Origin of the sequence: Microcoleus harperi Pol14_C6 (assembly GCF_036701295.1) — a bacterium.
Classification (GTDB): Bacteria; Cyanobacteriota; Cyanobacteriia; order Cyanobacteriales; family Microcoleaceae; genus Microcoleus.
Genome location: NZ_JAUBQN010000033.1, coordinates 1 through 55,734, shown reverse-complemented (window position 1 = coordinate 55,734; position 55,734 = coordinate 1). Strand labels below are relative to the sequence as shown.

At 46.8% G+C, this 55,734-nt stretch carries 59 protein-coding genes, 1 tRNA gene and 3 pseudogenes (1 of these 63 only partly in view); 21 read left to right on the top strand and 42 right to left on the bottom strand.

Going from position 1 to position 55,734, the window contains the following annotated elements; all coding sequences use genetic code 11:
• The 23 genes from rpsM to rplC form a co-directional block, all read right to left on the bottom strand.
• On the bottom strand, positions 1 to 234 hold the 5' portion of the coding sequence (gene rpsM / locus QUA27_RS20460; RefSeq protein WP_006634981.1) for a 30S ribosomal protein S13. Its footprint begins 150 nt before the window's first position; 234 of the gene's 384 nt are visible here — the first part of the coding sequence; its start codon is at positions 232 to 234; the stop codon falls past the left edge of the window.
• An 87-nt stretch (positions 235 to 321) separates the two neighbouring features.
• The gene (rpmJ, locus tag QUA27_RS20455) at positions 322 to 435 is read right to left on the bottom strand and encodes a 50S ribosomal protein L36 (RefSeq protein WP_015178722.1); all 114 of its coding nucleotides are present in this window, start codon (positions 433 to 435) and stop codon (positions 322 to 324) included.
• Between the two features lie 368 nt (positions 436 to 803).
• Positions 804 to 1,028 carry a translation initiation factor IF-1 gene (gene infA, locus QUA27_RS20450; RefSeq protein WP_006276978.1) on the bottom strand — a complete coding sequence of 75 codons (225 nt, stop codon included), beginning with the start codon at positions 1,026 to 1,028 and terminating at the stop codon, positions 804 to 806.
• Between the two features lie 293 nt (positions 1,029 to 1,321).
• Positions 1,322 to 1,903 carry an adenylate kinase gene (locus QUA27_RS20445; RefSeq protein WP_333070039.1) on the bottom strand — a complete coding sequence of 194 codons (582 nt, stop codon included), beginning with the start codon at positions 1,901 to 1,903 and terminating at the stop codon, positions 1,322 to 1,324.
• A 5-nt stretch (positions 1,904 to 1,908) separates the two neighbouring features.
• The gene (secY, locus tag QUA27_RS20440) at positions 1,909 to 3,213 is read right to left on the bottom strand and encodes a preprotein translocase subunit SecY (RefSeq protein WP_190737235.1); all 1,305 of its coding nucleotides are present in this window, start codon (positions 3,211 to 3,213) and stop codon (positions 1,909 to 1,911) included.
• A gap of 102 nt (positions 3,214 to 3,315) precedes the next feature.
• Positions 3,316 to 3,762: a 50S ribosomal protein L15 gene (gene rplO, locus QUA27_RS20435; RefSeq protein WP_333070037.1), complete on the bottom strand. Its 447-nt coding sequence runs from the start codon at positions 3,760 to 3,762 to the stop codon at positions 3,316 to 3,318.
• 146 nt (positions 3,763 to 3,908) lie between these two features.
• Positions 3,909 to 4,454 (bottom strand): 30S ribosomal protein S5, encoded by a 546-nt coding sequence (rpsE, locus tag QUA27_RS20430; RefSeq protein WP_333070035.1) that lies wholly within the window; start codon positions 4,452 to 4,454, stop codon positions 3,909 to 3,911.
• 162 nt (positions 4,455 to 4,616) lie between these two features.
• Complete coding sequence (gene rplR / locus QUA27_RS20425) at positions 4,617 to 4,979, bottom strand: 50S ribosomal protein L18 (RefSeq protein ID WP_333039624.1); 363 nt, start codon at positions 4,977 to 4,979, stop codon at positions 4,617 to 4,619.
• A 2-nt stretch (positions 4,980 to 4,981) separates the two neighbouring features.
• A complete protein-coding gene (gene rplF, locus QUA27_RS20420; RefSeq protein WP_190737229.1) occupies positions 4,982 to 5,530 on the bottom strand; it encodes a 50S ribosomal protein L6 in 549 nt (182 codons plus the stop codon).
• A gap of 122 nt (positions 5,531 to 5,652) precedes the next feature.
• Entirely contained in the window at positions 5,653 to 6,054 is a 402-nt protein-coding gene (gene rpsH, locus QUA27_RS20415; protein WP_190737227.1) for a 30S ribosomal protein S8, read from the bottom strand.
• A gap of 22 nt (positions 6,055 to 6,076) precedes the next feature.
• Positions 6,077 to 6,622, bottom strand: coding sequence for a 50S ribosomal protein L5 (gene rplE, locus QUA27_RS20410; RefSeq protein WP_333070033.1), 546 nt, complete (start codon positions 6,620 to 6,622; stop codon positions 6,077 to 6,079).
• A gap of 99 nt (positions 6,623 to 6,721) precedes the next feature.
• Positions 6,722 to 7,084 (bottom strand): 50S ribosomal protein L24, encoded by a 363-nt coding sequence (gene rplX, locus QUA27_RS20405; protein ID WP_333045759.1) that lies wholly within the window; start codon positions 7,082 to 7,084, stop codon positions 6,722 to 6,724.
• A gap of 2 nt (positions 7,085 to 7,086) precedes the next feature.
• Positions 7,087 to 7,455, bottom strand: a complete 369-nt coding sequence (gene rplN, locus QUA27_RS20400; protein ID WP_006634991.1) for a 50S ribosomal protein L14 — start codon at positions 7,453 to 7,455, stop codon at positions 7,087 to 7,089.
• Between the two features lie 108 nt (positions 7,456 to 7,563).
• Positions 7,564 to 7,812, bottom strand: a complete 249-nt coding sequence (gene rpsQ / locus QUA27_RS20395) for a 30S ribosomal protein S17 (protein WP_006634992.1) — start codon at positions 7,810 to 7,812, stop codon at positions 7,564 to 7,566.
• A gap of 38 nt (positions 7,813 to 7,850) precedes the next feature.
• A complete protein-coding gene (gene rpmC, locus QUA27_RS20390; RefSeq protein WP_333070032.1) occupies positions 7,851 to 8,138 on the bottom strand; it encodes a 50S ribosomal protein L29 in 288 nt (95 codons plus the stop codon).
• 159 nt (positions 8,139 to 8,297) lie between these two features.
• Positions 8,298 to 8,717: a 50S ribosomal protein L16 gene (rplP, locus tag QUA27_RS20385; protein ID WP_333070030.1), complete on the bottom strand. Its 420-nt coding sequence runs from the start codon at positions 8,715 to 8,717 to the stop codon at positions 8,298 to 8,300.
• Between the two features lie 97 nt (positions 8,718 to 8,814).
• Positions 8,815 to 9,543, bottom strand: a complete 729-nt coding sequence (gene rpsC / locus QUA27_RS20380) for a 30S ribosomal protein S3 (RefSeq protein ID WP_006634995.1) — start codon at positions 9,541 to 9,543, stop codon at positions 8,815 to 8,817.
• A 114-nt stretch (positions 9,544 to 9,657) separates the two neighbouring features.
• Positions 9,658 to 10,017, bottom strand: a complete 360-nt coding sequence (gene rplV / locus QUA27_RS20375; RefSeq protein ID WP_006634996.1) for a 50S ribosomal protein L22 — start codon at positions 10,015 to 10,017, stop codon at positions 9,658 to 9,660.
• A 97-nt stretch (positions 10,018 to 10,114) separates the two neighbouring features.
• Entirely contained in the window at positions 10,115 to 10,396 is a 282-nt protein-coding gene (rpsS, locus tag QUA27_RS20370) for a 30S ribosomal protein S19 (RefSeq protein ID WP_242719699.1), read from the bottom strand.
• Between the two features lie 131 nt (positions 10,397 to 10,527).
• Positions 10,528 to 11,391, bottom strand: a complete 864-nt coding sequence (gene rplB, locus QUA27_RS20365; protein ID WP_333039612.1) for a 50S ribosomal protein L2 — start codon at positions 11,389 to 11,391, stop codon at positions 10,528 to 10,530.
• A 158-nt stretch (positions 11,392 to 11,549) separates the two neighbouring features.
• On the bottom strand, positions 11,550 to 11,858 hold the full coding sequence (locus tag QUA27_RS20360) for a 50S ribosomal protein L23 (protein ID WP_006634999.1): 309 nt from the start codon (positions 11,856 to 11,858) through the stop codon (positions 11,550 to 11,552).
• Positions 11,851 to 12,483 (bottom strand): 50S ribosomal protein L4, encoded by a 633-nt coding sequence (gene rplD / locus QUA27_RS20355; protein WP_190657994.1) that lies wholly within the window; start codon positions 12,481 to 12,483, stop codon positions 11,851 to 11,853. The genes QUA27_RS20360 and rplD overlap by 8 nt, the downstream gene beginning before the upstream one ends.
• 190 nt (positions 12,484 to 12,673) lie before the next feature.
• Positions 12,674 to 13,309 carry a 50S ribosomal protein L3 gene (gene rplC / locus QUA27_RS20350; protein WP_190657996.1) on the bottom strand — a complete coding sequence of 212 codons (636 nt, stop codon included), beginning with the start codon at positions 13,307 to 13,309 and terminating at the stop codon, positions 12,674 to 12,676.
• Positions 13,310 to 13,740: 431 nt separating this feature from the next.
• Here rplC and QUA27_RS20345 point away from each other — a divergent pair, with 431 nt between their 5' ends.
• The 3 genes from QUA27_RS20345 to QUA27_RS20335 all read left to right on the top strand — a co-directional run bounded on the left by QUA27_RS20345 (position 13,741) and on the right by QUA27_RS20335 (position 15,500).
• Positions 13,741 to 14,217: an NAD(P)H-quinone oxidoreductase subunit N gene (locus tag QUA27_RS20345; RefSeq protein WP_333070029.1), complete on the top strand. Its 477-nt coding sequence runs from the start codon at positions 13,741 to 13,743 to the stop codon at positions 14,215 to 14,217.
• Positions 14,218 to 14,336: 119 nt separating this feature from the next.
• On the top strand, positions 14,337 to 14,942 hold the full coding sequence (locus tag QUA27_RS20340; RefSeq protein ID WP_333070028.1) for a vWA domain-containing protein: 606 nt from the start codon (positions 14,337 to 14,339) through the stop codon (positions 14,940 to 14,942).
• A 72-nt stretch (positions 14,943 to 15,014) separates the two neighbouring features.
• Positions 15,015 to 15,500: a salt stress protein, Slr1339 family gene (locus QUA27_RS20335; protein WP_333070027.1), complete on the top strand. Its 486-nt coding sequence runs from the start codon at positions 15,015 to 15,017 to the stop codon at positions 15,498 to 15,500.
• Positions 15,501 to 15,717: 217 nt separating this feature from the next.
• Here the strand turns inward: QUA27_RS20335 and QUA27_RS20330 are convergent, their stop codons facing one another.
• The 4 genes from QUA27_RS20330 to QUA27_RS20315 form a co-directional block, all read right to left on the bottom strand.
• Complete coding sequence (locus QUA27_RS20330; RefSeq protein WP_333070026.1) at positions 15,718 to 16,281, bottom strand: deoxycytidylate deaminase; 564 nt, start codon at positions 16,279 to 16,281, stop codon at positions 15,718 to 15,720.
• Positions 16,278 to 17,807 carry a thymidylate synthase gene (locus tag QUA27_RS20325; RefSeq protein ID WP_333070025.1) on the bottom strand — a complete coding sequence of 510 codons (1,530 nt, stop codon included), beginning with the start codon at positions 17,805 to 17,807 and terminating at the stop codon, positions 16,278 to 16,280. The genes QUA27_RS20330 and QUA27_RS20325 overlap by 4 nt, the downstream gene beginning before the upstream one ends.
• A 98-nt stretch (positions 17,808 to 17,905) precedes the next feature.
• Entirely contained in the window at positions 17,906 to 19,237 is a 1,332-nt protein-coding gene (locus QUA27_RS20320; RefSeq protein WP_333070024.1) for a sensor histidine kinase, read from the bottom strand.
• Positions 19,230 to 22,037, bottom strand: a complete 2,808-nt coding sequence (locus tag QUA27_RS20315) for a hybrid sensor histidine kinase/response regulator (protein ID WP_333070023.1) — start codon at positions 22,035 to 22,037, stop codon at positions 19,230 to 19,232. The genes QUA27_RS20320 and QUA27_RS20315 overlap by 8 nt, the downstream gene beginning before the upstream one ends.
• A gap of 1,665 nt (positions 22,038 to 23,702) precedes the next feature.
• Here QUA27_RS20315 and QUA27_RS20305 point away from each other — a divergent pair.
• The 3 genes and pseudogenes from QUA27_RS20305 to QUA27_RS27480 form a co-directional block, all read left to right on the top strand.
• Complete coding sequence (locus QUA27_RS20305; RefSeq protein WP_333070051.1) at positions 23,703 to 24,842, top strand: CobW family GTP-binding protein; 1,140 nt, start codon at positions 23,703 to 23,705, stop codon at positions 24,840 to 24,842.
• Positions 24,843 to 25,701: 859 nt separating this feature from the next.
• Positions 25,702 to 26,718: pseudogene (locus QUA27_RS20300) on the top strand (IS701 family transposase).
• Positions 26,719 to 26,828: 110 nt separating this feature from the next.
• Positions 26,829 to 27,056: pseudogene (locus QUA27_RS27480) on the top strand (DNA cytosine methyltransferase); the annotation flags it as partial.
• 59 nt (positions 27,057 to 27,115) lie between these two features.
• On the opposite strand, the gene patR reads toward QUA27_RS27480, so the two are convergent.
• Positions 27,116 to 28,363: a heterocyst master regulator PatR gene (gene patR / locus QUA27_RS20295; protein WP_333070022.1), complete on the bottom strand. Its 1,248-nt coding sequence runs from the start codon at positions 28,361 to 28,363 to the stop codon at positions 27,116 to 27,118.
• Positions 28,364 to 28,944: 581 nt separating this feature from the next.
• Here patR and QUA27_RS20290 point away from each other — a divergent pair.
• Entirely contained in the window at positions 28,945 to 29,853 is a 909-nt protein-coding gene (locus tag QUA27_RS20290) for a tetratricopeptide repeat protein (RefSeq protein ID WP_333070020.1), read from the top strand.
• Positions 29,854 to 30,156: 303 nt separating this feature from the next.
• Positions 30,157 to 30,309, top strand: a pseudogene (locus QUA27_RS20285) (Uma2 family endonuclease); the annotation flags it as partial.
• Between the two features lie 164 nt (positions 30,310 to 30,473).
• Here QUA27_RS20285 and QUA27_RS20280 read toward each other — a convergent pair.
• Entirely contained in the window at positions 30,474 to 32,201 is a 1,728-nt protein-coding gene (locus QUA27_RS20280) for a succinate dehydrogenase/fumarate reductase flavoprotein subunit (protein ID WP_333070019.1), read from the bottom strand.
• Between the two features lie 128 nt (positions 32,202 to 32,329).
• Positions 32,330 to 32,644 carry a hypothetical protein gene (locus QUA27_RS20275; RefSeq protein ID WP_333070018.1) on the bottom strand — a complete coding sequence of 105 codons (315 nt, stop codon included), beginning with the start codon at positions 32,642 to 32,644 and terminating at the stop codon, positions 32,330 to 32,332.
• A gap of 417 nt (positions 32,645 to 33,061) precedes the next feature.
• On the opposite strand from QUA27_RS20275, the gene QUA27_RS20270 reads away from it, so the two are divergent.
• Together QUA27_RS20270 and QUA27_RS20265 are read left to right on the top strand one after the other, a co-directional pair.
• Entirely contained in the window at positions 33,062 to 33,787 is a 726-nt protein-coding gene (locus QUA27_RS20270) for a lysophospholipid acyltransferase family protein (RefSeq protein ID WP_333070017.1), read from the top strand.
• Positions 33,788 to 33,886: 99 nt separating this feature from the next.
• Positions 33,887 to 34,708 (top strand): alpha/beta fold hydrolase, encoded by an 822-nt coding sequence (locus QUA27_RS20265; RefSeq protein WP_333070016.1) that lies wholly within the window; start codon positions 33,887 to 33,889, stop codon positions 34,706 to 34,708.
• A 173-nt stretch (positions 34,709 to 34,881) separates the two neighbouring features.
• On the opposite strand, the gene QUA27_RS20260 is transcribed toward QUA27_RS20265, so the two are convergent.
• The 8 genes from QUA27_RS20260 to nadA form a co-directional block, all read right to left on the bottom strand.
• Positions 34,882 to 35,589, bottom strand: a complete 708-nt coding sequence (locus QUA27_RS20260; RefSeq protein WP_333070015.1) for a DUF2996 domain-containing protein — start codon at positions 35,587 to 35,589, stop codon at positions 34,882 to 34,884.
• A 187-nt stretch (positions 35,590 to 35,776) separates the two neighbouring features.
• The gene (locus QUA27_RS20255; protein ID WP_333070014.1) at positions 35,777 to 36,664 is read right to left on the bottom strand and encodes a hypothetical protein; all 888 of its coding nucleotides are present in this window, start codon (positions 36,662 to 36,664) and stop codon (positions 35,777 to 35,779) included.
• A 138-nt stretch (positions 36,665 to 36,802) separates the two neighbouring features.
• Positions 36,803 to 37,357, bottom strand: a complete 555-nt coding sequence (locus QUA27_RS20250) for a hypothetical protein (protein ID WP_333070012.1) — start codon at positions 37,355 to 37,357, stop codon at positions 36,803 to 36,805.
• A 337-nt stretch (positions 37,358 to 37,694) separates the two neighbouring features.
• Positions 37,695 to 37,811, bottom strand: a complete 117-nt coding sequence (locus QUA27_RS20245) for a photosystem I reaction center subunit VIII (protein WP_015174678.1) — start codon at positions 37,809 to 37,811, stop codon at positions 37,695 to 37,697.
• A gap of 57 nt (positions 37,812 to 37,868) precedes the next feature.
• Positions 37,869 to 38,378 (bottom strand): photosystem I reaction center protein subunit XI, encoded by a 510-nt coding sequence (locus QUA27_RS20240; RefSeq protein WP_172191067.1) that lies wholly within the window; start codon positions 38,376 to 38,378, stop codon positions 37,869 to 37,871.
• A 114-nt stretch (positions 38,379 to 38,492) separates the two neighbouring features.
• The gene (locus QUA27_RS20235) at positions 38,493 to 39,209 is read right to left on the bottom strand and encodes a TIGR04283 family arsenosugar biosynthesis glycosyltransferase (RefSeq protein ID WP_333070011.1); all 717 of its coding nucleotides are present in this window, start codon (positions 39,207 to 39,209) and stop codon (positions 38,493 to 38,495) included.
• A gap of 427 nt (positions 39,210 to 39,636) precedes the next feature.
• Positions 39,637 to 40,251, bottom strand: a complete 615-nt coding sequence (locus QUA27_RS20230) for a TIGR04282 family arsenosugar biosynthesis glycosyltransferase (RefSeq protein WP_333070010.1) — start codon at positions 40,249 to 40,251, stop codon at positions 39,637 to 39,639.
• Between the two features lie 177 nt (positions 40,252 to 40,428).
• A complete protein-coding gene (nadA, locus tag QUA27_RS20225; protein ID WP_333070008.1) occupies positions 40,429 to 41,397 on the bottom strand; it encodes a quinolinate synthase NadA in 969 nt (322 codons plus the stop codon).
• Positions 41,398 to 41,607: 210 nt separating this feature from the next.
• Here nadA and QUA27_RS20220 point away from each other — a divergent pair, with 210 nt between their 5' ends.
• Entirely contained in the window at positions 41,608 to 42,525 is a 918-nt protein-coding gene (locus QUA27_RS20220; protein WP_333070007.1) for a TIGR04168 family protein, read from the top strand.
• 34 nt (positions 42,526 to 42,559) lie between these two features.
• Positions 42,560 to 42,644 (top strand) — tRNA-Ser (locus QUA27_RS20215).
• A gap of 154 nt (positions 42,645 to 42,798) precedes the next feature.
• Here the strand turns inward: QUA27_RS20215 and QUA27_RS20210 are convergent.
• Both QUA27_RS20210 and QUA27_RS20205 read right to left on the bottom strand, forming a co-directional pair.
• A complete protein-coding gene (locus tag QUA27_RS20210) occupies positions 42,799 to 43,179 on the bottom strand; it encodes a translation initiation factor (RefSeq protein ID WP_333070006.1) in 381 nt (126 codons plus the stop codon).
• A 107-nt stretch (positions 43,180 to 43,286) separates the two neighbouring features.
• A complete protein-coding gene (locus QUA27_RS20205) occupies positions 43,287 to 43,790 on the bottom strand; it encodes a hypothetical protein (RefSeq protein ID WP_333070005.1) in 504 nt (167 codons plus the stop codon).
• 513 nt (positions 43,791 to 44,303) lie between these two features.
• Here QUA27_RS20205 and QUA27_RS20200 point away from each other — a divergent pair.
• Positions 44,304 to 44,822 carry a pentapeptide repeat-containing protein gene (locus QUA27_RS20200; RefSeq protein ID WP_333070003.1) on the top strand — a complete coding sequence of 173 codons (519 nt, stop codon included), beginning with the start codon at positions 44,304 to 44,306 and terminating at the stop codon, positions 44,820 to 44,822.
• Positions 44,823 to 44,921: 99 nt separating this feature from the next.
• Here the strand turns inward: QUA27_RS20200 and QUA27_RS20195 are convergent, their stop codons facing one another.
• A complete protein-coding gene (locus QUA27_RS20195) occupies positions 44,922 to 45,044 on the bottom strand; it encodes a DUF8629 family protein (protein WP_006633228.1) in 123 nt (40 codons plus the stop codon).
• 20 nt (positions 45,045 to 45,064) lie between these two features.
• On the opposite strand from QUA27_RS20195, the gene QUA27_RS20190 reads away from it, so the two are divergent.
• Together QUA27_RS20190 and QUA27_RS20185 are read left to right on the top strand one after the other, a co-directional pair.
• Positions 45,065 to 45,676 carry a DNA-3-methyladenine glycosylase gene (locus QUA27_RS20190; protein WP_333070002.1) on the top strand — a complete coding sequence of 204 codons (612 nt, stop codon included), beginning with the start codon at positions 45,065 to 45,067 and terminating at the stop codon, positions 45,674 to 45,676.
• A 49-nt stretch (positions 45,677 to 45,725) separates the two neighbouring features.
• On the top strand, positions 45,726 to 46,025 hold the full coding sequence (locus tag QUA27_RS20185) for a hypothetical protein (protein ID WP_333050161.1): 300 nt from the start codon (positions 45,726 to 45,728) through the stop codon (positions 46,023 to 46,025).
• Between the two features lie 143 nt (positions 46,026 to 46,168).
• Here QUA27_RS20185 and QUA27_RS20180 read toward each other — a convergent pair whose 3' ends face one another.
• The gene (locus QUA27_RS20180) at positions 46,169 to 47,665 is read right to left on the bottom strand and encodes a polysaccharide deacetylase family protein (RefSeq protein ID WP_333070001.1); all 1,497 of its coding nucleotides are present in this window, start codon (positions 47,663 to 47,665) and stop codon (positions 46,169 to 46,171) included.
• Between the two features lie 180 nt (positions 47,666 to 47,845).
• Between QUA27_RS20180 and QUA27_RS20175 the strand changes: the two genes are divergently transcribed.
• The 6 genes from QUA27_RS20175 (at position 47,846) to QUA27_RS20150 (ending at position 55,710) form a co-directional block, all read left to right on the top strand.
• Entirely contained in the window at positions 47,846 to 48,574 is a 729-nt protein-coding gene (locus QUA27_RS20175) for an AIM24 family protein (protein WP_333070000.1), read from the top strand.
• Between the two features lie 177 nt (positions 48,575 to 48,751).
• Complete coding sequence (locus tag QUA27_RS20170) at positions 48,752 to 49,558, top strand: DUF928 domain-containing protein (RefSeq protein WP_333069999.1); 807 nt, start codon at positions 48,752 to 48,754, stop codon at positions 49,556 to 49,558.
• A gap of 112 nt (positions 49,559 to 49,670) precedes the next feature.
• Positions 49,671 to 52,871: a CHAT domain-containing protein gene (locus QUA27_RS20165; protein WP_333069998.1), complete on the top strand. Its 3,201-nt coding sequence runs from the start codon at positions 49,671 to 49,673 to the stop codon at positions 52,869 to 52,871.
• A gap of 277 nt (positions 52,872 to 53,148) precedes the next feature.
• The gene (locus QUA27_RS20160) at positions 53,149 to 53,877 is read left to right on the top strand and encodes a response regulator transcription factor (RefSeq protein ID WP_333069996.1); all 729 of its coding nucleotides are present in this window, start codon (positions 53,149 to 53,151) and stop codon (positions 53,875 to 53,877) included.
• A 232-nt stretch (positions 53,878 to 54,109) separates the two neighbouring features.
• On the top strand, positions 54,110 to 54,838 hold the full coding sequence (locus tag QUA27_RS20155) for a response regulator transcription factor (RefSeq protein ID WP_333069995.1): 729 nt from the start codon (positions 54,110 to 54,112) through the stop codon (positions 54,836 to 54,838).
• 149 nt (positions 54,839 to 54,987) lie between these two features.
• Positions 54,988 to 55,710 (top strand): hypothetical protein, encoded by a 723-nt coding sequence (locus tag QUA27_RS20150; RefSeq protein ID WP_333069994.1) that lies wholly within the window; start codon positions 54,988 to 54,990, stop codon positions 55,708 to 55,710.
• Positions 55,711 to 55,734 lie beyond the last annotated feature (24 nt).

The following is a 55,734-nucleotide window of genomic DNA, read 5'->3' as shown; positions in this document are numbered from 1 at the left end:
GATGTTCATTGACTCCCAGCGCCGGAGGTCTCCTTCGATTTGGTATGTGGTTTCTACATGAGCCCGCAGAGCTGTCACGTCGGCCTCTGTTAAATCCTTAACGCGAGTGTCAGGATTTACGCCTGTTGCAGCGATAATTTTTTGGGCCCGCGACAAGCCTATTCCGTAAATGTATGTCAGACCTATTTCGACGCGCTTATCGCGTGGAAGGTCTACCCCGGCAATCCGTGCCACACTTTTTGTCTCCCTAGTTTTCCTATTTGGCTACAATGTTCAATTAGGATGCACCTGCGTGCATTGCCCAATCTTCCTTTTTTTTTTCTAACCTTGGCGCTGTTTGTGTTTGGGGTTAGTGCATATCACCATCACTCGACCGCGACGGCGGATGACGCGACATTTCTCACAAATTTTTTTGACAGATGCTCGAACTTTCATCTTTCTTCCTGCCTGGAGAACCCCGCTCTACCGGAGAGCAGGCACGCTGGGACTGCCCGTAGAGCGGTGGGAGGAGAGGCTGGGCAAGGTGTAGACCTCTCCTCGATTAAATTGTATAAAGTGCGGGTTGTTTCATGAAGGAGCCCGCTTGCAGCCACTCCCATTTCTGGGTAAAGTTCGCCTGCGCCAGATTTTGGCCTAGCGATACTTTTACGGTGTAACAATGAATTAACCCGGTACACCGGTGGGTTGTTGACGCCCTTCTCGGCAACACTACAAACGTAGCATTATAGCATAAATTTGAAGCTTTTTACCAAATTCTCTCTAAATTAAACTTAGAATTAGTTTTTAGAAAGTTTTATCTAAGCCTATTTTTTCCGAAGGCGATAAGTAATCCTGCCTTTGGTCAAGTCGTAGGGAGTCAATTCGACTTTGACGCGATCGCCAGGCAGAATTTTGATGTAGTTGCGGCGGATCTTGCCGGAAATGTGAGCCAGCACGTTAAACCCATTATCTAGGTCAACGCGAAACATCGCATTGGGCAGGGATTCCGTCACTGTCCCTTCCATTTCAATTAAATCTTGCTTAGACAATTTGGTATTTACCTCAACTCTACATTTGATTAACTAGGAGTGTCCCGGCGTTGGGTTCAAAACCTATTTACTGGTAGGAGTCAAACGGGAACGGAGGGTAATAATTAGGGCGACTCGATCGACTTTAATACTCAACCAACCGCTTGTTTTAGCTTTACTTGAGTAAAGTTGTGGCAATTAGTATCGAGTTCAATCCGGTGTCTAGCAACCCTCACAAAACCTGATAGCACAAAAAGCTCCTAGTTAACATATCTTAGCAAAAGCTTGTGAGTAACAAGCTGTATTGAGAGGGTTCAAGAGTCGATTGAGAGAGATTGTTGCAGTTCTGCGGTGACTAATTCCATCGGTCTATCGCCATCAACCGCAACTAACTGTTCGCGGTTTCTGTAAAACTCAATTAAAGGTTCAGTTTGCTCGCGATAAACTTGCAAACGACGGCGGATTGTCTCTTCATTGTCATCTTGGCGACCCCGCGACAACAGGCGAGCCACCAAAATATTGTCAGGAACGTCCAAATTGACAGCTCTAAGAGCGCAGTCCTTACCCGACTTAGTTTCCCCAGTACCAACATCACACAGCAGTTTGTCAAAAAACGCTGCCTGTGCCACAGTACGGGGAAAGCCGTCCAGAATCCAGCCTGCACTAGCATCTGGTTCATTCATGCGCTCTTGTACGATATCCATCAATAACTCGTCTGGAACCAACTCACCAGCATCCATGTAGGCTTTGGCTTTTTGACCCAAGTCCGTTTTGGCAACCACGCAGGCGCGCAGGATGTCACCAGTAGAAATGTGGGGTATTTTCCAGAGAGCTGCTAAAATCTGAGCCTGAGTTCCCTTTCCTGCCCCTGGAGGCCCCATAAAAATCAATTGCATTGCGATTACTTCACCATTCCTTCATATCGTTGGGAGATGACGTAAGTTTGAATTTGCTTAGCAGTTTCGATCGCCACACCTACTAGAATCAGTAGCGAAGTAGCGCCAAAACCTCTAAAAGTTTGCACACCGATCGCGCTTTCTACAGCAGTTGGTACAATGGCCACCAGACCGAGAAATATCGCTCCCAAGAAAGTCAAACGGTTCAAAACCTTCTCCACATAATCGCTGGTTTTCTGACCCGGACGAATTCCAGGAATGCTGGCACCCATTTTCTTCAAGTTCTGAGACATATCTACGGGGTTGACAATCAACGAAGCGTAGAAATAGCTGAAGAACAGAATCAAAGTCAGATAAAACAGCGCGTAAGCCCAAGGCGCTGGCCCGTTCGGACTCAAAACATTAGCAACTTGAACCAAAAACGGGTTATTGAGAGACTGAGCGAGGAAAGAAGGCACAATCAAAACCGAAGATGCAAAAATAATCGGCATCACTCCGCCTTGATTCAAGCGCAGGGGCAGATAGCTCCGGCTCTCCCGATAAACTTTGCGGCCGACTTGGCGACGAGCAGAAATAATGGGAATCCGGCGAGTACCTTCCTGAACAAAAACAATCCCGACAATCGTTACCAAAAAGACCAGCAGCAGAACGACTACACGGCCGACAACTTGCGTGTCCCCGCTTTGAGCCAATTCAAAAGTTTGTCCCAAAGAGCGCGGCAATACCGACACAATATTGATAAAAATCAGCAGCGACGCTCCGTTCCCGATACCTCGTTCCGTCACCACTTCCGATATCCACATCACAAACATTGAGCCGGCTGTCAGAGCCAAAGCAGTTTGTGCTATGAATAAAGGCCCTGGAGATTGAGCAAAAGGGCTGACCCAAATCGCAATGCCAATACTTTGCAGAATTGCCCAGCCCAAAGAAACGTAGCGAGTAATTTGAGAAATCTTGCGCCGCCCTGCTTCTCCTTCATTTTTCTGCAAATCTTCTAAGCTTGGCAGAGCCGCAGTTAGAAGTTGCACAATAATTGAAGCATTAATGTAGGGCAAAATCCCCAATGCGAAAATCCCCAAAGCTGACAAGCCGCCTCCTGAGAACAAATCCAGAAAGCCAATTAAAGGGCTATTTTGGACGTTTTGGGCAAAGGCGACTCGATCGATGCCGGGGACTGGCAAGTGGACACCCAGGCGTACTAAAATCAGTAAACCAATGGTTACAAGGATGCGACCTCGCAAACCAGCAGCTTGAGCCATCTGCATGAACGTCTCTTGTGCAGTTGGCGCTTTTTCTCTACTAACGTCCATAGTTACGATTTTGGATTTTAGATTTGCGATTTTCGACTAAATCATTTTCTGATAGCAAGCTTGAGGATTTGAGATTAGGACAAACTCTCAAACCCCAAATCTTCACGCAACTAATTCGCAACTTCCGCCGGCGGCTTCAATTTTGGTGCGAGCACCTGCGGTAAAAGCCGAGGCGCGCACTTGCAAAGGTACATTCAGTTCGCCATCTCCTAAGATTTTCAGCGGCCCGTTGTCAGTATTGACAATTTTCGCTTGCATCAAAGAGGTGAGAGTAACTTCTGTGTTTGCTGGCAGCGATGCTAATTTACTTACATTAATGGTAGTGTACTCTTTCCGGTTCACTAGAGGGAAGCTTTTCAACTTGGGGAGACGGCGGTAGAGAGGATTTTGACCTCCTTCAAAACCGGGTCTAGTGCCGCTACCGGCTCTAGATTTTTGACCGCGCATCCCTTTGCCGGAGCTCGCGCCTTGACCGGCAGAAATTCCTCTGCCCAAGCGTCGGGGGCGCTTTTGGGAGCCTGCTTTGGGTCGGGCGTCTTGCAATCTCATAGTTTTAGTAATTGGTAATTGGTATTTGGTATTTAGAGAGCGGGTACGCAGTAGTTTTGAGTGCGTGAGTTTTAAGTTGCGGATTTTTTTATTTTCACCGCAAGCACTTAACACTCAAAACTTACAGTTTCCCATTCTCGCGTGCCCTAACCGTAGAGATTTTCTACTGGAATTCCGCGCTCTTGAGCAACTTCGGACAAGGTGCGGAGGGTGGAGAGGGCATTGACTGCGGCTCGGGCGTTGTTTAAGGGATTTCCGGAACCTAGCTGTTTGGCTAAGATATTGCGGACTCCTGCTAGTTCAAGAACAGTTCGCACTGCTCCCCCTGCAATTACCCCGGTTCCCGGAGCGGCCGGCCGCATCATGACTTTAGCTCCGCCACCGTCACCGTTGATGGGGTGAGGGATGGAGTTAGATTTGGTGAGGGGGACTTCAATTAGGTGCTTTTTGCCGTCAGCGACGCCTTTTTTAACTGCACCAATTACGTCGCTAGCTTTGCCGACTCCAACTCCAACTTGACCGCGTTCGTTGCCGATAATGACTATGGCGCGGAAGCTAAGTTTTTTACCACCTTTGACTACTTTAGTAACGCGCCGAATCTGAACGACCCGTTCTTGCCATTCGGATTCTTTTTCGCGTGTTTTGTTACTGCTGGTTTTTTTCTTGTTGCGCTGTTCTTTTTGTTCTGCCATAGTTTTGTCCTGTGGGAATAAGTAATTGGTGAAAGGCGATCGGCAAGTGGTAATTGTTTGAGTAAAAAGTAAAAATAGAAGAAATCTGGATTTTGCCTTTTAACTTTCAACTTTTGACTTTTTACTTTTTAATTACTCATTACCCGCTACCCATTACCCCCTCTAGAAGTCTAACCCCGCTTCGCGAGCTGCTTCTGCGAGGGCTTTGACACGACCGTGATAGAGGTTGCCCCCCCGATCGAATACGACTTTGACTATGCCAGCGCTGGAACAGCGTTTGGCAATCAACTGACCGACTTGCACGCTCGCGGAGCAGTTGCCGCCAGAACTGAGAGTTGACTTCAATTCGGGATCGAGGGTTGACGCAGCGGCCAAAGTGTGCTGGGCGGTATCGTCGATTACTTGAGCGTAGATGTGCTGCTCTGAGCGAAATACCGCTAGTCTGGGACGTTCGGCTGTGCCGAACACCTTGCGCCGAACACGGCGGTGTCTGCGCTGGACTGATTCTTTGCGAGTAAGCTTCATTGTTACTTCTTACCTGTTTTGCCTGTTTTACCAGCTTTGCGCCGGACGACTTCGCCACTGTAGCGAATGCCTTTGCCTTTGTAGACTTCGGGCGGACGCACTGCGCGGATGCGGGCTGCTGTATTGCCTACGAGTTCTTTGTCAATGCCGGAGACAATGACGTTGGTGTTGCCTTCAACTGCCATTGTGATGCCTTCTGGAGGGGGCATTTCAACGGGTTTGCTGTAACCGACGTTTAAAATAAGGTTCCGTCCTTGAACCTGTGCCCGATAACCTGTGCCGATAATTTCGAGACGCCGCTGAAAACCTTGGGATACACCTTCAACCATGTTGGCGACTAGGGTGCGGCACAAGCCGTGCAGTTGTCTGGCGACGCGAGATTCGTCTCGGCGGGTAACGAGTAAAGTCTCGCCTTCAATTCCCATGAGGATTTCGGCTGGGATTACTCGAGAAAGTTCACCTTTAGGGCCTTTGACGGCTACTTTTTGACCGTCTAGGGTGATGGTGACTTTATTGGGAATGCTAATCGGACGCTTGCCAATTCGCGACATAGTTTTTTGTCCTTTGTTTTTAGTTATTAGTCCTTGATTATTAGTGCTTAGTTATTAGTCCTTAGTGATTGATTTTTGAGTCTGTTGCCAACGACCAGTGACTAATGACTAATGACTAATGACTACCAAACATAACAAAGCACTTCACCGCCCAAACCTTGGCGTCGAGCTTCTCTATCCGTCATAATGCCACTGGAGGTAGAAATAATGGCTATGCCAATTCCGCCTAATACTCTGGGCAATTCTTTACGGTTCGAGTAAACGCGCAGTCCTGGTTTGCTGACTCGCTTCAGTGCCGTGATAATGGGCTTGCGAGTTTTACCTTTGTACTTTAGAGAAAGCACTAAATGTCGCTTGACCCCTTCTTCTGCTTCTTCAAATTCGCCGATGAAGCCTTCACTTTTGAGGACTTGGGCGATGCTGCGGGTCATTTTTGTAGCTGGAATTTGCGTTGTTTGGTGGCGCGCCATGCAAGAATTGCGAATGCGCGTCAACATATCTGCTATGGTATCGTTAGCTGCCATCTTTTGCTTCTTACTCTAGTGCTTAGTTGTCCCGGAACGGCATTCCCATTTCTTTAAGCAAGGCGCGTCCTTCTTCGTCGGTGTTTGCTGTGGTGATAATTGAAATGTCCATGCCTCGAATTTGATCGATGCGGTCATATTCTATTTCTGGAAAAATTAGCTGTTCTCTCAGACCCAAGCTGTAGTTGCCGCGCCCGTCGAAGCTTTTGGGGCTGATGCCGCGGAAGTCGCGGATTCGAGGGAGTGCGAGGTTGATCAGCCGATCGAGAAAATCGTACATCCGATCGCCGCGCAGCGTCACCATAACGCCTACGGGTACTCCTTTGCGGATTTTGAAGCCTGCGATCGCTTTTTTCGCCCGCGTCACCACTGGTTTTTGCCCGGTGATGATGGCAATTTCGTTGATCGACGAATCCAGTGCCTTAGCGTTTTGAGATGCTTCTCCCAAACCGCGGTTCACTGTGACTTTGACGAGTTTGGGAACCTGATGGATATTAGTATATTTAAACTGATCCATCAGTGTGGGAACGATTTTTCCTTGATAAAGAACCTTGAGTTTGTCCGGCATAGTTTTTGTGTTTCGTTAACTGTCCCTGGGCTTGGTCAGGGAATTGTTCTTTGTCAGTTGATAGTTGTCCGTTGTCTGTTAATGACTAATGACTAATGACTAATTATCGAGGATTTCTCCAGTTTTTTTGAGCTGTCGCAGTTTCCGGCCATCTTCGCTAAATGTATAGCAAACGCGGCTAGCTATTTTTTCTTTTTCGGAATAGTGCATGACATTTGAGCTGTGAATGGGAGCCTCAAACGTGAGTATTTTCCCTGACTCTCCCTCTTGCTGGGGCTTGACGTGCTTGGTTCTGATGTTTACACCTTTAACAACTACTTTGCTGACTTTAGGATATGTCTTTAAGATTTCTCCGACTTTTCCTTTCTCTTTGCCAGTAATTATTTGCACGGTGTCGCCTGCTTTGACGTGCATTCTGTAGCGCTGCGGTTCGCTAGTTGGTTTACCCTTTTTTCCGTACATTTTTAAAGTACCTCCGGGGCTAAGGAAACGATTTTAGTAAAGTTTTTGTCGCGCAATTCGCGGGCGACGGGACCGAAGACGCGAGTGCCTTTGGGGTTGCCGTCTACGTTGATAATAACGGCGGCGTTATCGTCAAAACGAATGCTCATGCCACTGTCGCGGCGCAGACCTTTGCGAGTTCTGACAATGACTGCCCGAACGACATCTGATTTTTTGACTGCCATATTGGGGATGGCATCTTTGACGACGGCAATGATGACATCGCCGACTCCGCCGTAGCGACGGTTGCCGCCTCCCAATACGCGGATGCACATCAGTTTGCGGGCTCCGCTATTGTCGGCGACATTGAGGTATGTCTGGGGTTGAATCATGGTGATTGTTGAGTGTTAACTATTGACTGTTAACTGTTGACTGTTGACTGTTGACTGCTAGTTGATTGTTAACTTTCGATCGGGAGATCGCGATTTGGCAATTAACTGTTAGCCGTTTTTTGTCCCAAAAATCTCAGCAACCGTCCAGCGTTTGGTTTTGCTCAGGGGGCGAGTTTCAGTGATGCGGACACGATCGCCCGATTTGCACTGATTTTCTTCGTCATGAGCTTTGTAGCGCTTCGTGCGGACTACGATTTTGCCGTATTTGGTGTGGGAGGAGCGGTTTTCGATTGCTACCACGACGGTTTTATCCATCTTGTCGCTGACTACTACGCCAACTCGTTCTTTAATTGCCATAGCTACCTATTTTTGTTGTGCAATTGACTTTTTTTTAGCTACTGTGCGATCGTCTGCTCTGCTGCGGTTGCAGCAGGCTGTTCTACCTGTTTAGATGCGGCTAATTTTTGTGCAGCTTCTTTCTCAGCAACGATTTGGCGCTCGCGTTCAACTGTCATCAATTGAGCTAGCCGGTGTTTGGCGTGCTTGAACAGGTGAGGCTTTTCCATGCGGCCGGTAGCTTGCTGGAGCCGCAATTCCATTAGTTGGCGCTTGACGGCTAAAATTTGCTCTGCTACAGCAGCATCGCTTAATTCTCTAGCTTCTTTAATCTTGGTCAAAGACATAATTGTGTGCTTTCTCGTTAGCGAGCGGTATGACAGAAGACTGAATTGTCTCTTATGCTGAAGGTCGAAGGAAAGAAAAGTTATGAAAGCCAGATTTTAAATTTCTGTAGCCGTTTAAAATACTGACTAATACCGACCTAATTCTACCTTCACTCTTCGCTATGACTGGCCTTCTTCGCGAGTGATGAACTTGGTTTTAATTGGTAATTTGAAAGATGCCAAACGCATTGCTTCGCGGGCAGTTTCTTCGGCTACACCACCAATTTCAAACATTACCCGACCGGGTTTGACAACGGCAACCCAAAACTCAGGATTACCTTTACCGGAACCCATCCGGGTTTCGGCTGCGCGCTGGGTGACTGGTTTGTCGGGAAAAATGCGAATCCAGATTTTTCCGCCCCGGCGGATATAGCGGGTCATGGCGCGCCGTCCGGCTTCTATTTGGCGGGAAGTAATCCAAGCGGGTTCGACGGCTTGGAGGGCGAAGTCGCCAAAGCTAACTGTATTGCCGCGGGTGGAAACACCGCTCATTCGCCCGCGCTGTTGTTTGCGGAATTTTGTTCTTTTAGGGCTTAACATGGCTGGGGAATTCAGTAATTGGTAATCGGTATAGCGTACAGCACGAACTTACTCGCCCTTCGCTGTCAACTGTCAACTGTCAACTGTCAATTGACTGTTAGCCTTCGTTCGATCGATCTTCAAAGTTCTGGCGGCGGCGCTTTTGTTTTGTACGGGGTACTGCAGCATTTGGTGCAGCCTCTTGTTCCTGTCCGGGAATAATTTCGCCTTTGAAAACCCAAACTTTAATGCCCAGAATACCGTAGATGGTTTGAGCAGTGCAGTAGGAGTAGTCGATGTCTGCCCGCAGGGTGTGCAACGGGACTCTTCCTTCCCGCGTCCATTCGGTACGAGCGATTTCTGCGCCGTTGAGGCGTCCGCTGACTTGAATTTTGATGCCTTGGATGCCGACTTTTTGGGCGCGGGTAATGGCTTGGCGGACGACTCGGCGGAAGGATACGCGCCGTTCTAGTTGCTGAGCGATGTATTCGGCAATCAGTGTGGCATCGGCATCTACGCGCTGGACTTCGACGACGTTGATGCGGATTTGGCGGTTGCTACCGAGTTGTTGCTGCAAACCGACGCGCAAGGTTTCGATCCCGGCTCCGCCGCGGCCTACGACAACGCCCGGTCTGGCGGTGAACACTTCTAGGTCGATTTGATCGGCTTTCCGCTCAATTTTGACCGAGGAAATGCCAGCATTGCTGAGCGTTTTACGAACGTACTTGCGAATTTTATAGTCTTCTTGCAAGAGTTCTGGATAGTTTTTGGGATCGGCAAACCAGCGAGAGCGGTGCTCTTGGGTAATGCCGAGGCGAAAACCAATTGGATGTATTTTTTGGCCCATAATAGTTGATGAGTTAATTGGTAATTGGTAATTGGTAATTGGTAATTGGTAATTGGTGATTACCCATTTTTTTCAACTTTAAGCTGTTTATTACCTATTACGTTTTTCCCTGGTTTAGTTTTCTACGAGCGGAGCTACTACTACGGTAATGTGACAGGTTGGCTTGCGGATTTGGTAGGCGCGGCCTTGAGCGCGGGGTCTAAAGCGTTTGAGGACTGGGCCTTGGTCTGCGTAAGCTTGAGAAACTACCAGCTTGGATTTATCCAATCCTGCGTTGTGTTCGGCGTTGGCTACTGCCGATCGCAAAACTTTGACAATTGGTTCGCAGGCGCGGTAGGGCATGAATTCGAGTAAAATCAGCGCTTCTTGGTAGCTTTTGCCACGAATTTGGTCGAGGACTCGGCGCACTTTGAAGGGCGATGTCCGGATGTAACGGGCGATCGCCTTAATTTCGGATGTGGTATCTATAACCATTTCGATTTGGGTAATTGGTAATTGGTAATTGGGAAAAAGGTAATTGGTAATTGGGAAAAAGTTTGTCCGACTACCTATTACCTATCACCTAATTGGGCTATCTTTTTGCCTTTTTATCACCACTTTTAGCGTGACCTCTGAAGGTACGAGTGGGGGAAAATTCTCCGAGTTTGTGACCTACCATTTGGTCGGTCAGGTAGACGGGTACGTGCTGTCTGCCGTTATGAACGGCGATCGTGTGGCCTACCATTTGGGGCAGGATTGTAGAAGATCGCGACCAAGTTTTAATTACTTGTTTTTGGCCGGCGGCGTTGAGTTTTTCGATTTTTGTCATCAGATTATCTGCGACAAAAGGGCCTTTTTTTAGAGATCGAGACATGATTTTGGTAATTAATAATTAGCAGTTGGAATTGAATTGGGAAGAAAGTCGGAGGAATAAAAGAGCGCGGAAAACTTTTTTGTTGTTCCTTCTTCCTCCTTCCTTCTTCCTTCTTCCTTCTTCCTTCTTCCTTAACTTTGTCTGCCGCCCTTGCCGCGCTTGGAAGATTTGCGGCGGCGCCGGACAATTAAAGCGTCGCTGCGCTTGTTTTTGCGTCGAGTTTTTGCACCCAATGCTGGTTTACCCCAAGGAGTGACAGGCCCCGGACGTCCGATGGGGGCTCTGCCTTCGCCACCGCCGTGCGGGTGGTCTACCGGGTTCATGACGCTACCGCGAACGGTGGGTCTGCGACCTTTCCAGCGGGTGCGGCCGGCTTTACCCAGGCTGATGTTTCTGGCGTCGGTGTTGCCGACTTGACCGATGGTGGCGTAGCAGTCAGCGCGGACTTTGCGCTGTTCGCCGGATGGCAGTTTGAGGGTGACGTAGCTACCTTCTTTTGCCATTAGCTGAGCGCTCGATCCGGCGGAGCGAACGATTTGTCCGCCTTTTCCGGGTACTAGCTCGACGTTGTGGATGCTCGTACCCAGGGGAATGTTCTTCAGGGGGAGGGCGTTACCGATTTCGATCGGCGCGTCTGGGCCTGAGACAATTACTGTACCGACGTTTAAGTTGAGCGGGTGCAGGATGTACCGTTTTTCGCCGTCTTTGTAGAACAGGAGGGCGATGCGGGCGTTGCGATTGGGGTCATATTCGATCGCCTTGACAGTAGCGGGAATGCTGTGTTTGTCGCGGCGGAAGTCGATGTCTCTATAAAGCCGTTTGTGACCGCCTCCCCGGTGGCGACAGGTAATGACGCCTCGGTTGTTGCGGCCTTGTTTGGTGTGCTTATTGCTGGTTAGAGACTTTTCTGGTTCTGATTTGGTAATTTCAGCAAAATCCGAGACGGTTTGTTCTCGGGTGCTGGAGGTATAAGGTCGGTAAGAACGGATGCCCATAATCGATTTTAGATTTTAGATTTTAGATTTGGGATGCAAGGACTTGGCGGTTTTGGATTTTAGATTTGGGATTATCAGTTAACTTGGTAACTTTCTGGGTTTGGTATTTTCACCAGTTAACCGCAATCTAAAATCTAAAATCTAAAATCCAAAATTGGCTAAACTTCTGGGAATAGGAGTTTGCGGATCGAGTCTCCGTCGGTCAGAGTTACGGTTGCTCGCTTGTAACAAGGTTTAAAGCCGACGAATTTGCCAACTCTACGCTTTTTACGCGGCGGGTTTTGGGTGTTGACGCCGATGACTTTGACCTTAAATAGTTCTTCGATTGCAGCTTTGATTTGAGGCTTTGTCGCTTTGGGGGCTACGTCGAATGTGAATTGATTTAATTCCATCATTCGGGTAGCTTTCTCGGTGAGAATCGGACGCTGGATCAAATCTGCGTAGTCGCGGGGGTCGATTTTACTCACCGTAAATCTCCTGAATTTTAGCTATGGCTGTAGATGTGACGATAATTTTGTCAGCCGCGAGAACGTCGTAAACATTCAAAGAAGTTGCCAAGATGACGTTTACTAATTCGATGTTGCGTCCTGATAAGTAGACATTTGGTTGCGGTTCTGGCAAGATTAACAGAACTTTTGTATCGGGTTCGATGCCCCAGCGGGCGATCGCACTCAGCAATTCTTTGCTTTTCGGTCTCGGAAATTGCTCTGCAAATTCTTCAACTACAATGATGTCTTCGGTGCGACTTTGGAATGCTGTCCGCAAAGCGAGACGGCGTTCCTTTTTGTTCATTTTGACTTCAAAGTCTCTCGGTTTTGGTCCGAAGATGACACCGCCTCCCCGCCACAGCGGAGAACGGATTGAACCTGCTCGGGCTCGGCCGGTGCCTTTTTGACGCCAGGGTTTGCGGCCACCGCCTCTAACTTCCGAGCGAGTTTTGGTGCAAGCATTTCCTTGACGGGCATTATTCAGTTGCCGCGTCAATGCTCTGTGAACGATGTGAGACGCATTTTCTTCTTTGGCTACGCGCAGTTCTAAAGTTGTTTCCCCAACTTCTTCGCCTTGCCAATTTCGGACTACACAATTAACCATATCTTTTGTCCTTTGTCTGTTGTTAGTTGTCTGTTGTTAGTTGTCTGTTGTTAGTTGTCTGTCGTCTGTTGTCTGTTCTCAGGTCTTAGTTTTCAGCTCTTAGTTTTCAGCTCTTAGTTCTTAGTTATTGCTTGCTACTAACGGCCAACTACTATCTACTGACTGCTGACTACTGACTAATGACTACTGACTAACGTCCTACTTTTTTCTCAGGCACAACATTGACTAAGGCGCCAGCTTTGCCGGGAACTGCTCCCTTAATTAGCAGCAAATTCTGCTCTGTATCCACCCGGACAATTGTTAGTTTGCGGACGGTGACTTGAACGTTGCCCATACGTCCTGCCATTCTTTTGCCGGGATAAACGCGACCCGGAGTAGTTCCAGGTCCGATCGATCCAGGTTCGCGGTGGTTCTTGGAACCGTGAGACATCGGGCCTCGTTTAAAGTTGTGGCGCTTTTGAAAACCTGCAAAACCTTTACCGATGCTTGTACCGATGACATCTACTATTTGTCCCGGTGTAAAGGTATCTGCTTTTAGCTGTTGACCTAATTCAAATGAACTGGTGTCTTCCAATCGGTATTCCTGCAAGTGGCGCAGTGGATTCGCCCCCGACTTGGCAAGGTGTCCTAGTTCTGGCTTGTTGAGAGCCTTTGGTTTGACTTCGTTGTATCCAACTTGAACGGCACCGTAGCCGTCAGTTTGTTTTGTTTTGATTTGAGTTACTGTACAAGGCCCTGCTTGTATGACGGTGACAGGGATTGCTCTCCCTTGGTCGTCAAACACTTGAGTCATGCCTAGTTTAGTGCCAAGAATGCCTACAGACACGGATTTTTTTCCTTTTATTTACGCAAGAGGTTTCGGATTGCGAAAGTTACGTCAATCCGCTTGCTCTTGTGCAGAAACATTTATTTCAGTGTTCCTGCAATTAACTGTTATCAACCAACAGCCTTCCTCGGTGTTTAAAATTTGAGTTTTAAATTTGGGAGCGAGCTTGTGGAAGTCTTGCAAGGGTTGAGATTCGCGGCTTTTTACCGACTCTATCTCCGAGTTTTGTCTCGGTCTTGCTTGTTTGTGCCAGGACTTGAGCAGCAAACTACTCAGTATCCTTTACGGCGACAATTCACAATAGTACATGAAGTGTTTGCCCTTTGTCAAGGCCGCGATGAGAATTTTTCGCCTCAACTTTAGGATTTATAATATTTCCAGCTCGCAAGCAGCGATCGACCAAATTTTGATACAGCAGGAAACACAAATTTATGGGACTGATTACGACGGGATCTGATCTGATTCGGGATTTGGAAAAGTCGGGGTCGCTGGCCCTGTACGTTCCTTTAGAGGGAGGATTTGAGGGGCGCTACCTCCGCAGGCTGAGGGCTGCGGGCTACGGTGGGTACACGATTTCGGCGCGGGGTTTGGGCGATTTGGCGATGTATTTAACGGGGGTTCACGGCGTGCGGCCGCCGCATTTGGGCAAGAAAACTACTGGCAACGAAGCGGCCGTGGGTTATACGTACTACGTACCGCCGATTTTGCAAACTCAATTAGACAATTTGCCACCGAAAGCAAAAGGATTGGTGCTCTGGATTATTGAAGGGCAAATTTTGTCGAGTCAGGAGATTGAGTATTTGACTGTTTTGCCGACGTTAGAACCGCGAGTTAAAATAGCAGTGGAGATGGGGGGCGATCGAGCTTTTAGCTGGAAGCCACTTAAAGATGCTTTAGTTGCAGCTTAAATTCCGGTATTTGCGATCGCAAATCAACTAAAAAAACGCAGCGAGCAACTAAAGCTCAACAGCTTCTGCTCGCTGGTTTTGATATTTTTGGGAAAAACTTAATTAACAGGAAAAATCTTATGCTTCAGAACCGCGATTATACCATCATTATTGACAAAAGCGGCAGTATGTACACAAAAGACCAGATGGGCGGTAAAACTCGGTGGGCGCTCATGCAAGAATCGACGATCGCATTGGCGAATAAATGCGAAGAACTCGATCCTGATGGCATAACAGTTTATGTGTTTGCCGGTCGCTTCAAGCGCTACGACAACGTAACATCAGCTAAAGTCGTGCAAATTTTCCAAGAAAATGAACCTTCGGGGACTACCAATTTAGCTGCTGTTCTGCAAGACGCTCTGAACAATTTTTTTCAGCGCAAAGCATCCGGTAAGACCAAGCAAAATGGGGAAACAATATTAGTGGTGACGGACGGGGAACCGGACGATCGCAAAGAAGTGATGAAAACGATTATAGAGGCTTCCCGGAAGCTCGATCGAGATGAAGAGTTGGCGATTTCTTTCATTCAAGTAGGGAATGCGCCCGAAGCTACTAAGTTTCTGAAGATATTGGATGACGAACTGCAAAGCGCTGGGGCTAAATTCGATATCGTTGATACTGTCACGATGGATGATATTGAAGGAATGACCCTGACAGAGGTATTGCTGAATGCAATAACTGATTAAGGAGGCGGGCGAAGTTTCCGTGATTATATTGAGGCCAGTTAGCCCAGCAGCATTTTTTAGGGGGTTTAAGTTATGGAATCGATCGAGCGCCTGTTAGGTGAACTTAAGGCAGAGTATCAAGCATCTCAAAAAATTGCTGAGTTGAAAAGTCAGGCGCCGGCGCAAGCACAAGCGCCGTCAAATCCAACATTTAAAACATCAGATATAAATTTGTATGCTAGTCCTTTGGATAAGGATTTAGCTCAAATTAAGGCTGAGTACGAATCGCAAAATACAGCTCAGGAAGTGGCTGCACTGCAACCGCTTAAGGCTGATCACGAAGCGCAAAATAAAGCTCAGGAGTTCGCTTCACTGCAACCGCAACCCGCAGAAAAAGTCGCGGGGCCGCAGTTGGACGTACAAACGCAGAGACAGAAAGTTAGGCAAGCTCAGGTTTGGCTGAAAAAGTTGGATAAGAATTCCGATGAGGGATATTGGTTCGATCAGTTTGCTTTTAAGTATTCTTCGAGGATAGATGCGGCAATCGACTATTTGCAAGCAGTGAATGAGTTTGATTGATTGAACTACAGAGTATTCACAATTGTTAAGGCCGTTTTTTGGTTAATTGCCATCTCTGTTTGTTGTAAGGACACGGCAGTGCTGTGTCTTTACAAAGCGTAAAATAAATATCATTTGTATCACGCGGGAGTTAGGATACGGCACTGCCGTATCCCTAAAAATGGCCAGCAAATAAAAATCATTTATAGGAGCACAGCACTGTTATTTCCTGTGGCTTTCATAACCACGGGGAGGATTGCTCCTCTACTAAATTTTTGGACACAGATGTAGGATGCAACAAAAACAAAGCCGCCTTTTTTGCTGTATCTTCAGATAGCTGAATTTGTTTTAACTCAACAATACCTTCACTGATAAAAGTATCTCTCAAAGCAGCTTTTTCTCCGCTGTTAAAACTCGTTTCGTAAAACACTTCTCTAATTCCAGCGGCAATGACTAATTTCAAACAATAGATGCACGGTTCTAAAGTGACGTAAATACTAGCCCCAGCAGTAGATATACCGTGTTTAGCAGCTTTGGCGATCGCATTTGCTTCCGCGTGAACCGCCCTTGAAGGCAAAGTTTTGCTGGCGTCGCAACTACTCAAACCAGGATAGCAGAAGCCTTGAGTAGTACAGTGTGCCGAACCTGACGGCGAACCGTTGTAACCCGTTGCTAAAACTTGCCTGTTTTTAGTTATCACTGCGCCTACAGGAAAAGCCAGACAAGTCGATCGAGTAGCGGCTAATTTGGCTAACATTAAGAAGTATTCGTCCCAATTCGGTCTTTCTTCTTCTAGATTCATCGTCTATCCTGGATGTATTGCTTGCTCGTTTTGAGAGACTCGGCAGCCCTCTGCAATTCTATTCCCAAATAACCAATATGCTCGCCTTTAATAGCGGGGGAAGCCGCACAAATTTCTCGCACTAACTTGAGAGGGTTTTTTCCAGAATAACAGGTGACAACTTGGCCGCTGCCGGGCGTGGTTTGCGTGACAACTATTTGATTGTCGGCTACTTCAACTAAAAAATTGCCCGCTGCGTCGAAAAAGTCTCGCTCTTCGCAGATTTTAGCATATTGGGTTTGAATTAGTCGATCGGCATTTTCAAAGGTATCGTCATACAAGTGAGCCGATTGACTCAGCGTTACCAACGGGCCCATCGTCAAATTATAATCAGAACGCCTCGCAATTTCATCTCGAATGTGCTGCTGCAAAGCCCGCAAACCCATTGCATTTGCCGGCCAAGCCGCAAACATATCGTTACTGCGGAGAGTTGCAGTTAGGGAGATTTCACCGTCAACAACTCGCACCCAAATGTGATTTAAACAAGGACTTCCGCTGTGCTGGTGGTCTGAGGAACCGTCAGACCTTCTGTTAATATTTCCACCGGCATCCCACAAACTAATTACAGCACTTGCAGCGTCAATTTCTTTAATTAGTTTGGCAATAACTTCTTCAATTTGATCGCGACCAAACCACGAGCGCATCCGCTGTGCGTAGGTATATTTAATGCCTTCGTTATACGGGGCATCTTCCAGCATTTGCGGTTTGTACTGTTCGAGGAAATCGCGGTCGATTGGTAAGTAATTCGGTTCGGGAAAATAGAACTCGGCAGGTTCATCTGTAATCACTGCCATTAAGTCGATTAATTCTTGCCACTGTCCGTCGTAACCAGTCGGCCGCAAGGTGCCAGTGGTCTTAATTCGGTGGATAATTTTTACCCAAGTTTCGGCGATAGTTTTGCCTTCGATTCTGTGTCCGTATTTCTGACCTGGGAGTACAGTCGGGACGATTTCGACTAAGGGAAAAGTTACGGATTCTCCCCAAGGTTCAACAGATTCTTTTTGGGCAAAAGACTTGACAATAGTCACTGTTTCTGCTATGTTTTTGGCTGCTTTCCATTCTATTGAATGACGCAATAGTTCTAAGGCTTCTGCTGCTATTTCAATATCAATGTAGCCAAATATTGAAGATTTAATTAGCCAGCAATCTCTACCAGTATCGCTTTTGCCTGCTTCAAAGCCGTTGCGAAAAAAGTCTATCAAACACGCTGCCGCACCCGAATTGCGGTCTTCTTTGGTAGCGTTGAGAATTACTAAAAAGCGGACGTGGGGATTGCACAGCAAGTTTCTAATTAAGAAGTTGATGCCGCGAGTAGGAGAGTACAGTTGTCCGATGACAGCAAATTCGTTGGGTTGTAATTTTTTGCCGATCGCACTTTTTACTGTCCAGCCGCTGACAATGGCTGTTTGCCCCGTTCCGCAAATTAATTGATTTGGTTTATATAGGGGTTTGTACTCAAACTTATTGACGAGATTTGTGGCTGTCATGGTTTACCGTTTTTTGCACCGCGTACTACTATATCAATAGTTTGGATGGTTTTAAGGGGCGATATCAATCATCTTTATGCTGCTGCTGTAATGATTTGTTATGCTGCGTCAAAGCAGATCGTTGCCTGAACGTCTTTTACAGCGATCGCCTTCAGCGGAATTGAAATCACAAACTCTGTACCTTCACCTAAAGTTGAGTTGACTTCTAAAGTTCCAGAGTGTTTCTGGACTACGATTTGATGAGCGATGGCCAATCCTAGGCCTGTTCCTTGCCCCACGCCTTTAGTGGTAAACAGATGCTCAAAGATTTTTGGCTTCACCGCATCCGTCATCCCAATCCCATTATCCTGAATTCGGATCACTACCTGAGATTCCGACAATTGGGTTTTGACAGTAATCTGGTTGGGTTTGGCTTTGATCTGAGCAAAACTGCGTCCTTGATTTGATTCCTCAAGGGCATCGATCGCATTTGCCAGCACATTCATAAATACCTGATTCAACTGTCCGGCAAAGCATTCTACCTCTGGCAGATCGCCATAGTCTGTGATGACTTGAATTTCCGGGCGACATTCGTTGGCTTTGAGGCGATGCTTGAGAATCAACAGCGTGCTGTCAATGCCGTCGTGGATATTGCAAGTAATTGGGAGTTCGCAATCCGAACGCGAGAAGGTTCTTAAACTGGTGCTAATTGTGCGAATGCGATCGACTCCTTCTTGCATCGAATCGATTAACTTGGGTAGATCCTCTTGTAAGTATTCCAAGTCTATTTCCTCCACAAATGCCTGAAGCGTGGTACTTGGATAAGGGAGTTCTTTTTGGTAGAGAGCGATCAGTTTAAAGAGGTCTTTAATATAGTCCTGAGCTGGATTCAGATTGCCCGCAATAAAACCAAGCGGGTTATTAATCTCGTGCGCGACACCCGCCACTAAATTGCCCAAAGCAGACATCTTTTCGGTGTGGACTAAGTGACACTGAGACTGTTGCAGTTGTGTGAAGGCTGCTTCTAAATCAGCCGTTTGCTCAGCTACACGCTGTTCGAGATTTTTCGTTAACTGCCGTAGCTGCAAATGAGTTTTCACCCGTGCTAGCATCTCCTTTTCTTGAAAGGGTTTGGTGATGTAGTCCACAGCACCCAAGTCAAATCCTTTCTCCTTACTATCGGCATCGGAGACAGCGGTCATAAAAATGATCGGAATGCTGGCTGTCCTGGGATCTGCCTTCAGACGTTGGCAGGTTTCAAAGCCGTCAATTCCTGGCATTTGAACATCGAGCAAGATCAGATCGGGAGGATAAACTTGGACTCGCTTAAGAGCGCGATCGCCGTTGATTGCGGTTGCTACTTCATATCCCGCATCACTTAAGGTTTCACAAACCACTTCTAAGTTTGCAGGGGTATCATCCACCACCAGAATTAATTCAGGACTAGACATCGGCTTTTTTCTCAGTGAGGTGTTGTTGTAGCAACTCTTCAATTTCTTCGTCTTTAAATTGCTTGGCAAGCGGAATAATTTGTGACGCAAAATCAGCGTAGCGAGGGTTAGAGTGAGCAAGATGCTCTGTGTGTTCTCGTAGCCGTTTTAAGTTGCCTTGCTGTGCCAGTTGTAGTAACGCCCTTAACTCTAAAGTCGAAGGAATAATCCTTTCAGGCTTATCTAATGCAGTCGTTAGAGTGGATGGCCCAGAGTCGTTTGAGGCTGTCATTTCATATTTCCACTTTAATTCCAAATGAGTGGCTAAGAGGTTAAATAATTCACTGACTTCCACTGGCTTGGCCAGGAAATCATTTCCCCCTGCATCTAAACTCATCTGTTGATAGGCTTGCGATACTGATGCAGAAGAGACAAGGATCTTCTGGTGTTGCAAATCATTTGCACTGCGAACCTGTTTGAGCAGTTCAAAGCCATCCATGACTGGCATTGCCAAGTCTGTAATCACTAAGTCAGGTTGAGACTGTCGTATTTTTTCCAATCCTTCTTGTCCATTTTCGGCCTCAGTAAGCTGGAATCCTAGTGGATATAACAAGTTGACGAGAACGGCTCGGTTTTCCCAACGATCGTCTATAACAAGAATGCTGCGTCGTTGTCCTTCGTAACCAATAATTTGTTTTCCAGTTGTGAGGGAGTTTTGCTCGACCCAATCGGTGGCGATCGCCATTTCCACCTCAAAAAAGAACTCACTACCGACTCCGGGTTGGCTTTTAACTTGGATTTTTCCGTTCATAAGTTGGACAATCCTTTGGCTGATCGCGAGTCCTAAACCCGTACCCTCGACTTGGCGCTGGCGATCGCCCACTTGTTCAAAAGCCTGAAAAATTTTATCCAAATGATCGGGCGCAATTCCTACGCCCGTATCCTCAACTTGAAATTTGAAAGAGTGAGTGGACGGATTGGGATGATTCTCAACTACGGCAACCTTGAGCGTGACACAACCTTTATCGGTGAATTTAATTGCATTTCCCACCAAGTTGAGTAACACCTGACGCAACCGTTTTTCATCGGCAAAAATCCCTTCAGGCAACTGCAGATCGGGCTGGTAAACGAAGTTAATGCCTTTTTGGTCGGCACGAACGCCGCAGATTTCAGCGACACCTTGGAGGAATGAGGGAAAGTGAATCCCTTTAGGTGTGAGTTCTAATTTGCCGGCTTCAATTTTGGACAAGTCCAACACATCGTTAATCAGCGTCAGCAAATGAGAACCACACTGGTGAATGATTTCTACCCCATGACGTTCTTTCGCTGGCAATGCGCTGCTGCGGTTGAGGATTTGAGCATAGCCCAAAATACCGTTGAGAGGAGTGCGAAGTTCGTGGCTCATGTTGGCGAGAAATTCGCTTTTTGCTTTGTTGGCAGTGTCTGCAGCTTCCTTTGCATACTTGAGTTCGGCGGTGCGTTTTTCAACTCGCTGTTCAAGCTGCTGGTTAGTTTGCTCTAGGGCGGTGAAGGAATCGCGCAACTGCTGCGCCATTCGGTTAAAGGATTGAGCAAGTACACCCAGTTCTTTAACGCCAGAGGTTTCGACGTTTTGGTCGAGTTTTCCTTCGGCGATCGCTTCCGATGCGTGACTGAGCAGCAAAATGGGTCGAGCAATCCAGCGCGAGGTGTAGATACCCAAAACGGTTGCCAGTCCTAATGCGCCTAAACACAGCCAAATCGTGTTGACTGTATTGGCATTGATTCGTCCCATGAAATCTGATTCCGGCATGGCGACGACTACGAGCCAGTCCAATCCCCATTCGTCCTGCCAGGGAGTTACTTGAAGAAACTCCCGCTCACCCTGGATCTCAAAGTCTAGGCGCTGGATGGTTTGAATGGTTTTCAGATCGCCGAAGCGATCGCCGAGATACTTGGACGTGGCTTGAATTAGGGCGTCCTTACTCTCAAAGCCGCGCAGCCGCTGAGGTTTGCCGTTGGTCACTGAAAACACCGGCGCATCGCTAGAGCTGGCAACGATTAATCCGTTGCGCTCCAGAATGAATACCTTGCTGGATTGACTAACCTTAATTTCACGTAAAAAGTCACTAATTTGCGAAAGGCGCTGCTCGACCCCCACGCTGCCGATCAACTGACCATTTTTATCATAGATGGGGCGACTTGTGGCGATCGACAACGGGTAGTTATTAGTCTCCCATTGATAGATCGCGCTCCATCCTGGTTTGCCCGTCTCGACACCTTTGGCGTACCAGCCTTCTTTCTGGAACTGATACGCTTTGGTGATTTCAAACATTTTAGTTGGCTTGCTTTGGTCATTCGTAATGTAGTTGTACAAATCAGGATTGCCGTACCGCTTCGGTAGCACCAGGCTAATGTCAGGATTGCCGTGGTTCGGAATGGTTGACTCGCGGTAATATCCCGATGCGATAAAGTCGCCCGTTTTAGAGCCGTAGAGGATATAGCCAACGTTATACGTTTTTACCTGCTTGGCAAAGAATTGAGCTAGGCGATCGGCATCCTGTAAGTTCAACAATCCCAAGTCAATTTGCTCGCCGTTGATTTGGGTCAAATAGCGGGTTGCAGCGGCATAGCTGTCGAGGTGCTGATCCACACGGTTACTCACCTCGGTTTGCAAGTTAGTAGCTAGTTCATTCACTGCTTTTTGTCCATTTCGCAGCGACAGATACCCTGTTAATCCTACGGCCGCGAAGATTTGCAGGATGAATGGAACAACCAGACCTGTTCGCAGGGGAACCTTACTAAAGCCTTTAGCAACAACAATTGTGGACTTTGACAGCATAGCTTTCAAAACAGTAAAGATAGGGTACAGGGCTGAGAGTTCCCAAACAAGGTTTAGAGCCACCAGATTTTATCTGCAATAAACAGGGAAAATATCGGCTCGGGTTAGATTTCTAAACCAGCATTGGGGTTCAAGTTTTCTAGCGTCAAGTTCCCCACCACTTGGTAGCTGAAATACGCATCGACACTAGCAATTAATGTCGTACCTCTAACAACCAATCGCATCAGCAAGTTGCGAGTCGTTTTCTCTTGTTCACCGAGAGCAACAAGGACTAAGTTGCTTGATGTGGCGTTGGTTGGTGGAGTGGCTGGGAGGCGGCGATCAGCTCGGATCTTTTAGCCGACTGTTTTTTTAGTAGATCGGGCGATCGTTCTGGCTCAAATTTAAAGGCGATCGCACTCCACCAAAAACCTCTCAACCCGATTACAATCGAAGACTACCGCTTATAGAAAATCCCATAGAAAGCCCAGGGCTTCTAGTCGTGGGAGGAATCGGCTGACCCTTTAGGGTCAGTCCTTTTAAGTTTACGCCTCAGTCCCCTAATCAAAGTTCTTAGCACAACTGGTTTGATTGCCCACTTAGGACTCGCAATTTTCTTTAATAATTATTTTTATTCTTGAGTGACGCCAAACGTAATAAATACATCGGGCTGGGGCATGGACAGATACCACAGTTAGAGATACCTTAATTATAGTGGTTAAGGTATTGAACTACTTTAGCCTCTAGCAACAAGTGAGTATTTGTAGGTTCTGGAGCAAAAGAATTAACTGTGATGCCCCCGCTCCGACCTCTTTTGCCAACACCCCTGTTAACAACTATCGCTCTTGTGTCACTCTCAGAGGAGTCTAATAGCCTAAAATGCTCCAAATAGGGATGTGTCCAAGGGCAAGAAAAAATTCCTCAATAATCTCCGCTTAATTAGCCAACCATTTATCTACTTCAAACTCCTCCAACGCTGGTTGAAGATATTTCTAATTCCGCAATTATCTTTGGGATTTCCTAGGCTGATTTCTTTGATGAATTTCTTTCCCAGTCCTATTGCTCAAAGGACTTTTACCAGAAAGAATTGGTTTAAAGCCCCAAGCATGAGCGGGAGAAATTAAAATCCGACTATTCATTACTCCAATCCTCGGACTTTCAGGTAGATGTCGCTATAAAGCGGTCAACTGTCAACTGTCAACTGAACCCTGATTGCGTATTTTACTGGGTTTAGAGTGATAAAAGAGCGATATTATATAGCAATCCTTGCATCATTTGTAATTTTTTTACCCCCCCAACCCGCTCTGAGGGAGTAAGAAATTTACAAATGATGCGAAGATTGCTATAGAGTAGCCGGAATTGACCGAGCCAACTCAGCTTGAGTATATCCCCAATTTGTCGCTGCTGAATTTACCGGGAAAATTAGTTGCAGGGAAACAGCCACAGGTACTCCGAACAAAAAAAATATCAAAAAAATAAAAAAGTGCGATCGAGCGCGTTAGCAATTGCCGATAATTAGCGGCGCACTTATTTTGCACTCTCAGGCTGATTGCCGGTTGATGCGTAGATACCATGCCACCGAACCCAACATTTATTCGAGAAACTGGGTTTACGAGGCCTTGTCCTAATTAAGATACAATAAGAACCACAAAGAAAATGCGATCGACATTATTTGACAGTCAAGCTATGCAATCTACAACTCAGTCGGAGACAGAACAGGCGATGGACGCTCCCAAACACGGATTGCCCGTTACAATCATTACAGGATTTCTCGGCAGCGGCAAAACTACCCTGCTCAACCATATCCTGACCAACCAGCAAGGTTTGAAAACAGCAGTTTTGGTAAATGAATTTGGCGAAATCGGTATCGACAACGAACTGATTGTCACCACCGACGACAACATGGTTGAGCTGAACAACGGCTGCATCTGCTGCACAATTAATGAAGATTTAGTTAATGCAGTTTACAAAGTTTTAGAACGTCAAGAAAATCTCGATTATTTGGTAGTCGAAACAACCGGACTCGCCGACCCGCTGCCAGTAGCAATGACTTTTTTAGGCACAGAACTGCGCGATCTGACTCGTCTCGATTCGATAGTGACAGTAGTAGACGCAGCCAACTACAGCTTAGATTTGTTCAACTCTCAAGCAGCTTACAGTCAAATAGCTTACGGCGATATAATTATCCTCAACAAAACAGATTTGGTTGAGGAAGCAGATTTAGATTTGTTAGAAGTTAAGATTCGGGATGTCAAGGAAGGTGCTCGAATTCTGCGAACGGTAAAATCGCAAGTTCCCCTACCGCTAGTCCTCAGCATCGGATTGTTTGAATCTGACAAATATTTCCAATCTGAAGAAACTCCTAGCAGTCACGACCATCACGGTCACGAACATCACGACCACCACGAACATCACGGTCACGACCATCACAGTCACGACCATCACGACCATCACGGTCACGAACATCACGACCATCACAGTCACGACCACTCCCACCATTTAGAAAATGACGGATTTTCCTCAATTTCTTTCCAGAGCGACAAGCCATTTTCTCTGAGAAAATTTCAATATTTCTTAGACAACCAACTGCCAACAAACGTGTTTCGCGCGAAAGGGATTATGTGGTTTGAAGAAAGTCCCAAACGGCATATTTTCCACTTGAGCGGCAAGCGATTTACGATGGATGACGACCAGTGGAAAGGCGAGCGGAAAAACCAGCTTGTTCTCATCGGTCAGGGTTTGGATACCGAGACTTTGCGATCGCAACTCGAAAACTGTCTTTGTATGCCTTCAACCAATCGCGGCAAAGGTTTTGGGAAGAACTAACAGTAAAATATTCTTTTCATCTCAACCAAAGAGCGTCGCGGTCTTATGGTTTCCGCGATCGCGATTTGGATATTGATGGGGACAAGGAAGGGGGATCGCCCTCCAAGAAAAAGAGTGCCATCCAAGAAAAACAGCGCCCTCGAATAAAAAGAGCGATCGACCTATTTTATTGTTGCTAACAAAACCAGAGCCGCACACTTCTACTGTCCGCCGATCCCAAAAGCACGATCGCCAGTGATTTCAACGGTGCAGAGTTGGGTTGTTTTTACCTAATCTCTGCATCTTTATGCTGTTCGCACCCTGACAGGGTGACAACCCCGTCAAAACCCCGATTGAATCAAGGACATAGCCCTCAAACCCCTCTGAAAAAATGGCAGTTTGTTAGGTCTAGCTCTCATTAATTCAGCAACTATTTCTTGACAAAACTCCATTCCAATCACCCAAGATTGACGCCAATGAACCAATCCAAAAGCTACTATGACGGCGTTCCGATCGCCTGCACTCATTCCACCGACCAATATACTAATATACTTATGAACTCTTCCCAGCTTATGTTTTTGACCTTGGATCACAGGACAAATTTAGGCAATGGCAATAATTAAAATTAAATTTTTTAAACGCCGATCGTTGCCGTGACTCTTCTCGCTTATTATAACCGCCTGTCTTGCAGTCCTTAAACAGCGCTTCAATCCCACTACGACATTTAAAAGTAGCGATCGCTCTCTTCACATTCCCTAAATTACTTAAGAGGTACCAACCTTCATCTTCCCCGTTGCTGTGCTATTAGGACTTACGCATTGACAAAATAATAAAATAGTGAATTGATAAAGAGGGAACGCCTACTAACGGGTATTTGACAATTAGAAAAATAACTAAAAACTCGACAGCGCAATGCAACTCCGGACATTTACACCTTATTTTTACTCTCAGAACCAAAGTTGGCGGCGTGCAGTAGCTTAGCAGAGATATTGGGAGACGTTTCCCATGATAGTATTAATCGCTTTTTGCTTAGAGAGAGATATGAACCGAAAGATTTATTCTAGATGCCAGAAAAAATTATACACTTAGAATGAGTTATATTAAGTGTTGACAATATAGTTATCTAAAAGCTATATTTTGAACCAAAACATACGGCATCAATTAGGTAGTTTTGATGAGGTAAATACCAGAAGCCGATCATTGGATTGAACTTAATCACGCTATATTATAGAGATATTTATGGTAATTAATTGCCACCCAATTACATAATTGACGATAAAATAGACGGCCAAACCAAAAACGATTATTTTAGAAAAATGGTGAGTAAAAAAAGATAATTGGGAGTTAAAGCAAGAAGAGCAAAGGGAGAGAGTTCGTATTCAGGAGTAGAAAACTTAAAGTTTCTCAAAAACCAGAAACTGTTTTTTTATTTCTGACAAAATTTTTTTGATATGAGCCTCGAAAGTATTGCCAACTAAGCACTTGAGAGATGGCCGATGAAGGATTAGTGACTCATATCAAATAATTTAGATTTATAAAGTTGTTGAGAAAAGACTTTCAAAAATAAGACTCTAGACGTTATATTTTATATCTGCCAGAGCAGTCCAAGCTTAAAGAGACAAGTCGAAGTGATTTGATCGCAATTCACGATGTTCATTAGGGAATTGAAACCTTTCATAGAGCGCTCAAACAAGTAGGTAAAATTTGTCGGTTCATGGTGAGAGACACCCATGCGATCGAGACTCACATATTTTGCTCACTTCACGCATTTATCAAATTGGAGTTAATGCGCTATAAAAAGATAATTAGCAATTGGTATGAAGTCCAAAGGAATTTGTTCACTTTAGTTGTCCGCGAGCAGATTTTGGCGACCCTTAGCAGTGATGGCACGATATAGAATTCATAGATAATGTTTTTTGTCAATGCGTAAGTCCTAATGCTAGCGTGTATGGTCGTATGAAGTAGGACGCCCCGGCTCCCACGAGCACAACCCAATGCTTTGGCTACGGAAATGGTCGGTTAGGACATCCGGAACAGGCTCGTACAATCTCTCTAAGAGAGGCCACTATCCTTCAGACTTTTCCCAAAAACTACCGCTTCCTAACTCCTGGCGAGCGTGTCTCTTTCAGCAAACTGGGTCGTTTAATCGGAAACGCTGTTCCTGTCCAAATTGGCGAGGTGCTAGCGCAGAGCCTACTCGCTTATGTACAGAAGTACCATAAGCAACTAAAGTAAAAATGCAAGATTAAAGGTTAAAACAACCTTTAATCTTGCATTTTTACTTTGACTATTTTTTATTCCTCGATCGGCTTAGGCTTCTTAACGGGCTTAGGAAGAGGTTCCTTCGGGACAGGCGATGGTGTTGCTGCTGCGGACTTGATGGTAGGACGCCCTACAGGAGTACCGTCACCGCTGGGCCTAGGAGTAAACGGACGCTTCCCTCCTCCTTTGAAGCCACCGGGCGGCTTGCTGCCAGGGGGGAATTTCCGCTTTTTAATCGGCAGCGCCCCAATATTATTAGCCTGCTCAATCATCAGACTGTCAGCTTTCAATTTGACGTGAAAATCCCAAAAAAACCCGATCGCCTTTGTTGCTAAATCTCCCTTGAGTTTTAGCTTAAAAAACTTCATCTTGTCGTCATTCTTGCGGGGAGCTTGCTTGATTTTGACGATGACATACTTTTCTTGGTCTTGGGATTGATAAATCACCTCACCTCTAATCGAAAAATAGCCATCTTCAACATCAGGTTCCGAGGGAGGCAAAGATGCGGTCGATGCTTCGCCGCTAGCCTCAATCTCCGCTGCTTCCTGATTTTCCTCATCAGAGGACGGTTCGGGAGGTTTCTTGAGCGTTTCCGGCTCCCAAACTCCCATAATCTGGGCGTGCAAGTTGCCGTCTTCTTGCCTGGTGCGGGGATAGACCACCCACAAGTGTTCTTGTTCCAGCTCCAGGTGATTTTTGACTAAACTCATGACTCTACCCAGCAAAACTGCGTCGATGGCAGTTCCGTCGGCAGCTATCAGCATACCCCGAGTGAATTGCTCTTCTGATGGCGTGTAGCGACCCCGCACCAAACCAACAGCTCGGTACTGTCTGGGTTCGCTGGGGGGGGGAATGGGATGTTGGCGCATGACGGAGGGTATGTCCTCAGCGGCCTGACTTTCGTTAGCGGCAGGCTCGGCGCTTGCCGGCGGTGCGACTGCTACGGCTGGAGTATCGGTGACAGGTGTCGAAGACGCAGCAGACGCCGGGGGAGCAGGAGCATTGCTGGGCTGGTCTTGTGGGTTTGTTTTGTCCTTGTCGAGGGCAGAACTGTAGCGTGGTCGTTGCAGCCTATCCTTGGACGCTGGGGCGTCTGTTGGCGTTGCCGGTTGATTTTGGTCAACAGGTGCAGCCAACGCCGAAGGCACCGAACTTTCGTCTGGTGTCTCAGGAATGGAATCTGTATCTTTAGGTGGATTGACGGCCAGTTCGCTGGGCTGAGCCTTGCGAGTTGAAGTAGATTTGGACGATTTGGAAGACCGGTTGGGAGAGGGGTTCATAAAAACTCCTTGCAGCGGAGACACATCCCTTAAGGGAAATTAGGAATAAACTGAAGAAACTGCTTTAAACACTACTAGCACCTGACTTGGGGCTTGCGCCCGGAGGTCTGGTTGTGACCCGTCAACGCCAACTTTCAACGCTACGAGTGCCGATCGGTTCGCTGGCTGCTAAAATCCTTGCGAGCAAGGACTTTAGGAGTTGCTGACCGATAGATCGCCGATCGCGCTGAGCTGGAGTTGCTGGCTAATAGCATTTAGGATATTCAGCTTGCCTATTTTACTTAATCCAATTACCTAACGGCCTGATCCGCCATATTTTCGGTAATTTTTAGCTTGACCAGACTAAATTGGACAGACACCGCAGTCCTTGGAGCTGCGGGTCTGAGTGTCCAAAATTGTTTAGCTAGCATGGAGTTATGGGTCTGTTACCATATTAGCTGCAAGTAAAAGGCTGCTTTGTCCGTTCGGACTTTGAAGTTAAGAACTTTTATGGTTGCATGGATCTAGTTAAATGGCAGACGCCCCCGGGCGATGGGTTAATTCTTAGAAAATAGTAGATTTTAAGCTGGGATAGTTGAATTATGGAAAAAGCAAATAAGCGTCGTGGGTTGATTACTGTGGTGGTGGTGCTGTCGCTCATCGCTTTTTTGGGATTTTCTCTGGTTCCCATTTTGGACAGTATTCTCAAGGCCAGCCAAGTGCAAAGTACGTCAACTCCAACGCCTACTCAGACGGCCCAGTCTGGGGAGAAGCAATCAGAGTTGCTGCAAGCTCAGGCTAGGGGATACGAATTGGTTTTGCAGCGGGAACCTGACAACGTAACGGCTTTGCGGGGATTGTTGCAGGTCCGGCTGGAGTTGATCGGACAAGGAGTGGGCGACATTAAGGATGCCATCGGTCCTTTGGAAAAGTTGGCTTCGCTGAATCCCGAGACTACTGAATACGGAATTTTGCTGGCTCAGGCTAAGGAACGCACGGGCGATCGCGAAGGGGCTGCTCAAGCTTACAGGTCAATTTTAGCGTCTAAGCCTGGGGAAATTAAGGCTTTGCAGGGGTTGGTGAATTTGCTGCTGGTACAGCAGCGGCCCGAAGCTGCGATCGGACTGCTGCAAGATACGCTGAAGGCTGCTCCGGCTGCAAATCTGGCGAAACCGGAAAGTGTTGATGTAACTTCAGTGCAGTTGATTTTGGGACAGGTTTATGCTGTGCAGAAGCGCTACGAGGAGGCGATCGCAATTTATGACGAATCTGCTAAGGCTAATCCAAAAGATTTTCGCCCGACTTTAGGAAAGGCGATCGTGCTGAAGGAACAGGGCAAAAATGATGAAGCAAAAACGCTGTTCGATCGAGCTACTGAGTTAGCTCCTCCTAACTATAAAGACCAAATTAATCAGTTAGCTAGTGGCACTCCTTCGCCTTCTCCTGCGGCTACGACGACTCCCGAACCGGCTGCTTCTCCTACTCCTGAAGGTGCGCTACCGAAACCTTAAGGAAAGTTTTAAGTGAAAGAGTTTTGAGTTTAAAGATTGCTTCGTTTCTCGCAACGCTTCGCGGTTTTGAGTTAAAAACTTAATAATTTAAACTCAAAACTACTCGCGTTTTTCTTAATTACGCAGGACTTAGGAAAAGGAACCCGGTTTCTACGATAAATCTTGGTTGAACGACAACAGATACAGGTCGAAACCGGGTTTCTAAACCCTCGTGCCCAGCGTCCTGTTACCGATTACCAATTACTAATTATCAATTAGGTGAGACCTCGGAGGGAATTATGACCCAATAGCGTTGACCGCGTTGTTCTACCTCCTGCTTTTCCAGACCACACTCAATTACCAGACTCCGACGGTACTTTTGTGAAAAATTTTCAGGAGCATCCGCAAAGTTTAATTTTAACTGATTCGATCGGGCAAATTTTGCAGGAGCCGCATCCTGACGGACAATATGGGATCGACTGATTTCCGTCTTTCTAGGCTGTGGCGATCGGCAATAAACCTGGTTTATTACCGATCGCCTTTTAAAAGAATCAGATTTAACGATCGCCAGCTACGCAATTTCAAACGTTTGAGGGATTTCTACACAACCTTAACAGGGCTGGCATCGCCCACCGTACAATTTAATACTTCCTCTCCTGCGGCTCAAACATCGTAATCGCCACCGGCATATAAGCCAAATCAATTCCTGCAGGCGAATAATACGCCATTGTATGCTTCAAGAAATTCCCGTCATCGCGCTCAGTAAAATCTTCCCGCGAATGAGCTCCCCGACTTTCCTGCCGATTCAAAGCCGAAGTTAAAATCATTTTACCGACAATTATCAAACTCCGCAACTCCAAAGCTTCCACAATTTCCGTATTCCACAACTTGCCTTTATCGTCTAAGTAAACTTCCTCATATTGTCGCTCTAAATCCTCCAATTTCTTTAAACCTTCCTGCATCAATTCGGCGCTACGAAATACGCCACAATACTCAGTCATAGTATCTTGATACTGCTGCCGGATTTGATTGATGCGGTATTTTCCCGGACGTTCTAAAAGTGCCTGAATTTGCTCTTTTGCTTCCGTAATATAACGCTGTTCGTCTACGGCAGGTAACTTGCGATTTTGTACGAATTGTGCTATAGTTGCGCCAGTAACTTTGCCGTAAACGACGCATTCCAACAGCGAATTACTTCCCAAACGGTTCGCGCCGTGAACTGACACGCAAGCTGCTTCGCCGGCTGCAAAGAAACCGTCTACCAAACTGTCAGGACTGCTGCGAACTTGCCCGCTAACATTAGTAGGAATTCCCCCCATTGAATAGTGAACGGTAGGGCGGACGGGCATCGGCTGATTTACGGCATCAATTCCTAACAAACGGTGGGCTTCTTCCCAAGCAAAAGGAATTTTGCTCATGATTTTTTCGCGTCCCATGTGCCGCAAATCGAGATAGATAAAGGGGCCGCCTGCACTACCATCAACATTAATTCCTCGGCCGGCGCGGATTTCTATGGAAATTGACCGTGAGGTAATATCTCTGGGCGCTAATTCCATCCGCGACGGGGCATAATTGGCCATAAATCGATCGCCCTCTGAATTAATCAAATAAGCGCCTTCGCCCCGCACAGCCTCCGAAATCAACACTCCCACGGGATACAAACCAGTCGGGTGAAACTGCACAAATTCCATATCTTCCAGCGGCAGTCCAGCTAAAGCCGTCATCGCCAAACCGTCTCCCGTCGAGGCGTAATCGTTCGACGTGGTATTGTAAACTCGGCCGTAACCCCCCGTAGCAAACATCACCGCCTTAGCACGGACAACCTCAATTTGACCGTCTAGAAGGCGGTACATAACTACCCCCTTGGCTTGGCCTTCTTCCAAAATCAGGCGCGTGACATACCACTCCTGATAGATGTGAACTCCGCAGCGGCGCAGATTGTTGACTAATTCGTGGAGAATGGCGTGACCAGTTTTGTCGGCGGCGTAGCAGGTGCGGCGGTGGGAATGTCCGCCGAAAGCGCGCTGGGCAATTCTGCCGTCTGGGAGGCGGGAGAAGAGGACTCCCATGTGTTCTAAATCTATGACTACACCGGGGGCTTCGCGGGTGAGGATTTCTACCGCGTCTTGGTCGGCTAAATAGTCTGAACCTTTTACTGTGTCGAAGGCGTGGGCTTTCCAACTGTCTTCGGGATCGACATTTTGGAGGCTGGAGGCCATCCCACCTTGGGCTGCGACGGAGTGCGATCGAATAGGGTGAGTTTTGGCGACGACAGCTACCTTTAAATTCGGGTCAGTCCGAGCAATTTCTACTGCGGCGCGGCAACCTGCTAAACCTCCGCCTACAATGATTACGTCGTGTTCTAGCATTTTTTTTAATCATTTTGAGTGTTGTGCTCAACTTATGGTGACGCAAAAAAAACTTCCTACCAAAAGAGCAGGAAGTTTTTTAACTTTTGATTTGAATGGAAAATCAAAAGTTAAAATTTCAAATTGGACTAGCCGGCGCTTTCGGCAGGATTCTGAAGCGACTGATTTCCCGTTGCAGAAGGTTGAGGTTCCGTACCGGGTTCTACAGCAAGCACTTCAATGTTATTTAGCAGAGTTGTAACGAAAGCAAACAGCAAGAAGGGCAGAGACAGCACTAAAATCAAGCCGACGGTAGCCAAGGCGTAGATTTGGCGGGCGCTACTCCACAAGGCGAGTGCCGACGCTAGACTTAGGAAGATGACTATCAGCCAAACAATGATTTGACCGTAAATGTCGCCAAAGGTGAGCGTACATCTAAGGCGATAGTTTTGGATGTTATTCATTTGATGCCTCGCGAGATTGCTATTACGACTTGTCCAAAAATACTTTGACAGTGCGTCAATGCCCACTGTAAATTTCTAAGTTTAGCTGCGGCAACTTGGTTTTGGGGTTGTTGTAAACATTCTTTAATAAGTTGCCACAACACTTGATAAATTTTTGCTTCTGAGGGGGGATTTCTGCCGAAACACTTGCCGATCGCGCTCAGAAGCTTAGAAACCGGGTTTTTTAGGGTTTGGGTCGGCTGACTAGAAATAAGCGGGCGAAAAAACCCACGTGATTACCAGCGGTGCGTCCTGGATTACCAAACCAACGCATAAAGGGAAAGTCTACTTTTTGAGGGAGCCCCGCCTTGGTAAAGTAATGTTAAGCTGCGTGGGAATGGAATCAACCTTTATAGCGTCGCACCTGTCTTTTCGCCCATGTCTTCAGAGAGCAAATTGCTGATTTCGCGCTGTTTCCTGGCTGGTTTGGGAACGCAGATGTTTATGTACCGCGAAGACCGGATTCCCCAAGAGAGCCCGGTGCTGGTGGTGAGCAATCACCGCAGTTTCTTAGATCCTGTGCTGCTGACGGCGGCTTTGGGTCGATCGATCCGCTTTGCGTGTCATCATTACATGGGTCAAGTTCCGGTGATGAGGGAAGTGGTTACGACTTTCGGCGCTTTCCCCTTGGAAGCACCTGAGCACCGACAGCAGCATTTTTTCTCTCAAGCGACAGCGCTGCTGCAAGGCGGGGAGATGGTGGGGGTGTTTCCAGAGGGTGCAGAACCGATGGTGAAGCTTACTGGGCCCAATACTGTGGGGAAGTTTCAGCGGGGATTTGCTCATTTGGCTTTGCGGGCGCCGGTGCGGGATTTGGCGGTTTTGCCGGTGGCGATTAGTTCCTTTGAGGAACACTCGGTACGATCGGGTGTACCGCTGAAGTTGTTGAGTTTGTTTGATCCTTCGGAACCGCTGTTCGATCGATCTGGGTGGCATCCTGTGATAATTTATCAGCGAGTTAATGTTTTAATCGGCCAGCCTTACTGGATTACTGTAGAGAAACAGCAGCAATATCAAGGCAAAAAAGCCAAAGCAGTTGTGGCTGAACTCACAGACCACTGTCATGGAGAAATTGCAGAATTACTCCAACGAGGTTGTTTGTAAGTTTGTTGGCTGTTGGCTGTTTATTGTTGACTGTGGGCTGGTGTCAGATTTCCAATCTAAAATCTAAAATCTAAAATCTAAAATCGATTGATTTGAATCATGGCAAATGCTAACAACAAGGTTCGTTTTCTAACCCCCAAACCGCCGAAACCCGATCGCCCTTTATTTGTATTTCTGCCCGGTATGGATGGCAGCGGCTTGCTGCTGCGGCCACAAATTTCTAAATTAGCCAATGATTTCGACATTCGCTGCTTAACTGTACCGGCTGACGACATGGCTAGTTGGGAGGTACTGGTTAGCGAAACAATTGCCTTAATTGAAGCAGAAAAGCAAGCCGGAAAGCCAAAGCGGCCGGTTTATCTGTGTGGCGAGTCATTTGGGGGGTGTTTAGCAATGAAAACTGTTTTAGAAGCTCCTCAATTGTGCGATCGATTAATTTTAGTCAATCCAGCTTCTTCGTTTCGACAGCAGCCTTGGGTGCAGTGGGGTTCCTACCTGACTCAGTGGCTGCCTGCCAACCTTTATCCGCTGTCGGTAATCGGTTTATTGCCGATATTAGCATCATTAGGAAAGATTGGGCGCGACGATCGGCGCGCTTTGCTAGAAGCGATGCAAGCGGTACCGCAAAACACGTCTGTGTGGAGATTGGCGTTAGTGCGATCGTTTAATGTTGACGAAAATCAGTTGCGCGGCATCAAACAGCCGACCCTAGTAATTGCTAGCGGTGCCGATCGGCTGCTGCCTTCCCTAGTAGAAGCGAAGCTTTTAGTCAAGGTAATTCCCAATGCTGAAATGGTGCTGCTGGCTAACAGCGGTCATGCTTGTTTGTTAGAAACAGATGTTAACCTTTACGGGATTATGCAAGCTCGCAATTTTTTGACCAAATCCGAAGAAAATCTGTCATTAGTCAGCAGTCATTAGTTATTAGTCAATAGTTAATAGTCATTAGCTATGACTAATAACTATTGAGTCAGTCGGGGCCTAATTAGAGATTGGGCGAGCGATAAAGTTCATATCCCAATTAACCCGCCCTCACACTCATTAGTAACTCCCTAAATACCAGCCACTAATGACTAATAACTATTGACTAATAACTAATTAAGATTTAGCCATTTTTGAGCGTTAAGTCGCTGGACGACGCCAAACACCATGAGGTCTAGTGTTACCTTGCGCTCATCTATCAAAAAAGGCTCTAAAGTGCTAGTTTTGGTATTATTTTCAGCGCAGGAAAACGCCCTTTGACTTTGAATATTTTCTTGAGGAAAATAAAGGTTAAATTGGCGCTGACCTTCTTGAAATTTACCAATTACCTGCCAGCAATCGCCGGCTGAACTCATGCCGGCAACGGGGAGTTTTTGCTTGGTCAAACTCACCTCTAAATCCTTAACGCCCTGCTTAGTTAAAGCAGTTTGCAAAGCGGGCAAATAATCTTGTTGAATAAATTCCGCAAAGGGCTTGTCTTCAACAGCCGGTGCTTTTTCCTTTTTAGCTTTAGCTGGGGGCTTGTCGCCTTCGGCCTTGGCTGCGGGCTTTTTAGCAGCCGTCTGAGGCTTGTCAGTGCTGGGCAAGTCGGTTGTATCGGGTTCGTCGGAACTCGGGGCGTTCTCGATCGCAGCACTGGGAGTTTCGGATTCGCCAGCGGTAGGATTTTTCGGTTCTTTGGGCTTTTTAGCAGCCGGCTGAGGCTTGTCAGTGCTGGGCAAGTCGGTTGTATCGGGTTCGTCGGAACTCGGGGCGTTCTCGATCGAAGCACTGGGAGTTTCCGATTCTCCAGCGGTAGGGTTTTGCGGTTCTTCTGGCATTAACGCTTCCTTTTAAAAGTGATCGGTAAAAGGAATTGTGAGTGCAGGTGGGGGCGATCGACTTTTGCGATCGCCCCCACTGTTTATCGAAAACCAAGCGAGAGAGAATTGCTCGTTCCAAAAAATTTGAACTCAAAACACTCTCAGAGGGAGATCGCCGGCAAACATCACAACTCCTTTGGTTATTCTAAATCTCAGCGACAGCTCGTTCAATCAAACGGCGGGCAAGAGTTTGAACACCGGTGTGTTCGTAGTAGTTGGTAGTCATATCGAGGAATGCGCCCACGTAGTCCACCTTGTCAGCAGAAATTTCCACAAAACTCTGCAAGTGACCGAGTACATTTTGAGGAGTCAAACCTCGATCGCTCACAAAAGAGCTCATCCAGCCGGAAACCGAATTAAAGCTTTCGCCAATAAAGCCGAGTTGGCCTGCGGGAGAACCTCCAGGAATCATGCCACCGATCGACTTAAAGGCCTGATTATCTTGCAAATCGTTCGGGGAGAGCTTTTCAATCCAAGACTGAGTTGCCATGATAAAGTCCGGGCCCAGGGGAATCAAACCGTCAAAACACACCAAAGCAGCCATCCGCATCAGGGATTCGCCGCCGTAGTCGCCCAAGGAAGCAGCAAAATCGCCAATGCTGTCGCCGGGAAGGCCGTTAATTTGGCAAAAAGCTAGCAACTCTGTGACTAATTTCAAAGACAGATCGATCGTTTGAGCTTTTTCTGCCTTGGGAGTGATATTGCCGAGGAACGACAAAAACGAGACATTTTCCGCAACTTTATTAGCGAGGGCCGCACTGCCCAAAGCCTTGTCGGTACTGTCAATAGTTTGGTAAAGCCAGAGAGCGCGTTGATAGCCCTGAGACTTATCGTTGAAGAGGTAGATGGCGCGCTCGCCAATTTGCTGAATTAGTTCTTCGTCTGTTTCGCCAGTAACGGTGCGAATGGTATTTTCAAAGCCAACTAAATTGTTCCACTCACCGGGAACCACAAAGTCAAGCGCTCGCAGGGCTTTGACAGTCATGTTGTCTTGAGGCAGTGTATCGACTAATTCAAAGACTGTTTTGCTCACAAAAAACTCCTTTTGCTGGAACGAAAATCAAAGGTATTACTTTTGGCAGATGCCAAGAACTTCACAGTCTCATTCTGGTAGACTTAGTTCTAATAGCGCCAGACTGGAGTCGGGCGCGGAGTGTGACAAAAGACGTTGCTACTTGAGACGGGCGAGACCGCCGAGGTTAAATTTTGACAGCCAAGCTTCGCGATCGCTAGCGGTAAAAGAGGGATTGCGGGATTGAACTTTCACCTGATAGCGATTTGCCACTAAAACAGCAGTGATATTAGCACCCTGATTAACAGCGGGATAGCCGCTGATTTGCTTGGTACTTTGCTGGAATTTTGCACCTGCGCTGGGGTTGCCTGCAATGTCGTTAATCGAGAGAACCGCGACATTTTTTCCGTCTTTGTTCAGCTTCGCTTCAGCAAAACCGGATTTTTCTTGAGCAAAAACGCGATCGAATCCACCGCCCGAAGACGGGAAGTATTTATTTAACTTACCGCCTGCAACTGCCTTTTTGGGCAGGTTTTGATTACTAGCACTTGATTTATCAGCAGTTGTCTGCTGTGCTTTACCAGGTTTTTGGGTGCTTTCCTGCTGAGCTTTGTCCCAGCGGGAGGGGGCTTGGGTTTGACCGCAGGCGGTCACTAACAGCAGTACCGAGATCAGGAATGGAGCTAAGATGCGGCGTGCGGGGGAAAATTGCATCGCTGTCTCCTCATTAGTAGGTTTCCATAACAATTGTGGCTCAGAATTTGGCAATTTGTGTGGTCTGAGCGGATTATTTGTCTTCTTTGCAAAAAAATCCTCTACCTGCAGGCAGAGGATTTTTTTGCAATTACGATTTTTGAAGGAAGAAAACTGAAAGATTGCTCCACAGATAAATTCTGGGGATGGGGGTAAAGAAACTAAGTTTTCTGATAGCCAGAAATCTCAAAACAATTTTTGCTGATTTTCCCTAGGTTTAGCTAGAAATTTCAGAGCAATTGTTCATCAATCGTCTTACTTCGGCTTTCCAACTTAGGTCTTACTTTAGAGGTAAGGCTCAGGCGTCGCTTTCAATGTAGATAAACAACAAACCCATTACCACAACCGGCATTAACCATGTAATAACCGGAATCAAAATCCACGGCAAGAAAGAAGCAGCGTAGGAACCTGTCATATCAAATTCTCCAAACTAAAGTTAGTGTGTTCCAACAGGGATATTGGGGAGTGAAGCCTAATTGTTGACTAAACCCCGGAAAATGGCATCAACGCCGTTAAAGTTTTCCAGTAAGAAGTAAGCAGCAAAGACGCCGCTCATCCCGCCAATGAAGAAACCAGCGGTTAACTGGCTCCACCCTTCAGCATTTCTGAGGGAATCGGGAGTCATCGGATTAGCGCTAGGGTAGCTGGTGTTGTCTTGTTTGAAAGAGACTAAACCGTAGGCGGACATACCTAGTGTACCGAGCAGAACTAAGACGAGGGCTGTAATTAGTCCGCCCAGATTAGCTGCTTCTGGATAATCCCGCAGGGGCCCGAAGACGATTTCGGGGCCGACGAGGAAATAACCGTGTGCCAAACCGATTTCTAGACCTCGAACTAGAGGCGAAAGTCCTTTGCGGTAGGCGGGCAAGTTCCCAATAAATGCTTTTGTGAAGTCAGAAGCACTGATGGGGGTGGCTAGATGACCCGTGAAGGGGTCGCCGTTAAAGGGTTTAATAAGCTCTGCATCTCTGGGATCGGCCATATTCTGTTTGTCCTCGCAGTTTAATAAAGTTGAGGCGTTCAAGTCATATTTTACGCAGGGAGGTGTTTCCTATTTGCATAATTGGCAGCAAGCTTTAGAAAAGTTCACTATTCTTTAGTTTTTGGAAGAATTTTTCTTTTGCCTCTTATACCAGAAAGCGAGTCGATCGGGCGACACTCCCAGGAAATAAGCGATGATTACTATTTGATTAATGGCGGTGGTTTTGATGACCCCAAGCTGCTGCCAGCGACGGGGGGATGTCAGCACTGGCTGGGGTACTATTTCAATGCGGCCTTGTTTTTTCAACCGTCGCACGAATTCAAAGTCTTCCATGACGGGCAAGTCGGGAAAACCGCCGATTTTGTCAAAGGTAACTGCGTTGAGGAAAATAGCTTGATCGCCGTAGGGCATTTGCAGAAAGTTCGATCGGCACTTTACCCCTCTTTCTACCAGCCGGAAGGTGAGCCTGCGGGCGTCAATCTTGAGTTCAAAGGCCCCCGCTACAGCAGACGGGTTAGCTAGTACCCGACGCGCGCTATCGTCGTACCCGCGAGGTAAAAGAGTGTCTCCGTGGAGAAACAGCAATATGTCTCCTGTAGCAGCAGCAGCACCTGCATTCATTTGGGTGGCGCGGCCTGGGGCGGTGGAGATAACTCGGACGCCCAAAGATTTTGCTATATCGGCTGTACCGTCACTACTGCAGCCGTCGGCGACAATTATTTCGACATTTTTGGCCTGAAGGGCGCTGGAGATGACTGAGGCAATTGTAGGTGCTTCGTTTAAGACTGGAATGATAATGGAAATTTTGAGATAGGGATTTTCTAGCGACATACAGAATTAAGCACCCCGTGAGAGAGGGTGGGTTTTGTAAAAAGTTTATCTGTTATGAGAGCCTATTTTTTACGCCGGGATAGCCCCTACATTGGGCCTTAAGGTGGGAGGGCGAGTTTTGTAAAAAGCTTATCTGTTAGTTGCTCATTTTTTACGCCGATATCGCCCCTACATTTGGCTTTCATCAGACAGGGCGGGTTTCCTACAAATCTGAGCTATTAGTTGCTAGTTTATTTGCTAATTTTTGGTGTTTTATCGCGCCTGGGACTCTTGTCCCAAGCACTATATAACTGTTACTGAAATTCAGCATTTGGTTAGACAAATACAATTACTATATTATGACTTTTTGGTTCCTAAATTAAGTATTTTTCTAAAATTATTATATATGACACTTTCTAATAATGTAGCTTCCTTAAACAGAGTTTAGTTATTTCAATATATTAATATCTAAACCGAGGAGATCTTCGGGTCTATCGATATCTGCAAGAGTGGGAAGATAAGCAATATTGAGGTCGAGCTTTTGGGCGATCGCCCGCGTACAAGCCAATACTTCACTGCTTCCCCACTGAATGCCACCGAACAATTCCGGTATCGATCGCCGCAGCCCGATCAGATAGTAACCTCCGTCTTTTGCTGGGCCCAAAACTAAATCGTGATGGCTCAATTCCTCAAAAGCTTGTGCCATGATTTCAGCTTTCAAACCAGGACAATCAGTGCCGATAATTGCAGTTTTCTCAACCCCTGAATTAAAAGACTTTTGAAAGGCTGCTGTCATTCTTGCGCCCAAATCACCGTCTCTTTGATTTTGACAAATAATATCATTTCCCAACCACTCTTGCATCAGTTGTTGGCTGCCGCCGGCTCGGTGAATTTCTACGGATAATCGGCGGGCTTGTTGGAGAGAGAGAGCGCAGGCGATCGTCCGTTGAGCCATCAAGCGGTGAAGGTTGGCAGCACCTGCTTTTCCCAGCACCGGAATTAGTCGAGTTTTGGTTGTTCCCGGTTCGGGATAGCGAGTGAAAACAATCAGTTTTTCGGACATGATTTATCGTTCAGGAGTTTTAAAGGAAGGAACCGCAGAGGCGCAGAGGAAGAGAAGAGAAAGAGCTGACAACTGATTCACCAATTGCCGATCGATGTTGGTGGGTCAGGCAATGATTTAATTTAATCGCCGCGCCCCACCCACCACACAATAAATTTACTTAAAAATAGCCAGCGGTTAGCTCATTTCTAGCATTCGTAGGATCGGCTGTAAGGCTGCTAGTTGAATATCTTGGGGCATGGTAATTTCAGGGGTTTGATTTTTTAGGGATAGATACAATTTTTCCAACGTATTTAATCTCATGTGCGGGCATTCGTTGCAAGCGCAGTTATTATTGGTTGAAGGAGCGGGAATGAATCGTTTGTGCGGAGCTTGCTTTTCCATTTGGTGAATGATTCCCGGTTCAGTCGCGACAATAAAAGCTTGGCTGGAACTAGCTTTAGAATATTTGAGCAAAGCGGTGGTGGAGCCGATGTAATTCGCGTGGCGCAGCACGGGAGGTTCGCATTCTGGGTGGGCAATTATTTCGGCTTCGGGATTTTCGATTTTGAGTTGAACTATCTTTTTTTCTGAGAAGTTTTCGTGGACGATGCAAGCTCCTTGCCAGATCTCCATGTTTCTTCCGGTTTGTTCCATGACGTACCGGCCGAGATTGCGATCTGGCCCAAAAATTATCGGCTGATTTTCGGGAATTTGGTTGACAATTTTAACCGCGTTAGAACTGGTGCAAATTATATCGCTCATTGCCTTAATTGCGGCGGTACAATTAATGTAGGAAATTACCAAATGTCCTGGTCGAGCGGCTTTGAAAGCTGCAAAGGCTTCGGGAGGGCAACTGTCGGCGAGGGAACACCCAGCATTTAAGTCTGGCAACAATACTAATTTGTCGGGATTGAGAATTTTTGCGGTTTCAGCCATGAAATGAACTCCGGCAAAAACTATGACATCGGCGCTGGTGTTGGCGGCTTTGCGGGCAAGTTCTAGGGAGTCGCCAATGAAGTCTGCGATGTCTTGAATGTCGGAGTCTTGGTAATAGTGGGCGAGTATGACGGCGTTCAACTCTTGTTTGAGGGCGTTAATGGCTGCAAACAAGTCGTCGGGCAGTCGGGTTTGAGTAAAGTTCGGAGCAGGTGCGGTGGTAAACACAGTTAGAATATTCCGGCGAAGGTGGCGAAGACAGCTAAAGTGTATTTGAATTATAGTTGAATTCACCAAAAAGTGCTGGCTGTTCAGTGGAGCCAATCTAAAATCTAAAATCTAAAATCCAAAATATGCTGCGGGAGAGTGCAAAAATTGGCCGCTGTTTCTTATGCTGAGTAAGAAGGGGCTAGGGATCGATCGCACATGACAAATCACATGAATAAAGCTAAATCTATCAAAATTGCGGTGGTGGGGGACGTTCACGATCGCTGGGAACCAGAAGACGGCGAGGCCCTGAAGCATCTGGGCGTTGATTTGGTGCTTTTTGTGGGGGATTTTGGCAATGAATCGGTGGAGGTGGTGCGGGCGATCGCCCAATTGGACATTCCGAAAGCAGCGGTGTTTGGGAACCACGACGCTTGGTACACGGCGACGGAGTGGGGCCGCAGTCAGTGCCCTTACGATCGCACTCAAGAAAATTGGGTAAAACAGCAGTTAGATTTAATGGGAGAAGCTCATGTCGGTTACTCTAAGCGTGATTTTCCCGAATTGGGCGTAACTGTGGTGGGAAGCCGCCCGTTTACTTGGGGGGGCTCGGAGTGGAAGTACGGGGATTTTTACTCGGAGTGGTTTGGGGTAGAGAGTTTTGAAGAGTCAGCGCGACGCATTGCAGAAGCTGCGGCGGAGGCGGACTGCGAAAATGTGATTTTTTTAGGTCACACGGGCCCGACGGGCTTAGGAGAGGCTCCTGAAGACCCCTGCGGGCGAGATTGGAAGCCACTGGGAGGGGATTGGGGCGACCCGGATTTTGCGGAGGCGATCGATCGAACTCGGAATTCTGGGAAGCACATACCTCTGGTAACTTTTGGTCATATGCACCACAAACTGCGGCACACGAAGCACGAGTTGCGGAAGTCGCTGGAGGTGAGTGCTGAGGGTACGGTGTATTTGAATGCAGCCAGCGTACCGCGGATTGTGGAGAGAGAGTGCTCGAAACTGCGGAATTTCTCGATCGTCCTGCTGGAAAATGGAGCAGTGTCGGAAGTGTCTCTGGTATGGGTAGGCGAAGATTTTGCGGTAGAAAGAGAACAAATTCTTTATCGGCACACTGAATCTGCAGCTATTTGTAGTTAGAGACAATTGCTGGTATGATAAAATGAATTCGCCAGGAGAGGTGGCAGAGTGGTCGAATGCGCCTGACTTGAAATCAGGTGAACCGCAAGGTTCCGTGGGTTCAAATCCCACCCTCTCCGTTTAACAATTCTCTTGTCCGTTAAGGGTTTCAGATTCGCCCCCTCAAGAGTTCCGTTTTCCGCTCATCTTTCGATCACTCATAGTATTTCCCCCAAAAAAAACACCCCCGCAGGGGTGCTGTTGCTTACCAGGTAATTTTTCTAGCTAAGTGACTTAACTAAACCCTTCCTCATCCGCCGGGTCGCCGTAGGGGTCTTCACTGGCCGGACTCACGTCGCCGAACATTCCAGCATCCGCTACGTAATCTGCGGGGTCGCCGTAGGGGTCTTCGCTGGCCGGACTCACGTTACCGAACTGTCCGTAGTCGGTACCGGCGTAGTCTGCGGGGTCGCCGTAGGGGTCTTCGCTGGCCGGACTCACGTTGCCGTACTCTCCGTAGTCTGCGGGGTCGCCGTAGGGGTCTTCGCTGGCCGGACGCACGTTGCCATACTGTCCGGAATTTGAGGGATCTTCGTAATTGCCGTCAGGATCGACTTGCTCGCTGTCTGGCCCGACGATCGCATCTTTTAACTTCCGAAAAAATCCGTCTACCATGATAAAGTTCCTCTTTTTTAGGTGGTGAAAAACTGCTGTTTTAGATTGGGAATTCCAGATTTAATTGAAAATCTCCCATCGGTAATCTAACATCTCAAATGGTTGCACTACTGTGCAGGAACAGGAGCTGTAGCTTCCGGCAAGCTAGTAAGGTCTCGACCAGTATTTTGGTTGTTGTAGCCCTGGAATTCCCGGTAACGCACTGCCTCGGACTCCGGAACTTTAATTCCTCCAGGCGGGGGCGTTACCCAGTGAGCGCGATTCTGGGCATCGCGGTAGTAAACACGACCGTTTTTGGAAAGGTAATGTTTTCCCTGCGGTCCCTTTTCTTGTTTATTTTTGTGCTGATTGTAGATGTAGTAAAGGGCCGCTGCTCCTGCTAAAGTAATCCCTACTTTTTGAGCATTGCTCAGTCCTTTTTTCGCTTGTGGGGAAGGAGTGGAGCCGCGATTAGTTTGCACTCCTCCAGCGCGAGTATCATCAACAGGAGGCGGGGGAGCGGAACTTTGCTGGCTAGAACCGCAAGCACTCATAAACGGAAAAGTCAGCAGCGTTGTCAGCAGCAGAGCCATGAAGCGCGATCTTTTGGGTTCGGATTTGATTGTGTTCATTGCCGCTCCGAATTGTCGGGATTATAGGTGGTATGTTCTGGCGAGGTTGAGGAACCTGAGCTGCTGCCAACAGTTTTGTAAGTAAATTAATTTCTCAAAGCAATTGTGACAAAAAAAGTAGTTGCTGAGAACTTAACAGCGCAGCTACAGTATTGCGTTTCTAGATTCATTATCCTGAAGCCTCTCGAAAATTTCCTCTTTCTAGGGATATAAATAAAGTTTCTTTTATTTCAGTCCGTAGGTATATGCCAATGCAGGCCTTCGGGTAACAATAAATTCCGTTTGTGGACTGCTCAAAGCAAAGTTAAGCAGAGGGACGGGACGAGTCCGAAGCTCAAAGCATTACTGGCGACGGAAAGGAGGCGGGATTTATAACTCTGGCGGTGTTTAATTGCGCCCGATTGCTTGTCGGAGATGCCTGCAATTTTTTCGTGGGAATTCTGGAGAGGTAGATCGCACTATTGTAGAAATCTATTAACAGCCAGAGAAAGCCCCAAAGCTTTTCGGATATTTATGAAATTAAATCATTTATTTACTGCTGGATTGTCCATCGCAGTTGTATTTACTGCGACCAAATATCTAACTTTTTCAAATCAACAAAACCAACTCAAGGAATTGCTGCAAACCAAACAGTGTCCCGAATGTAATTTCAGCAATGCCAACCTAAAAGGATTAGACTTGCAAGGAGTCAACTTGCAGGGAGCTAACCTAGAAGGTGCTAACTTATCAGCAGCAAAATTGGCTAATGCAAACCTCAAAAATGCCAATTTAAACAGAGCCAACCTCACGGGAGCTGATTTGGGCTGTGCCGGCATCACTTTCAACCTTGAGGCTAATGAAAAAGAAGCAAATATGGATTTTAATGTCACCGCTGTTCCACAACAGAATAACCCAGAAAATTCAGTAGTTGGTTTCAAAATGAAAGCAACGGATAGAGGAGCGACAATGCGTTTCAATCTCATGGGGTGCGCTGACTTCTCGAATGCTAGCTTGCAAGAAGCTCAAATGCCAAATGGCACAATTCATCCTTAGTAAGACTAGCACATACTGTTTAAATCTATTAAATAGAAAGAAAACCGCCGCCTGACAAACAGGCAGCAGTTTTTTAAGCAACTAACTGCACGCCTAAAATTAGTGAGCAGAACCGTTGCCGTGATACTTGTCAGTATCGTAGAACCCGTTTTTTGTGCCGAAGAACAGACAGCAAACCGTGAAAACTGCTGTCAAGACTGCTAAAACTAACTTAACGTCCATAATTTACCTGCTGTTGTTGAGTGAGTGCAAATACTCAGATTGTAGAATCTTTTTGGCTGGCGCGGCCATCTACCAGCGTAGCGCCAGATTTGCTGGGCTGTACTCTGGTGCGGCAGTTTCCTGACGGCGAGACGATTCGGGGAATTATTGTCGAAACCGAAGCTTACGGCCCAGGAGACCCCGCTTGTCACGCTTACCGACAGCGCACTTCTCGCAATGAGGTGATGTTCGGGCCTCCGGGTATGAGTTACGTTTACTTAATCTACGGGATGTATCACTGTTTTAATGTGGTGACGGATGTAGAGGGAGTTGCTAGTGCTGTGCTGATTCGAGCGTTGCAGGTAGATGTGGTTCCCCAAGAATTCGCTGCAATTCCTGAAAAGAAGCGATCGCGCCTCGCCGCCGGGCCTGGGAAACTGTGTAAGGTACTGCAGATCGATCGAACTTTAAGCGGTTTTCCCTTGGGTGCAGGCCAACCGCTGCGGTTGGAACACCGGAGCGAGAACTTTCAGCAAGCTGTGGAGGAGGGTACAATAAATTTTGTGCAAACTACGCGGATCGGGATTTCTCAAGGAATTGATTTGCCTTGGCGGTGGTATGTAGGGAACTCTACCGCTGTGTCACAACTCTAGTAATGTCAAAGGTATCAGTGTAAATTTTGTCGCTTATCTTAGTGAAATTATGGCTTACTCTTCTGAAAATCCGATCGTACAACTCAAAAAATGCCTGACGCTGGCTCAGGATGTTGGTAGTCACACCGAAGCCAACCGGGCTTTCCAGCAATTGTGTGGGATTATCGATGCTGAAAACCCAATGGCGGCGCAACTTTTGGAGATGCTGTGGGAAGAGGCAATTATGGCGAGGCGATCGGCTTTATTTTGGCAGCAAATGAGCGATGTTGAGAAAGATATGGCTAATAGAATGATGGAAAATATGACGCAGATGCGGCAAAATTATTTGCGGTTGATGCAGGAAATGTAGACAGTAATTGGTAAGTTCGTGTTTGTAGGGAGGACTTTATTCCTCTCTTTATCAATAAATTTCTTTAGATGTAGGGTGCATCAGGGCTGATATTTGAGGAGGCTCAAACAGTTTGTTTCCGAGGCACCCTACAATAAATTCTCCTATTTCATTAAAGCAGCGCCGCGATTGTAAAGTTCGCGCGCGTAATCAGTCCAAGTTCCCTGTCCCCAATAGCGGAAACAGCTTGTTTGCACCAACAAATTGTAAAGCAAAGCTTGCTGGTATTCAAACTGCTTGGTAATGGCGGCATCTTGCTGCACAAGCGGGTCGTATTTTTTGTGGAATGCTGCACTGAGTAGATTCATCGGTTCCAAGACATTTTCGTAACCTTTCACCCAACTCAAATCGTTAGTCCAAGAAGCACCATCCATGTGAAAATTGTGGTCTGTTTGCTTGAGTTGGGCGATCGCACTTTCCACTTTTTCGGGTGTAGCACTATCTGGATCGACTAGGTGCCAGATTTTGTGCTGGTTAATTCCCTGACAAACAGGATAATCTTCAGGATTCACCCCCGCCGCTTCAATTATCTCCAAATATTCAGTGCCGTTTAAACCAACAACGCCGGATTTCCCCCCGCCTTGTTCACGGTTTTCGTGCCAAGCTTTGACAAAGGCGCTGGGAAATTCATTCATCATCACGCCGCCATTTTCGCCGTCGGCAATCTGAGTAACTAAAGAAGGAACTGTGACACTGCCAATTTGCTGTTTATTGCGTCCTTTCGCTTCGTAATACGGCTGCATTTGACCTACCAATTTCGTATCCGAACCTTGGGTTTTAATCAAAGCAGTGATGCTGATTTTTTCCCCGCGAGAATTGCGAGCAACTAAACGGTTGGGAATATATTTTTGGTCTTGCGACAATCCCGAACCGTCTGGATTTTCAACAGAATGTTCTTGCACCATCAGCCAGCGATAGCCGCATTCTTTCAAAGCTTTTATGTATTCGTAAAGTGTATCTGGGTGATTGGGAAAGTGCATTTCTGGGGGCGAGAAACCTTTAACGCGCTTCAGGGCATCTATGCCAAAAATGGCTGCAAAATGATGTTGCCATGCTTGAATTTGAAGTTTGATGTCGGGAATGGGAGTTGAGGGAATGACGGCGTGACTCCACATTGTCCCCAGCCATTCTACGTGAGGTTGATATTGAGGTTCGCAGGTAATCCGCTTGAGATTATCAAAGATATCGTCCCGCCCCATTTGGCGCAATCCCCACAATAAGTTACCCGAATAGTCGAGCATAATTCGAGGGTTGCAGCCTTCGGCAATCAGTTGGGGAATGAATTCTCCCATGCGGGAATAGCACCAAGCAAACACTCCGGCATTGTGGTTGTCTCCTTGGTTGGGATGTTCAAACATATGCTGGAGATTGCAGATCAGTTCGCCGTTTGCACCTGCCGGAATTGTCGGTTGGTGCATATGGAGGGCGCAGGCGAATCCGGCTTGAATGTTTTCCAGGCGCAGATTTGTGGTAGATAGAAAGATTGGTTCGTTGCTATTGGCGGCGGCCTTAATTTCTGCTTCGGAGCCACAAATATTGGGTAATCCTGAGTTGATTTCTTGTAAAATCGGTAAATTGGGAGATTGTGCGATCGCAGGCATAAATTTTTCTCAACAATTGTGGAGGGGCGGTGTCTGCTATTGCTAATATAGCTTGATAATTTAACAGTAGCAGAGGATGTCTGCAAAAGATAAATTTCACAGGATAAGTCCGGGAGCACGGAAGCTCCTAATCATGGGTCAAATGTTTAACACATTTCAAGTAAATAAGCGAGAGCAATTATGAAATACGAAATCAAGGTTTTGGAACCGACGGATTTGTGGTACATCCAAAATAATATCAATCCAGAAACCAACAAGTTTTATCATCCCACTAAGAATATTCCCCTCGTTCAGCAAGCGGAAATTAACTTGAACAATTCGGGAGTGATAATTCAAAAAGGTGCGCTGCATTGGTGTATGGGGAAATTGACTTCCGGTGTTTATAAAACGGATAATCGTTTGAAAGATATGTGGGTATCTTTAACAACGGAAATGGACTACAACGCTCCCGTATATCAAGGAACTGGTACGGTGAAGCTCGAACCGAGACAAAAAGGGAATTTCCTGCATTATACGCCGATCGAGCTTTCGGATGCGGAGCAGTGGGAGTTTGATGACGGTATATTTCAGTTTTGTTCGGACAATGTAGTTATCGGTGCTAAAAAACTGAAATTCCGACAAGTGGCTGCTTCTAATGACGGTAGGTGGAGAATTGCTGTTACAGCTTTGCGCGAGCAAAAAGCTACTGTTGTAGCAGCTACAAATTCACCGGCTAAGGTTGTCGAACTCAAACAAGGTGAAACTTTGATAGCTGATTGCGATTTGGTTAAAGGATTTACCAAGGGGATTGAAGAAGATTATCGAAAATTAGGTCATTTTGGCAAAGGGGGTGGAGAGGGTTATGTTTGGTATTATCAGGGGAAAGGTAAATTATTAGTATGTGAAAATGATGCTATGGGTTTGGGTTGAGTTGTTTCATTTTTAAAGTAGAGTTTGCTGGAGCAGGGAGCGCGGAATTTTATTGGGCAAATATACTAAAAAAATTACGCGAAACTATAGACGCTAGCATAAAAAATCTGGCAAGATTATTTTTAGGGTGCAGTTGGATCGAACTGAGATTTTACACCTCTAGTTGGCGGATATTTTATGAATGTAACAAAACTGCTCCTACAGCAGGCGACGCTTAATGTGCTTGTTGCTTTAACAATGGTTCAACCTGGATTGGCAGCGGTGCTCGCTGATTCATCATCGGGGGAACCGAATTTGCTGCCACAGGTACTCGCATACGATCCGCCCGCGCGCGGAGCACCGGGCGATCGCAAAGACGCAGGTAGCCGCGATCCTCACAACTTTTTAGCTTTGATTCCCGCTACAAATATAGGGTTGACAGCGATCGCACATCCGACTTTTTGGCTGTACTTGCCGGCTTCATTGCCCGATGACATTCCCTTTGAGTTTGTGCTGCGGGACGAACAGCAAGAGGTTGTTTTCCGAACTGTTTTTCAGCTAGAAAAAGCAGCGGGAATTGCGAGTTTTTCCTTGCGGGAAAATTCACCTCCTCTGGAAACTGGCAAGAAGTATCAGTGGTGCTTTTTCTGCGGGAATATCTCCCGCCAGGGGTGGGTTGAGCGGGTGGCAATGAAACCAGAAATTTTGGTTCAGCTAGAAACAGCATCTCTAAGGCAGCGCGTTTTGCTGCTTGCTAAACACGGTTTGTGGTACGAAACTCTCACAGAATTAGTTGCACTGCGCGGCAAACTGTTGAGCCAATTACAGGCAGCTACTTTAGAAGAGAGGCTGCTAATTTATGCTGAAAATGACTTGCGGTATGAAGCGCTAGCAGACCTATCTGGATTTGAGAAAATATCTTCTCTGGCGACTTTGGATGCTGACTGGGAGGCTTTATTGCAGCATCCGTTTGTGCGCTTGCACGGGATAGTTTCACCACCGTAACAGGCATCTTGCCTGTTCCACAAAGAGTAAGTTTTTTTGTGGGGTGGGCATCCTGCCGGCCCATCAGGAACAGGCAAGATGCCTGTTCCACACAAATTAAGTCAACTAAGCGATGAAATACCCGATATTAAGCGTCTACAATACTTTCAATACAGAGCCGATCGCCCGTTGGTCATTTGATGAAGCAGACCACTTGGCGAGCGATCGCCCCGAACTCCCTCCGGCACGCCTCATTGACAGCGTTTCCCGTGCTGTTGAGCCACTAAAAAACGGGCCGCCGGAAAGCCTCCTGCTGACTGGAGGTTGCGTTACTTTCCCAGTCACTCCTTTGCTGGATGTAGGCAAAGAAGACTTTTCTATTTGTGCGTGGATTCGCACGGAAGATGACGGTATTGCCAAGATTATCGATAAGCGGATTGAAAATTCCGGCCCTTTGCGGGGATGGTCTTTCTTTATTTATAAAAGCACAATTAACCTTCAAATAGCGGATGGCAGCAAAGTGATGGGCTGTTATTTGGACGAGAGTTATCGCCGCAACATCGAAGAACAAAAAAAGATGGCGAATTTGCCTGTTATCAGCGACAATCAATGGCATCACGTTGCAGTTACTGTCGATCGCGATCGAGCGGATGGAGGGCGCTGGTATGTCGATGGCAAGGAAGTAGGTTTCCGGTTCAACCCAACACACAAACAGGCGTCTCTCCGCAATAGTGTTCCCCTGACTCTTGGCAGACGCTCGGACGATTTGGGGGACATTTTTCTGGGCAATATTGGGGATATTCGGCTCTACAAACAGGCGCTGTCGGCAGCAGATGTGCTGTTGATTTACCGATCGATTCAGTTTTCTCTTCGTGATAAAAGTAGTGTTAAAATTATTAACAGAGCAGCAAGAGTACGCCGCCAGAAAGATTCCTTCTGGAACAGTGCTAAGAGTTTCCGGGAAATATACTCGCAGGCGATCGCATACTATCAGCAGGCGCTAAATATTCATAGAGAGACTGGCAACCGCTACGCAGAAGCAAATTCTCTCAACAGTCTAGGCAGTATTTACGATGTCCTGGGGGAACACTGGCAAGCAATTGATTATCATCAGCAGTGCCTAAATATTCAGCGAGACATTGGGAACCGCGATGGGGAAGCTACTTCTTTACACGCTTTGGGCAATATTTACGATGTCCTAGGGGAATACTTGCAAGCAATTGATTGCCACCAGCAGTGCTTAAATATTCAGCGAGAAACCGGCAACTCTCATGAAGAAGCTAGTTCCTGGCGCGATTTGGGGAGGGCATATCATTCCCTGGGCGAATACCAGCGGGCGAGCGAATGCCAGCAGCAGTCTCTAGATATAGTCCTAAAACTTAACTCTGGGTATAGAGAAGCGGAATCCTTGAACGCTTTGGGCCGTACATATGTTTCCCTAGGGCAAAATCAACGGGCGATCGAATACTCTCAGAAATCCCTGAATCTTGACAAGAAAATCAATAACCGTTATGGGGAAGCGAATTCCTTGGTGACTCTGGGCAATGCTTACAGTAATTTGGGGAATTACTTGCGGGCGATCGAATACTACCAGCAGTCTTTAGATATTCAGAAGGAAATCGGCGATCGCTCTGGCCAAGCGACTTCCTTGCGAAATCTGGGCAATGCTTACCGCTGTTTGGGGCAATGCCAGCGGGCAATCGAATATAGCCAGCAGAGTTTAGAAATCGCGCGCTCGATCGGCGAAAGGGCGTCAGAGGGGGCAATTCTCAACAATTTAGGACTGGCTTTATTTGACTCTGGACAGTTTACAGAAGCTGAAACAGTCCTCCGCAATGCGATTCAAATTTGGGAATCGCTTCGAGGAAGATTAGGCAAAAACGATAACTTTAAAGTATCTATTTTTGAAACCCAAGCAGCAACTTACCGCCACCTGGAAAAAGCCCTGATCGCCCAGTCAAAAACAGAACAGGCGCTGGAAATTTCCGAGCGTGGACGGGCGCGGGCTTTTGTGGAGTTACTGACTAGTCGGTTATCTGCTAATTCAGATGCGGTACCCAATATTAAGCCGCCTACAATCGAGCAAATCAAACAAATTGCTCAAGCACAAAATGCAACTTTTGTCGAATATTCGATTTCTTTTTTAGAAGAACTTTTTATTTGGGTAATTCAGCCGACGGGCGAAATTGCATTTCGCCAAGTTGACCTCAACTATCAACATACTCCGCTCAAAGACTTGGTTTCCGACTCTCGCGAGGCGATCGGCATCAGGAATCGCGACTTCAATCCCACTCTAAAAATTGGCCCAGGCGATTTAGTTAAACTCCACGACGATGCCCCTAATTGGGAACCTTGGCAAGTCATATCTGTTGATGAAACACACAGCATTCTCTCGCTCTGGCAATCCTCTTGGCCCGCAGGATTGACTATTCCCAGACCTGCAATTGATGTAACAGCAAAAGTGCAATCGAGTCGCACCAATCACCCGCGATTGCAAAAACTCCATCAACTGCTAATTGAACCGATTGCTGATTTGTTGCCGACAGATCCAGAAGCTCGAATTATCTTTATTCCTCAAGGCGAAGTATTTTTCGTTCCTTTTCCGGCCCTGCCAGATGCTGGGGGGAAGTTCTTAATTGAAAAACATACTATTCTAACTGCTCCTTCGATTCAAATTCTGGAATTAACCCGCCAAAAACGGCAAGAGATTTCTGATGGGGCTGGGGACATTCTAATAGTAGGAAATCCGACTATGCCCGAAGTTTCTCTTGTAGCGGGAAAACCCCCGCAGCAGTTATCTGCTTTGCCGCATTCAGAAACCGAAGCCAAGGCGATCGCCCAATTGTTCCAAACTCAAGCCCTGACTGGCAAATCCGCTACCAAAGCCGCCGTACTTCAGCGGTTGCCAAACGCCCGCATCGTCCATTTTGCCACCCACGGATTGCTCGATAACATTCGCGGGCTCGGCAGCGCGATCGCCCTTGCACCCGATCGCACCGATAGCGGTTTGCTGACTGCTGAGGAAATTTTGAACCTGCACCTCAACGCGGATTTGGTAGTTTTGAGCGCGTGCAATACCGGTATGGGGCGGATTACCGGCGACGGCGTTATCGGTTTGTCTCGCGCTTTAATTTCGGCTGGTACGCCCAGTGTGATTGTGTCTTTGTGGGCGGTGCCGGATGCTCCTACAGCCGATTTGATGGTGAAATTTTATCAAAACCTCGATCGAACGGGCAACAAAGCTCAAGCCCTGCGAAACGCCATGCTGGAGACTATGCAGCAGCATCCAAATCCCAGAGATTGGGCGGCTTTCACACTGATCGGCGAAACATAATTGATGAAATTTTGTAAAAAATTGCCAAAGCTGCGAAAAAATTAGTTTTTTCGCTGAAAGCTCCACAGAAACTCGATCGCGCCAGGAGCGATAAGTCATGTGTCGATTTAATTTCTTCAAAAAAGTCACGCTTGCGATTGAAATCGGGGCAACCGCGGGGGGATTGCCCCTACTGCACAAACTTTAGTCCACTCCTAGCGGACTAAACAATAAAGACTGTTTTCATACACTTGCTCGCTTTCCAAACTTTGCACCCTTAACAATAAAGTCAAAAATTATGACAATATCTGCCGATCGAAAAGCCAAAATTCTGGTTGTAGAAGACGACGACGCTATCCGCACTCTCATCTACCGCTTTCTGAATCAAACATATCAAGTACAATTTGCCGCCGACGGCCAAACGGCTCTCGAAATTTTTGAAGAATTTAACCCACTCCTTGTCATTTTGGATTGGAATTTGCCCGATACTACTGGCTATAAACTTTGCCAAGAAATGCAGAAGCGCACTAATGTTTTAGTCGCGATTCTCAGCAGCCGCACCGCCCAAGAAGATCGAATTAAAATCATGAAGGCAGGTGCCGATGATTTTATCTGCAAACCCTTCTGTCTTGAAGAATTGGCAGTTAGAGTAGAAGTCTTGTTGAGGCGGGCGAGATCCGTCACTCCGGCCAACCTTGTCTTCGGTCAATTAGCGATCGATGTAGTGGGTAGGGAGGTGAGATTGAAGGAGCAACTTCTAACGCTGACAGCCTTAGAATTTGAAATCTTGTGTTTTTTAGCAACTCATTCGGGTAAAGCTTGCAGCCGCCAACAGCTAATCGAAAAAGTTTGGGGGTGGAAATCCAATTATGGAGCAGAAGAGCGAGTGGTGGACGTGCATATCGGCCAAATTCGCAGGAAAATGGCTAAAGTTGATGCCGCGGTTCCGAATTTTATTCAAACTGTTCGGGGATACGGTTATACTTTCGCTCCGATTGCTCGCAGGGACAGGGTTGTTGGTAATTGAACAATCATCATAATTACGACTGGTTCCTAGATAGAGCGCGCGAACCAGTTAATTCACTATTGTCCCACCCCATACTCGCCTTTTTAAAGGGAGTATGGGTTGAGCAGGGGCAAGCTAAGGGGGCATCTACGGGGAAAGAAAACACGCCCTATACGAGATCGAGTGGCTAATCAAAAGACAGCTTACCCTGGATTTTCTAAAGTGTGAACCATTAACAATAGAGCCAAAAATTATGACGATATCTACCGATCAAACTTCCAAAATTTTGGTTGTAGAGAATGACGCCCCCGTCCGTAATTTCATCGACGGCTATCAGAATGAGACATATCAAGTACAATCTGCTGCAGACGGAAAAACAGCTTTAGAAATCTTTGAGGAATTCAACCCAGTCCTCGTAATCTTGGATGGGAATTTGCCCGATAATATCGGCGTTAAACTTGGCGAAGAAATGCAGAAACGGAAAAATGTTTTTTTACTCGTGATTTTCAGCAGCGTTACAGGCGAAGAAGCTCGAATTAAAATCATCAAAGCAGGTGTTGATGATTTTATCGGGCAACCGTTCAGTCTTGAGGACTTGGCACTTAAAATAGAAATCTTGTTGAGGGAGATGAAAACCGTCAGTCGGCGCAATCTTGTCTTCGGTGAACTAAGGCTCGATTTAATGAGTAGGGAGGTGAGATTGAAAGAGAAAACTTTAGCTCTGACGGCCTTAGAATTTCAACTCTTGTATTTTTTGGCAACTTATCCAGGTAAAGCCTGGAGCCGCCAACAGCTAATCGAAAAAGTTTGGGGATGGAAATGCAATGACGCACGAGACGAGCAAGTGGTGGACGTGTATATCCGTCTGATTCGCAGGAAACTGGCTAAAGTCGATTCGGCTGTTCCGAATTTTATTCAAGCTACTCACGGATACGGTTACACTTTCGCTCCGATCGATCGCAATAACAAGGTAAGTAGGTAAGCGGGATTAAACACAGCTATGTAAGAGTATGTAAACAGGGCTAACTTAGCCACGCTTAGGCCATTTGGATACTTTACAATCGTTTACATAATTGTGTTTTACAGCGCCTACCTACTTAGCCTCATTTTTAGAATAAAACGGTGAGATAAATGAAAATAATCCAGCAAACAGCAAGTGAATTAATAATTCAGACTCAAAGCATATTTGATTTTTGGCTCCCTAGTTGTTTATTAATGGCAGTTGGACTGATATCGCTGACTTTTGACTATCATGCAGCAACCCTGAGCTGCCAGCGATTGCAGGCAAAACAAGGAAATTGCCAGATTGTGCGATCGAATTTACTGGGGTCGAACATCAAAGAAATTGAGCTTGCTTCTTTGCAGGGAGCTAAAGTTGAAAGATGCGGCTATAAAACCAGAGTTGTACTTTTGACTTCAGTTGGCAATGTTCCTTTCACTGCTAACTCCACTAATTGGGGAACCCAAGACGCTGTGGCTTCTGACATCAATTTTTTTGTTACAAATGCCAAAGATCGCTTGCTGCGCTTAAGCCAAGACGATCGCTGGTTGGGATGGACAGGAGGCATATTTTTGCTCGCAGGAATCGCAGCGATCGTCTTGAGAAATAATGAAACTTACAGCTTCGATGAAACTTTAAACACCTTGACTGTTAAACAGCGGGGTTTGTTGGCACGTAAAGTAATGGAATACTCTCTGTGCGATATTTATGGCGTGGAAGTTGATCGAACAAAAGATCGTGATCGTGACATTTGGTACGAAGTTAGACTGTTAGTTTGTGGAGGCTCTCGCATCTCCCTACCGAGACTTAAACAAAAAATCAGTGCTAAGCATGGTAAAATGCTTAGTAGCTAAGGTTTTCACATCGAGTCACAGGCA

Excerpts from the sequence above, each read along its gene's own strand:
- rpmJ (WP_015178722.1), bottom strand. The coding sequence starts at position 435 with ATGAAAGTTCGAGCATCTGTCAAAAAAATTTGTGAGAAATGTCGCGTC.
- QUA27_RS20445 (WP_333070039.1), bottom strand. The coding sequence starts at position 1,903 with ATGCAATTGATTTTTATGGGGCCTCCAGGGGCAGGAAAGGGAACTCAG.
- secY (WP_190737235.1), bottom strand. The coding sequence starts at position 3,213 with ATGGACGTTAGTAGAGAAAAAGCGCCAACTGCACAAGAGACGTTCATG.
- rplO (WP_333070037.1), bottom strand. The coding sequence starts at position 3,762 with ATGAGATTGCAAGACGCCCGACCCAAAGCAGGCTCCCAAAAGCGCCCC.
- rpsE (WP_333070035.1), bottom strand. The coding sequence starts at position 4,454 with ATGGCAGAACAAAAAGAACAGCGCAACAAGAAAAAAACCAGCAGTAAC.
- rplR (WP_333039624.1), bottom strand. The coding sequence starts at position 4,979 with ATGAAGCTTACTCGCAAAGAATCAGTCCAGCGCAGACACCGCCGTGTT.
- rplF (WP_190737229.1), bottom strand. The coding sequence starts at position 5,530 with ATGTCGCGAATTGGCAAGCGTCCGATTAGCATTCCCAATAAAGTCACC.
- rpsH (WP_190737227.1), bottom strand. The coding sequence starts at position 6,054 with ATGGCAGCTAACGATACCATAGCAGATATGTTGACGCGCATTCGCAAT.
- rplE (WP_333070033.1), bottom strand. The coding sequence starts at position 6,622 with ATGCCGGACAAACTCAAGGTTCTTTATCAAGGAAAAATCGTTCCCACA.
- rplX (WP_333045759.1), bottom strand. The coding sequence starts at position 7,084 with ATGTACGGAAAAAAGGGTAAACCAACTAGCGAACCGCAGCGCTACAGA.
- rplN (WP_006634991.1), bottom strand. The coding sequence starts at position 7,455 with ATGATTCAACCCCAGACATACCTCAATGTCGCCGACAATAGCGGAGCC.
- rpsQ (WP_006634992.1), bottom strand. The coding sequence starts at position 7,812 with ATGGCAATTAAAGAACGAGTTGGCGTAGTAGTCAGCGACAAGATGGAT.
- rpmC (WP_333070032.1), bottom strand. The coding sequence starts at position 8,138 with ATGTCTTTGACCAAGATTAAAGAAGCTAGAGAATTAAGCGATGCTGCT.
- rplP (WP_333070030.1), bottom strand. The coding sequence starts at position 8,717 with ATGTTAAGCCCTAAAAGAACAAAATTCCGCAAACAACAGCGCGGGCGA.
- rpsC (WP_006634995.1), bottom strand. The coding sequence starts at position 9,543 with ATGGGCCAAAAAATACATCCAATTGGTTTTCGCCTCGGCATTACCCAA.
- rplV (WP_006634996.1), bottom strand. The coding sequence starts at position 10,017 with ATGGTTATAGATACCACATCCGAAATTAAGGCGATCGCCCGTTACATC.
- rpsS (WP_242719699.1), bottom strand. The coding sequence starts at position 10,396 with ATGTCTCGATCTCTAAAAAAAGGCCCTTTTGTCGCAGATAATCTGATG.
- rplB (WP_333039612.1), bottom strand. The coding sequence starts at position 11,391 with ATGGGCATCCGTTCTTACCGACCTTATACCTCCAGCACCCGAGAACAA.
- rplD (WP_190657994.1), bottom strand. The coding sequence starts at position 12,483 with ATGGTTAATTGTGTAGTCCGAAATTGGCAAGGCGAAGAAGTTGGGGAA.
- QUA27_RS20345 (WP_333070029.1), top strand. The coding sequence starts at position 13,741 with ATGGGACTGATTACGACGGGATCTGATCTGATTCGGGATTTGGAAAAG.
- QUA27_RS20340 (WP_333070028.1), top strand. The coding sequence starts at position 14,337 with ATGCTTCAGAACCGCGATTATACCATCATTATTGACAAAAGCGGCAGT.
- QUA27_RS20335 (WP_333070027.1), top strand. The coding sequence starts at position 15,015 with ATGGAATCGATCGAGCGCCTGTTAGGTGAACTTAAGGCAGAGTATCAA.
- QUA27_RS20330 (WP_333070026.1), bottom strand. The coding sequence starts at position 16,281 with ATGAATCTAGAAGAAGAAAGACCGAATTGGGACGAATACTTCTTAATG.
- QUA27_RS20325 (WP_333070025.1), bottom strand. The coding sequence starts at position 17,807 with ATGACAGCCACAAATCTCGTCAATAAGTTTGAGTACAAACCCCTATAT.
- QUA27_RS20320 (WP_333070024.1), bottom strand. The coding sequence starts at position 19,237 with ATGTCTAGTCCTGAATTAATTCTGGTGGTGGATGATACCCCTGCAAAC.
- QUA27_RS20315 (WP_333070023.1), bottom strand. The coding sequence starts at position 22,037 with ATGCTGTCAAAGTCCACAATTGTTGTTGCTAAAGGCTTTAGTAAGGTT.
- QUA27_RS20305 (WP_333070051.1), top strand. The coding sequence starts at position 23,703 with ATGCAATCTACAACTCAGTCGGAGACAGAACAGGCGATGGACGCTCCC.
- patR (WP_333070022.1), bottom strand. The coding sequence starts at position 28,363 with ATGAACCCCTCTCCCAACCGGTCTTCCAAATCGTCCAAATCTACTTCA.
- QUA27_RS20290 (WP_333070020.1), top strand. The coding sequence starts at position 28,945 with ATGGAAAAAGCAAATAAGCGTCGTGGGTTGATTACTGTGGTGGTGGTG.
- QUA27_RS20280 (WP_333070019.1), bottom strand. The coding sequence starts at position 32,201 with ATGCTAGAACACGACGTAATCATTGTAGGCGGAGGTTTAGCAGGTTGC.
- QUA27_RS20275 (WP_333070018.1), bottom strand. The coding sequence starts at position 32,644 with ATGAATAACATCCAAAACTATCGCCTTAGATGTACGCTCACCTTTGGC.
- QUA27_RS20270 (WP_333070017.1), top strand. The coding sequence starts at position 33,062 with ATGTCTTCAGAGAGCAAATTGCTGATTTCGCGCTGTTTCCTGGCTGGT.
- QUA27_RS20265 (WP_333070016.1), top strand. The coding sequence starts at position 33,887 with ATGGCAAATGCTAACAACAAGGTTCGTTTTCTAACCCCCAAACCGCCG.
- QUA27_RS20260 (WP_333070015.1), bottom strand. The coding sequence starts at position 35,589 with ATGCCAGAAGAACCGCAAAACCCTACCGCTGGAGAATCGGAAACTCCC.
- QUA27_RS20250 (WP_333070012.1), bottom strand. The coding sequence starts at position 37,357 with ATGCAATTTTCCCCCGCACGCCGCATCTTAGCTCCATTCCTGATCTCG.
- QUA27_RS20245 (WP_015174678.1), bottom strand. The coding sequence starts at position 37,811 with ATGACAGGTTCCTACGCTGCTTCTTTCTTGCCGTGGATTTTGATTCCG.
- QUA27_RS20240 (WP_172191067.1), bottom strand. The coding sequence starts at position 38,378 with ATGGCCGATCCCAGAGATGCAGAGCTTATTAAACCCTTTAACGGCGAC.
- QUA27_RS20235 (WP_333070011.1), bottom strand. The coding sequence starts at position 39,209 with ATGTCGCTAGAAAATCCCTATCTCAAAATTTCCATTATCATTCCAGTC.
- QUA27_RS20230 (WP_333070010.1), bottom strand. The coding sequence starts at position 40,251 with ATGTCCGAAAAACTGATTGTTTTCACTCGCTATCCCGAACCGGGAACA.
- QUA27_RS20220 (WP_333070007.1), top strand. The coding sequence starts at position 41,608 with ATGAATAAAGCTAAATCTATCAAAATTGCGGTGGTGGGGGACGTTCAC.
- QUA27_RS20210 (WP_333070006.1), bottom strand. The coding sequence starts at position 43,179 with ATGGTAGACGGATTTTTTCGGAAGTTAAAAGATGCGATCGTCGGGCCA.
- QUA27_RS20205 (WP_333070005.1), bottom strand. The coding sequence starts at position 43,790 with ATGAACACAATCAAATCCGAACCCAAAAGATCGCGCTTCATGGCTCTG.
- QUA27_RS20200 (WP_333070003.1), top strand. The coding sequence starts at position 44,304 with ATGAAATTAAATCATTTATTTACTGCTGGATTGTCCATCGCAGTTGTA.
- QUA27_RS20195 (WP_006633228.1), bottom strand. The coding sequence starts at position 45,044 with ATGGACGTTAAGTTAGTTTTAGCAGTCTTGACAGCAGTTTTCACGGTT.
- QUA27_RS20185 (WP_333050161.1), top strand. The coding sequence starts at position 45,726 with ATGGCTTACTCTTCTGAAAATCCGATCGTACAACTCAAAAAATGCCTG.
- QUA27_RS20180 (WP_333070001.1), bottom strand. The coding sequence starts at position 47,665 with ATGCCTGCGATCGCACAATCTCCCAATTTACCGATTTTACAAGAAATC.
- QUA27_RS20175 (WP_333070000.1), top strand. The coding sequence starts at position 47,846 with ATGAAATACGAAATCAAGGTTTTGGAACCGACGGATTTGTGGTACATC.
- QUA27_RS20170 (WP_333069999.1), top strand. The coding sequence starts at position 48,752 with ATGAATGTAACAAAACTGCTCCTACAGCAGGCGACGCTTAATGTGCTT.
- QUA27_RS20165 (WP_333069998.1), top strand. The coding sequence starts at position 49,671 with ATGAAATACCCGATATTAAGCGTCTACAATACTTTCAATACAGAGCCG.
- QUA27_RS20160 (WP_333069996.1), top strand. The coding sequence starts at position 53,149 with ATGACAATATCTGCCGATCGAAAAGCCAAAATTCTGGTTGTAGAAGAC.
- QUA27_RS20155 (WP_333069995.1), top strand. The coding sequence starts at position 54,110 with ATGACGATATCTACCGATCAAACTTCCAAAATTTTGGTTGTAGAGAAT.
- QUA27_RS20150 (WP_333069994.1), top strand. The coding sequence starts at position 54,988 with ATGAAAATAATCCAGCAAACAGCAAGTGAATTAATAATTCAGACTCAA.